51 protein-coding genes, 2 tRNA genes and 2 pseudogenes (2 of these 55 cut by a window edge) are annotated in these 56,934 nt (G+C 65.9%); 18 read left to right on the top strand and 37 right to left on the bottom strand.

The genetic code is table 11. From position 1 onward, the window contains the following. Together NQV17_RS24045 and NQV17_RS24040 are read left to right on the top strand one after the other, a co-directional pair. Nucleotides 1-544, top strand: the 3' end of a protein-coding gene (locus NQV17_RS24045) for an efflux RND transporter periplasmic adaptor subunit (protein ID WP_257774133.1). 674 nt of this gene lie to the left of the window's left edge; 544 of the gene's 1,218 nt are visible here — the last part of the coding sequence; the start codon falls outside the window, past its left edge; its stop codon occupies nt 542-544. Nucleotides 545-571: 27 nt separating this feature from the next. After that, nucleotides 572-2,131, top strand: coding sequence for a DHA2 family efflux MFS transporter permease subunit (locus NQV17_RS24040; RefSeq protein ID WP_257774132.1), 1,560 nt, complete (start codon nt 572-574; stop codon nt 2,129-2,131). 92 nt (nt 2,132-2,223) lie between these two features. Here the strand turns inward: NQV17_RS24040 and truB are convergent, their stop codons facing one another. From truB to NQV17_RS23995, 9 genes are all read right to left on the bottom strand, one after another. Then, a complete protein-coding gene (gene truB, locus NQV17_RS24035; RefSeq protein ID WP_257774131.1) occupies nt 2,224-3,156 on the bottom strand; it encodes a tRNA pseudouridine(55) synthase TruB in 933 nt (310 codons plus the stop codon). Nucleotides 3,157-3,169: 13 nt separating this feature from the next. Next, nucleotides 3,170-3,568 (bottom strand): 30S ribosome-binding factor RbfA, encoded by a 399-nt coding sequence (rbfA, locus tag NQV17_RS24030; RefSeq protein ID WP_006495346.1) that lies wholly within the window; start codon nt 3,566-3,568, stop codon nt 3,170-3,172. Between the two features lie 113 nt (nt 3,569-3,681). Beyond that, nucleotides 3,682-6,603: a translation initiation factor IF-2 gene (gene infB, locus NQV17_RS24025; RefSeq protein ID WP_257774130.1), complete on the bottom strand. Its 2,922-nt coding sequence runs from the start codon at nt 6,601-6,603 to the stop codon at nt 3,682-3,684. Between the two features lie 91 nt (nt 6,604-6,694). Further along, nucleotides 6,695-8,170, bottom strand: coding sequence for a transcription termination factor NusA (gene nusA / locus NQV17_RS24020; RefSeq protein WP_044846033.1), 1,476 nt, complete (start codon nt 8,168-8,170; stop codon nt 6,695-6,697). Then, a complete protein-coding gene (gene rimP / locus NQV17_RS24015; RefSeq protein ID WP_014897219.1) occupies nt 8,170-8,628 on the bottom strand; it encodes a ribosome maturation factor RimP in 459 nt (152 codons plus the stop codon). The genes nusA and rimP overlap by 1 nt, the downstream gene beginning before the upstream one ends. A gap of 418 nt (nt 8,629-9,046) precedes the next feature. Further along, nucleotides 9,047-10,756 (bottom strand): 23S rRNA pseudouridine(2605) synthase RluB, encoded by a 1,710-nt coding sequence (gene rluB / locus NQV17_RS24010; protein ID WP_044846034.1) that lies wholly within the window; start codon nt 10,754-10,756, stop codon nt 9,047-9,049. Nucleotides 10,757-10,816: 60 nt separating this feature from the next. After that, nucleotides 10,817-11,839: an SMC-Scp complex subunit ScpB gene (gene scpB / locus NQV17_RS24005; protein WP_257774129.1), complete on the bottom strand. Its 1,023-nt coding sequence runs from the start codon at nt 11,837-11,839 to the stop codon at nt 10,817-10,819. 272 nt (nt 11,840-12,111) lie between these two features. Next, nucleotides 12,112-13,314, bottom strand: coding sequence for a pyridoxal phosphate-dependent aminotransferase (locus NQV17_RS24000; protein ID WP_257774128.1), 1,203 nt, complete (start codon nt 13,312-13,314; stop codon nt 12,112-12,114). Between the two features lie 66 nt (nt 13,315-13,380). Then, nucleotides 13,381-14,283, bottom strand: coding sequence for a LysR family transcriptional regulator (locus NQV17_RS23995; protein WP_257774127.1), 903 nt, complete (start codon nt 14,281-14,283; stop codon nt 13,381-13,383). A gap of 430 nt (nt 14,284-14,713) precedes the next feature. Here NQV17_RS23995 and NQV17_RS23990 point away from each other — a divergent pair. Both NQV17_RS23990 and NQV17_RS23985 read left to right on the top strand, forming a co-directional pair. Further along, nucleotides 14,714-15,109, top strand: a pseudogene (locus NQV17_RS23990) (transposase); the annotation flags it as partial. Between the two features lie 202 nt (nt 15,110-15,311). Beyond that, a complete protein-coding gene (locus NQV17_RS23985; protein WP_257774126.1) occupies nt 15,312-15,563 on the top strand; it encodes a hypothetical protein in 252 nt (83 codons plus the stop codon). A gap of 181 nt (nt 15,564-15,744) precedes the next feature. Here the strand turns inward: NQV17_RS23985 and NQV17_RS23980 are convergent, their stop codons facing one another. Next, a complete protein-coding gene (locus NQV17_RS23980; protein ID WP_044846039.1) occupies nt 15,745-16,062 on the bottom strand; it encodes a hypothetical protein in 318 nt (105 codons plus the stop codon). Nucleotides 16,063-16,219: 157 nt separating this feature from the next. Here NQV17_RS23980 and NQV17_RS23975 point away from each other — a divergent pair, with 157 nt between their 5' ends. From NQV17_RS23975 to NQV17_RS23965, 3 genes are all read left to right on the top strand, one after another. Further along, on the top strand, nt 16,220-16,936 hold the full coding sequence (locus tag NQV17_RS23975) for a YdcF family protein (RefSeq protein WP_257774162.1): 717 nt from the start codon (nt 16,220-16,222) through the stop codon (nt 16,934-16,936). Between the two features lie 223 nt (nt 16,937-17,159). Then, on the top strand, nt 17,160-17,438 hold the full coding sequence (locus NQV17_RS23970; protein ID WP_059608570.1) for a hypothetical protein: 279 nt from the start codon (nt 17,160-17,162) through the stop codon (nt 17,436-17,438). Between the two features lie 136 nt (nt 17,439-17,574). Then, entirely contained in the window at nt 17,575-17,832 is a 258-nt protein-coding gene (locus NQV17_RS23965) for a hypothetical protein (protein ID WP_006486090.1), read from the top strand. A 713-nt stretch (nt 17,833-18,545) separates the two neighbouring features. On the opposite strand, the gene bamC is transcribed toward NQV17_RS23965, so the two are convergent. The 3 genes from bamC to NQV17_RS23950 form a co-directional block, all read right to left on the bottom strand. Next, entirely contained in the window at nt 18,546-19,754 is a 1,209-nt protein-coding gene (gene bamC, locus NQV17_RS23960; RefSeq protein ID WP_257774125.1) for an outer membrane protein assembly factor BamC, read from the bottom strand. Nucleotides 19,755-19,894: 140 nt separating this feature from the next. After that, a tRNA-Pro gene (locus tag NQV17_RS23955) sits at nt 19,895-19,971 on the bottom strand. 172 nt (nt 19,972-20,143) lie between these two features. Next, on the bottom strand, nt 20,144-20,857 hold the full coding sequence (locus NQV17_RS23950) for a class I SAM-dependent methyltransferase (protein ID WP_257774124.1): 714 nt from the start codon (nt 20,855-20,857) through the stop codon (nt 20,144-20,146). Between the two features lie 347 nt (nt 20,858-21,204). Between NQV17_RS23950 and NQV17_RS23945 the strand changes: the two genes are divergently transcribed. Further along, the gene (locus tag NQV17_RS23945) at nt 21,205-22,065 is read left to right on the top strand and encodes a tyrosine-protein phosphatase (RefSeq protein WP_308236886.1); all 861 of its coding nucleotides are present in this window, start codon (nt 21,205-21,207) and stop codon (nt 22,063-22,065) included. 356 nt (nt 22,066-22,421) lie between these two features. Further along, complete coding sequence (locus NQV17_RS23940) at nt 22,422-24,632, top strand: hypothetical protein (RefSeq protein ID WP_257774123.1); 2,211 nt, start codon at nt 22,422-22,424, stop codon at nt 24,630-24,632. 82 nt (nt 24,633-24,714) lie between these two features. Here NQV17_RS23940 and NQV17_RS23935 read toward each other — a convergent pair whose 3' ends face one another. The 13 genes from NQV17_RS23935 to NQV17_RS23875 all read right to left on the bottom strand — a co-directional run bounded on the left by NQV17_RS23935 (nt 24,715) and on the right by NQV17_RS23875 (nt 37,687). Beyond that, the gene (locus tag NQV17_RS23935; RefSeq protein WP_257774122.1) at nt 24,715-25,128 is read right to left on the bottom strand and encodes a MerR family transcriptional regulator; all 414 of its coding nucleotides are present in this window, start codon (nt 25,126-25,128) and stop codon (nt 24,715-24,717) included. A 61-nt stretch (nt 25,129-25,189) separates the two neighbouring features. After that, complete coding sequence (locus NQV17_RS23930) at nt 25,190-25,576, bottom strand: integration host factor subunit alpha (RefSeq protein WP_006486093.1); 387 nt, start codon at nt 25,574-25,576, stop codon at nt 25,190-25,192. 72 nt (nt 25,577-25,648) lie between these two features. Continuing rightward, nucleotides 25,649-28,078 carry a phenylalanine--tRNA ligase subunit beta gene (gene pheT / locus NQV17_RS23925; protein ID WP_257774121.1) on the bottom strand — a complete coding sequence of 810 codons (2,430 nt, stop codon included), beginning with the start codon at nt 28,076-28,078 and terminating at the stop codon, nt 25,649-25,651. Nucleotides 28,079-28,174: 96 nt separating this feature from the next. Then, nucleotides 28,175-29,188 carry a phenylalanine--tRNA ligase subunit alpha gene (gene pheS, locus NQV17_RS23920; protein ID WP_006753318.1) on the bottom strand — a complete coding sequence of 338 codons (1,014 nt, stop codon included), beginning with the start codon at nt 29,186-29,188 and terminating at the stop codon, nt 28,175-28,177. Between the two features lie 149 nt (nt 29,189-29,337). Further along, nucleotides 29,338-29,697, bottom strand: a complete 360-nt coding sequence (gene rplT / locus NQV17_RS23915) for a 50S ribosomal protein L20 (protein WP_004192938.1) — start codon at nt 29,695-29,697, stop codon at nt 29,338-29,340. 30 nt (nt 29,698-29,727) lie between these two features. Beyond that, complete coding sequence (gene rpmI, locus NQV17_RS23910; RefSeq protein ID WP_004191477.1) at nt 29,728-29,925, bottom strand: 50S ribosomal protein L35; 198 nt, start codon at nt 29,923-29,925, stop codon at nt 29,728-29,730. A gap of 190 nt (nt 29,926-30,115) precedes the next feature. Beyond that, nucleotides 30,116-30,640: a translation initiation factor IF-3 gene (gene infC / locus NQV17_RS23905; protein ID WP_071734130.1), complete on the bottom strand. Its 525-nt coding sequence runs from the start codon at nt 30,638-30,640 to the stop codon at nt 30,116-30,118. Nucleotides 30,641-30,689: 49 nt separating this feature from the next. Then, entirely contained in the window at nt 30,690-32,597 is a 1,908-nt protein-coding gene (gene thrS / locus NQV17_RS23900) for a threonine--tRNA ligase (RefSeq protein WP_257774120.1), read from the bottom strand. Nucleotides 32,598-32,870: 273 nt separating this feature from the next. Then, nucleotides 32,871-32,947, bottom strand: a tRNA-Val gene (locus tag NQV17_RS23895). Nucleotides 32,948-33,043: 96 nt separating this feature from the next. Then, on the bottom strand, nt 33,044-35,278 hold the full coding sequence (locus tag NQV17_RS23890; protein WP_257774119.1) for a bifunctional (p)ppGpp synthetase/guanosine-3',5'-bis(diphosphate) 3'-pyrophosphohydrolase: 2,235 nt from the start codon (nt 35,276-35,278) through the stop codon (nt 33,044-33,046). 39 nt (nt 35,279-35,317) lie between these two features. Further along, nucleotides 35,318-35,671 carry a RidA family protein gene (locus NQV17_RS23885; protein ID WP_006758848.1) on the bottom strand — a complete coding sequence of 118 codons (354 nt, stop codon included), beginning with the start codon at nt 35,669-35,671 and terminating at the stop codon, nt 35,318-35,320. Nucleotides 35,672-35,752: 81 nt separating this feature from the next. Next, nucleotides 35,753-36,649 (bottom strand): alpha/beta fold hydrolase, encoded by an 897-nt coding sequence (locus NQV17_RS23880; protein ID WP_257774118.1) that lies wholly within the window; start codon nt 36,647-36,649, stop codon nt 35,753-35,755. 132 nt (nt 36,650-36,781) lie between these two features. After that, complete coding sequence (locus NQV17_RS23875; protein ID WP_044846050.1) at nt 36,782-37,687, bottom strand: LysR family transcriptional regulator; 906 nt, start codon at nt 37,685-37,687, stop codon at nt 36,782-36,784. 138 nt (nt 37,688-37,825) lie between these two features. Between NQV17_RS23875 and NQV17_RS23870 the strand changes: the two genes are divergently transcribed. From NQV17_RS23870 to NQV17_RS23860, 3 genes and pseudogenes are all read left to right on the top strand, one after another. Continuing rightward, complete coding sequence (locus NQV17_RS23870; protein ID WP_257774117.1) at nt 37,826-38,383, top strand: ester cyclase; 558 nt, start codon at nt 37,826-37,828, stop codon at nt 38,381-38,383. An 11-nt stretch (nt 38,384-38,394) separates the two neighbouring features. After that, nucleotides 38,395-39,408 (top strand): polysaccharide deacetylase family protein, encoded by a 1,014-nt coding sequence (locus NQV17_RS23865; RefSeq protein ID WP_257774116.1) that lies wholly within the window; start codon nt 38,395-38,397, stop codon nt 39,406-39,408. A 46-nt stretch (nt 39,409-39,454) separates the two neighbouring features. After that, nucleotides 39,455-40,168, top strand: a pseudogene (locus NQV17_RS23860) (SDR family oxidoreductase). A 103-nt stretch (nt 40,169-40,271) separates the two neighbouring features. Here NQV17_RS23860 and NQV17_RS23855 read toward each other — a convergent pair. Then, the gene (locus NQV17_RS23855) at nt 40,272-40,913 is read right to left on the bottom strand and encodes a CoA transferase subunit B (protein WP_044846054.1); all 642 of its coding nucleotides are present in this window, start codon (nt 40,911-40,913) and stop codon (nt 40,272-40,274) included. 1 nt (nt 40,914) lies between these two features. After that, entirely contained in the window at nt 40,915-41,619 is a 705-nt protein-coding gene (locus tag NQV17_RS23850) for a CoA transferase subunit A (protein WP_044846055.1), read from the bottom strand. Nucleotides 41,620-41,842: 223 nt separating this feature from the next. Here NQV17_RS23850 and NQV17_RS23845 point away from each other — a divergent pair, with 223 nt between their 5' ends. Then, nucleotides 41,843-42,388 carry a PAS and helix-turn-helix domain-containing protein gene (locus tag NQV17_RS23845; protein ID WP_257774115.1) on the top strand — a complete coding sequence of 182 codons (546 nt, stop codon included), beginning with the start codon at nt 41,843-41,845 and terminating at the stop codon, nt 42,386-42,388. Between the two features lie 99 nt (nt 42,389-42,487). Here the strand turns inward: NQV17_RS23845 and NQV17_RS23840 are convergent, their stop codons facing one another. Continuing rightward, nucleotides 42,488-42,919, bottom strand: coding sequence for a thioesterase family protein (locus tag NQV17_RS23840; protein WP_257774114.1), 432 nt, complete (start codon nt 42,917-42,919; stop codon nt 42,488-42,490). Between the two features lie 32 nt (nt 42,920-42,951). Then, nucleotides 42,952-43,728, bottom strand: coding sequence for an SDR family oxidoreductase (locus NQV17_RS23835; protein WP_044846058.1), 777 nt, complete (start codon nt 43,726-43,728; stop codon nt 42,952-42,954). 178 nt (nt 43,729-43,906) lie between these two features. Here NQV17_RS23835 and NQV17_RS23830 point away from each other — a divergent pair, with 178 nt between their 5' ends. Beyond that, nucleotides 43,907-45,580, top strand: coding sequence for an electron transfer flavoprotein-ubiquinone oxidoreductase (locus NQV17_RS23830; RefSeq protein ID WP_257774113.1), 1,674 nt, complete (start codon nt 43,907-43,909; stop codon nt 45,578-45,580). Between the two features lie 117 nt (nt 45,581-45,697). Here the strand turns inward: NQV17_RS23830 and NQV17_RS23825 are convergent, their stop codons facing one another. From NQV17_RS23825 to rbsK, 3 genes are all read right to left on the bottom strand, one after another. Further along, entirely contained in the window at nt 45,698-46,645 is a 948-nt protein-coding gene (locus NQV17_RS23825; RefSeq protein WP_044846060.1) for a dihydrodipicolinate synthase family protein, read from the bottom strand. 45 nt (nt 46,646-46,690) lie between these two features. Continuing rightward, nucleotides 46,691-48,010: an MFS transporter gene (locus NQV17_RS23820; protein WP_257774112.1), complete on the bottom strand. Its 1,320-nt coding sequence runs from the start codon at nt 48,008-48,010 to the stop codon at nt 46,691-46,693. Between the two features lie 61 nt (nt 48,011-48,071). Next, nucleotides 48,072-49,001, bottom strand: a complete 930-nt coding sequence (rbsK, locus tag NQV17_RS23815; RefSeq protein WP_257774111.1) for a ribokinase — start codon at nt 48,999-49,001, stop codon at nt 48,072-48,074. A 246-nt stretch (nt 49,002-49,247) separates the two neighbouring features. Here rbsK and NQV17_RS23810 point away from each other — a divergent pair, with 246 nt between their 5' ends. Continuing rightward, on the top strand, nt 49,248-50,318 hold the full coding sequence (locus tag NQV17_RS23810; RefSeq protein WP_257774110.1) for a LacI family DNA-binding transcriptional regulator: 1,071 nt from the start codon (nt 49,248-49,250) through the stop codon (nt 50,316-50,318). 78 nt (nt 50,319-50,396) lie between these two features. Here NQV17_RS23810 and aroC read toward each other — a convergent pair whose 3' ends face one another. The 3 genes from aroC to NQV17_RS23795 form a co-directional block, all read right to left on the bottom strand. Further along, nucleotides 50,397-51,497, bottom strand: coding sequence for a chorismate synthase (aroC, locus tag NQV17_RS23805; RefSeq protein WP_257774109.1), 1,101 nt, complete (start codon nt 51,495-51,497; stop codon nt 50,397-50,399). A 260-nt stretch (nt 51,498-51,757) separates the two neighbouring features. Next, complete coding sequence (locus NQV17_RS23800) at nt 51,758-53,692, bottom strand: MFS transporter (RefSeq protein ID WP_257774108.1); 1,935 nt, start codon at nt 53,690-53,692, stop codon at nt 51,758-51,760. A 139-nt stretch (nt 53,693-53,831) separates the two neighbouring features. Beyond that, entirely contained in the window at nt 53,832-54,287 is a 456-nt protein-coding gene (locus tag NQV17_RS23795) for a CBS domain-containing protein (protein ID WP_044846066.1), read from the bottom strand. Nucleotides 54,288-54,445: 158 nt separating this feature from the next. Here NQV17_RS23795 and NQV17_RS23790 point away from each other — a divergent pair, with 158 nt between their 5' ends. After that, nucleotides 54,446-54,763, top strand: a complete 318-nt coding sequence (locus tag NQV17_RS23790; protein ID WP_044846067.1) for an Mpo1-like protein — start codon at nt 54,446-54,448, stop codon at nt 54,761-54,763. A gap of 18 nt (nt 54,764-54,781) precedes the next feature. Here the strand turns inward: NQV17_RS23790 and NQV17_RS23785 are convergent, their stop codons facing one another. Continuing rightward, a complete protein-coding gene (locus tag NQV17_RS23785) occupies nt 54,782-56,110 on the bottom strand; it encodes a YihY family inner membrane protein (RefSeq protein WP_257774107.1) in 1,329 nt (442 codons plus the stop codon). A 148-nt stretch (nt 56,111-56,258) separates the two neighbouring features. Between NQV17_RS23785 and wrbA the strand changes: the two genes are divergently transcribed. Both wrbA and NQV17_RS23775 read left to right on the top strand, forming a co-directional pair. After that, entirely contained in the window at nt 56,259-56,879 is a 621-nt protein-coding gene (gene wrbA / locus NQV17_RS23780; protein ID WP_257774106.1) for an NAD(P)H:quinone oxidoreductase, read from the top strand. After that, nucleotides 56,876-56,934: the 5' portion of a DUF2069 domain-containing protein gene (locus NQV17_RS23775; protein WP_257774105.1), read on the top strand. The gene runs 343 nt beyond the window's last position; the window shows 59 of its 402 coding nt (coding positions 1-59); it begins with the start codon at nt 56,876-56,878; its stop codon lies off the right edge, out of view. Before wrbA ends, NQV17_RS23775 begins: the two co-directional genes overlap by 4 nt.

Raw genomic sequence — 56,934 nt, 5'->3', positions numbered from 1 at the left:
TGCGAAGCGCTCGGTTCAGGTCGGCCAGCGCGTGTCGCCGGGCAACCCGCTGATGTCGGTCGTGCCGCTGAACGCGGTGTGGGTCGACGCGAACTTCAAGGAAGTCCAGCTCAAGCACATGCGCATCGGCCAGCCGGTCGAATTGACCGCCGACATCTACGGCTCGTCGGCCGTCTACCACGGCAAGGTCGTCGGCTTCTCGGCCGGCACGGGTTCGGCGTTCTCGCTGCTGCCGGCGCAGAACGCGACGGGCAACTGGATCAAGGTCGTGCAGCGCCTGCCGGTGCGTATCGAGATCGATCCGAAGGAACTCGAGAAGCATCCGCTGCGCATCGGCCTGTCGATGCAGGTCGACGTCGACATCAAGGACGAACGCGGCGACCAGCTCGCCAACGCGCAGAACACGGTCTACGAAACGAACGTGTTCGCGAAGTACGGCGACGAAGCCGACGCCGAGATCGCGCGCATCATCGCCGAGAACGCCGGCGGCAACGCGCCGGCACCGGCCGCGGCGAAGTCGAACGCCGCCGCCAAGATGATGTAACGGTTCCGACTCCGGAAAACTATCGACATGGCACAGGCTCCTGTCTCCCACCCGCCGCTGCAGGGCGGGCAACTCGTGCTCGGGACGATCGCGGTATCGCTCGCGGTGTTCATGAACGTGCTCGACACGTCCATCGCGAACGTCGCGATCCCGACCATCTCGGGCGACCTCGGCGTGTCGTCCGACCAGGGTACGTGGGTCATCACGTCGTTCGCGGTCGCGAACGCGATCTCCGTGCCGCTGACGGGCTGGCTGACCGACCGCTTCGGTCAGGTCCGCCTGTTCCTCGCGTCGATCATCCTGTTCGTCATCTCGTCGTGGATGTGCGGGCTGTCGCCGAACCTGCCGTTCCTGCTCGGCTCGCGCGTGCTGCAGGGCGCGGTCGCGGGCCCGATGATTCCGCTGTCGCAAGCGCTCCTGCTGTCGAGCTATCCGCGCGCGAAGGCACCGATGGCGCTCGCACTATGGGCGATGACGACGCTGATCGCGCCCGTCGCGGGCCCGATTCTCGGCGGCTGGATCTCGGACAACTATTCGTGGCCGTGGATCTTCTACGTCAACATCCCGGTCGGCATCGCCGCCGCCGCCGCGACGTGGGCGATCTATCGCAATCGGGAGTCTGCCGTGCGCCGCGCGCCGATCGACGGCGTGGGCCTCGCGCTGCTGGTCATCTGGGTCGGCTCGCTGCAGATCATGCTCGACAAGGGCAAGGATCTCGACTGGTTCGCGTCGACGACCATCATCGTGCTTGCGCTGACCGCTGTCATTGCGTTCGCGTTCTTCGTGATCTGGGAGCTGACCGCCGAGCACCCGGTCGTCGACCTGTCGCTGTTCCGCATGCGGAACTTCACCGGCGGCACAGTCGCACTGTCGATCGGGTACGGCCTGTACTTCGGCAATCTCGTGCTGTTGCCGCTGTGGCTGCAGACGCAAATCGGCTACACCGCGACCGACGCCGGCCTCGTGATGGCGCCGGTCGGGTTGTTCGCGATCCTGTTGTCGCCACTCACCGGGAAGTATTTGCCGCGTACCGATCCGCGCTTCATCTCGACGGCGTCGTTCCTGACGTTTGCGCTGTGCTTCTGGATGCGTTCGCGATACACGACGGGCGTCGACGAATGGTCGCTGACGCTGCCGACGCTCGTGCAGGGTATCGCGATGGCGGGCTTCTTCATCCCGCTCGTGTCGATCACGCTGTCCGGCCTGCCCGGCAACCGCATTCCCGCGGCGTCCGGGCTGTCGAACTTCGTGCGGATCATGTGCGGCGGCATCGGCACGTCGATCTTCCAGACCGCGTGGGATCATCGAAACAACTTCCACCATGCGCAGCTGGTCGAGCAGACCAACCCGTACAACCCGACATTCAACCAGGCTGTCACGCAGATGCGTAACCTCGGGCTGTCGCAGGACCAGGCGCACGGCCTCATCAACAACATGGCCACGCAGCAGGCCGCGCAACTCGGCGTGAACGATCTGTTCTACATTTCGGCGGCGATCTTCGTGCTGCTGATCGGACTGATCTGGATCACGAAGCCGGAGCGCGCGGGCGGCGGCGATGCGGGTGCGGCGGCGTCGGCTGCACACTGAGCACCGCGCTCGAACGAGCGCGCCCAACAAAAAACCCGGTCGATTTCGACCGGGTTTTTTTCGTTCCGACGACGGCGCTTGCGCGCCGCGCATCATGCAGCCGTCACGACGAGGCGTTCGGGGGCGAGCACGCCGTTGGCCTTGCGCGCCACGCCGAGCAGTCGCTGCGCGTCGTACACGCGCACGCGCCCGCCCTCGGCCGCATCGATCGGATCGAGCGCCGACAGCGGCAGGCGCTGGCCGTGCAGGAATCGCTTCGCGCTCGTTTCGTCGAGGCGCACCAGCGGAAACGTCGACAGCAACGCGTCGACCGGCTGCAGCCACGCGTCGCGCACGCCTTCGGCGGCGTCGGACAGCGCGTCGAGCGTCACCGCATGCTCTAGCGTCAACGCGCCGACGCCCGTGCGGCGCAGCATCGTCAGATGCGCGCCGCAACCGAGCGCCTCGCCGATATCCTCGGCCAGCGTACGCACATACGTGCCCTTGCTGCAGGTCACGCGGAACGTCACGTCCGGCAATTCACAGGCCAGCAGATCGAGCGCATGGATCGTCACGTTGCGGCCTTCCCGCTCGACGGTCTGGCCCGCACGCGCGTATTCGTACAGCGGCTTGCCGTCGCGCTTGAGCGCCGAATACATCGGCGGCACCTGCACGATCTCGCCGGTAAAGCGCGCGAGCGCCGCTTCGACCGCTGCACGGTCGCATTCGACGGCGCGCGTGTCGAGCACGTCGCCTTCCGCGTCGCCGGTGGTCGTGCGCACGCCGAGACGCATCGTCGCTTCGTAGGTCTTGTCCGCTTCCAGCAAGTCCTGCGAGAACTTCGTCGCTTCGCCGAAGCACAGCGGCAACAGGCCCGAGGCCAGCGGATCGAGCGTGCCGGTATGGCCGGCTTTCTTCGCGAGAAGCAGGCGCTTCGCGCGAATCAGAGCGTCGTTGCTCGACAGGCCGACCGGCTTGTCGAGCAGAAGGACGCCGTCCAGCGCGCGCCGCGGCACGCGTGGACGCTGGGGAGCTGCAGTCGTCATGGGGCGTGCGCGCTCAATCGTCCTTCGCGGGCGCGTCGGCTTCGTCATCGTCCTTCGCGCGCGTCGAGTTGGCTTCCTTGATCAGGCGCGACATTTCCACGGCCTTCTCGATCGTCTGGTCGTAATGGAAGTGCAGCGTCGGCACCGTATGGATGTGCAGGCGCTTGAACAGCAGGTTGTGCAGGTGGCCCGACGCGTGGTTCAGCGCTTCCTGCGTCTTGTCCGGATCGCCGGTGAGCGCCGTGAAATAGACCTTGGCATGCGCGTAGTCCGGCGTGAGCTCGACGCTCTGGATGGTCACGATACCGATGCGCGGATCTTTGACCTCGCGCATGATGAGTTCGGACAGATCGCGCTGAATCTGGTCGGCGATCTGAACGTTGCGATTGGGGGAAGTACGTTTCCTGGACATGATCGATCCGTGATCCGTTTATCAGGATAAAGCGGCGCGCCGTTGGCACGCCACCATGAAAATGGGCGGGACAGGCCCAAGCCTGCCCCGCCCCATGAGCCGATACGCGACGATTACAGCGTCCGTGCGACTTCGGTCACTTCGAAGACTTCGAACTGGTCGCCTTCGATGATGTCGTTGAAGTTCTTCACCGACATACCGCACTCGAAGCCTTGCTTGACTTCCTTCACGTCGTCCTTGAAGCGCTTCAGCGATTCGAGTTCGCCCGTGAAGATCACGACGTTGTTGCGCAACACGCGAACCGACGACGAGCGCTTGACGATACCGTCGGTGACCATACAGCCGGCAACCGTACCGACCTTCGGCACCTTGAACACCTGGCGCACCTCGACCATGCCGGTCACGACTTCGCGCTTCTCCGGCGCCAGCATGCCCGACATCGCGGCCTTCACCTCATCCACTGCGTCGTAGATGATGTTGTAGTAGCGGATGTCGATACCGTTCGCTTCGGCCAGCTTGCGCGCCTGTGCATCCGCACGCGTATTGAAGCCGATGATGACCGCCTTCGATGCCGTTGCCAGGTTGACGTCGTTCTCGCTGATGCCGCCCACCGCGCTGTGCACGATCTGCACGCGCACTTCGTCGGTCGACAGCTTGAGCAGCGACTGCACGAGCGCTTCCTGCGAGCCCTGCACGTCCGCCTTGATGATGAGCGGCAGGTTCTGCACTTCGCCTTCGCCCATCTGCTCGAGCATGCTTTCCAGCTTCGCGGCCTGCTGCTTCGCCAGCTTGACGTCGCGGAACTTGCCCTGACGGAACAGCGCGATTTCGCGCGCCTTGCGCTCGTCCGGCAGCACGATCACTTCCTCGCCTGCACCCGGCACTTCCGACAGACCCTGGATTTCGACCGGGATCGACGGGCCGGCTTCCTTCGTCGGCTTGCCGTTCTCGTCGAGCATCGCACGCACGCGGCCGTAAGCCGTGCCTGCGAGCACGATGTCGCCGCGATTCAGCGTACCCGACTGCACCAGGATCGTCGCGACCGGGCCCTTGCCCTTGTCCAGCTTCGCTTCGATCACGATGCCCTTCGCCGGCGCCTCGACCGGTGCCTTCAGTTCCAGCACTTCGGCCTGCAGCAGCACGTTCTCGAGCAGGTCGTCGATACCGGCGCCCGTCTTGGCCGACACCGGCACGAACGGCGAATCGCCACCGTATTCTTCCGGCACGACGCCTTCCGCGACCAGTTCCTGCTTGACGCGGTCCGGGTTCGCTTCCGGCTTGTCGATCTTGTTGATCGCCACGACGATCGGCACGCCACCCGCCTTCGCGTGCGCGATGGCTTCCTTCGTCTGCGGCATCACGCCGTCGTCGGCAGCCACCACCAGCACCACGATGTCGGTCGCCTTCGCGCCGCGTGCACGCATTGCCGTGAACGCTTCGTGACCCGGCGTATCGAGGAACGTGATGACGCCGCGCGGCGTTTCGACGTGGTATGCGCCGATGTGCTGCGTAATGCCGCCCGCTTCGCCCGCTGCAACCTTCGCGCGGCGGATGTGGTCGAGCAGCGAGGTCTTGCCGTGGTCGACGTGGCCCATCACGGTGACGACCGGCGGACGCGGCAGTTGCTCCGCATCGGTACCGGTCTCGCCTTCGACGAGCAGTGCTTCCGGATCGTCCAGCTTCGCGGCAACCGCGCGGTGGCCCAGTTCCTCGACGACGATCATCGCCGTTTCCTGGTCCAGCACCTGGTTGATCGTGACCATCTGGCCCATCTTCATCATCACCTTGATGACTTCGGAGGCCTTGATCGACATCTTGTGCGCGAGATCGGCAACCGAGATGGTTTCCGGCACGTGCACTTCACGCACGATCGGTTCGGTCGGTGCCTGGAACGTCGATGCGCTGTCCTGGTGACGGCCGCGACCCTTCGGGCCGCCGCGCCAGCCGCGGTCGACGCCGCCGCTCGAATCGCCGCGCGTCTTGATGCCGCGGCGCTTCGCTGCGTCGTCCTGCCAGCCGCCCTTGCCGCCGCCCGGCTTCTTGTTGCGGTCGCCCGCGCCTGCCGGTGCCGTCGTGGCCGCCGGCGCTGCGCCGGCCGGCTTCTTCACGGCCGGGCGTGCTTGCGCAGCTGCGCCCGCCGGCTTTGCCGGCTTGTGCAGCGTGCCCTTCGCTTCGGCCGGCTTCGGCGGTTCCACCGGCTTCGGCGGCTCGACTGCCTTGACCACGGCCTTGCGCGGCGTGTTCATCATTTCGCGGATCGCGCGTGCTTCGGCTTCTGCCGCCGCGCGACGCTTGCTGATTTCTTCCTGCTCGGCGCGCGCCTTGTCCGCCGCCTCGCGGGCAGCATCCTCGGCCTTCTTCGCCGCTTCGCGCTGGGCCGCACGTTCGGCGGCCGCGCGTGCTTCATCCTGCGCGGACTGCGCACCGGCTGCTTCCTGCTGAGCCTCGGCGGCCTGCTGGGCAGCCGCCTGCTGTGCCGCTGCGGCTTCGGCCGCGGCACGCTTCGCCGCCGCTTCTTCCTCGGCACGGCGGCGCTCGGCTTCGGCCGCTTCCTCACGGGCACGGCGCTCGGCTTCCTCGCGCTCGAGGCGCTCCTGACGCTCGCGCAGTTCCTGCGCCTGCTTCTCGAGCAGCTCGGCCTCGCGGCGCGCTTCTTCCTCGCGACGCTTCAGTTCCGCATCGTCGTCCGCTTCGGCGACCTGCGCCTGACCCTGTTCCGCACCCTCGGCCACGTCGTCGCGCTTGACGAACGTACGCTTCTTGCGGACCTCGACCTGAATGGTGCGAGCCTTGCCCGTCGCGTCAGATTGCTTGATCTCCGACGTATGCTTGCGGGTCAGCGTGATCTTGCGCTTGTCGCCGTCGGTTGCGCCGTGTGACTTGCGCAAATGATCGAGCAGACGCGCCTTGTCCGCTTCGGACAGCGCATCGTCTTCACTCGCTTTCTGGACGCCCGCTGCCTGCAGCTGTTCGAGCAGCACACCAGCAGGCATTTTCAGTTCCGCGGCAAATTGGGCTACGTTGTTACTCGCCATTCATTCCTCTTAGTGCAAGGACCGATTCCTTGCGGTTAGCATCGGGTCAGGCCATACGGCCGCCATCAAATCAGTGCGCCATGGTCATTTCTCACTGGAACCAGTGTTCACGTGCTTTCATGATCAACGCCTTAGCGGCATCCTCTTCCATCCCGGTCATATCGACCAGTTCATCCACGGCCAGCTCGGCGACATCGTCGCGCGTCTGCATGCCGTGTTCGGCCAGCTTCGCGAGCAACTCCGGCGTGATGCCGTCGAGGCCCTTCAAATCCAGCGCTGCATTTTCAACCTTTTCTTCGTTCGCGATCGCCATCGTCAACAGAGCGTCGCGTGCGCGGTTGCGCAGTTCGTGCACGGTGTCCTCGTCGAACGCCTCGATTTCGAGCATTTCGTTGAGCGGCACGTACGCGATCTCTTCGAGGCTCGTGAAGCCTTCGTCGATCAGGATGTCGGCAACTTCTTCGTCGACGTCGAGACGCGCCATGAACAGCGAACGCAGTCGGTCGCGCTCTTCGCCCTGCTTCAGGGCGGATTCGTCCGGCGTCATGATGTTGATCTGCCAGCCGGTCAGTTCGCTGGCAAGGCGAACGTTCTGACCGCTGCGGCCGATCGCGACAGCCAGCTCGTTCTCGTCGACGACGACGTCCATCGAGTGCTTTTCTTCATCGACGACGATCGACTGGACGGCTGCCGGCGCGAGCGCGCCGATCACGAACTGGGCGGGATCCTCGGACCATAGCACGATGTCGATGTTTTCGCCACCGAGCTCGTTGCGCACGGCCTGCACGCGGGAGCCGCGGATGCCGACGCAGGTGCCGATCGGATCGATCCGCTTGTCGTAGGCGATCACGCCGATCTTCGCGCGCACGCCCGGATCGCGAGCGGCTGCCTTGATCTCGAGCAGGCCCTGCTCGATTTCCGGCACTTCCATCTCGAACAGCTTCATCAGGAACTCGGGCGCCGTGCGCGAGAGTTCGATCTGCGGGCCGCGCGCGGTGCGGTCGACCTTCGCGATGTAGGCACGCACGCGGTCGCCCACGCGCAGGTTTTCCTTCGGGATCAGCTGGTCGCGGCGCAGCAGCGCTTCGACACGGCCCGATTCGACGATGAAGTTGCCCTTGTCGAGGCGCTTCACCGTGCCCGTCATGATCTTTTCGCCGCGCTCGAGGTAGTCGTTCAGAATCTGCTCGCGTTCGGCATCGCGCACCTTCTGCAGGATCACCTGCTTCGCGGCCTGCGCGCCGATACGGCCGAACTCGATCGACGGCACCGGCTCCTCGATGAATTCGCCGACTTCGACGTCGGGCTTCTGCTCACGTGCTTCGAACAGCAGGATCTCGCGATCCGGCTCCTGCAAGCCTGCCTCGTCGGGCACGACGAGCCAGCGACGGAAGGTTTCGTGCTCGCCGCTTTCGCGATCGATATGGACGCGGATTTCGGCGCCTTCGTCGAACAGCTTCTTGGAAGCGGAAGCGAGCGCGGCCTCGAGGGCGCCCAGCACCACATCCTTGTCGACGTTTTTCTCGCGCGCCAGCGCATCCACCAGCATCAACACTTCGCGACTCATTATTTGCGGCTCCTAAAGTCAACTTGCGGAATCAGGCGGGCTTTGTCGATATCGGCCAGCGTGAAATCCAGCATGGCTGCCTCGCCCTTCTTCCTCTCAAATTCCAAACCGATCGTTTCGCCATTCGGCGCGTGCAGAATGCCCCGGTACGTCTTGCGCCCGTCCAGCGGCTTTTTCAAGGTCACGGAAACTTCGCTGCCGGCGAAGCGCTCGAAGTCGGCCAGCTTCTTCAACGGGCGGTCGAGCCCCGGGGACGAGACTTCGAGCCGTTCGTAATCGATGTTTTCGACCGTCAAGACGTGCTGGAGCTGACGCGTGACCTTTTCGCAATCTTCGAGCGAGATGCCGGCAGGCTGATCGATATAGATGCAAAGCATGCCGCGCCCGGTGCGCTCGAGATCCACCAGCTCGTAGCCGAGCCCGGTGACCGTGGTTTCTATCAGTTCCGTCAGTTGCACAGTGTCCTCTCAGGTGTTCGCGCCCGCCGCTCGCGATTCACCCGCGGGCGCGCGCCTTAGCCGGCGCAGGAAGCGCTACCCGAGATGCCTAACCGTTTCAGCAAAAAAAAATGGGCGGAACGCCCATCTTCTTACTGGTGGTCGCACCTGAGCCGCACATTGAATCCGTACGCCCAGCGACTCCGCGATTATAGCGATTTTTGGCGCAAACGCCAAGCCAGCCGGTAAAAGCCGCGTCCAGCCCGCCTTTACCGACCCAAAATGCGAAACCGGACCGTCCGACCAGGCGGAATAATCCGGCAGCGCGATATATATACAGTCAAAAGCAAACCACGCAGGGCGAGGTGCCGACCCAACCGGACTCGTGCCGGTTTCGCCGGCACACCGGCGGCTTCACGCCGCCGGACGCCACAAACGCTCAGCGGCCCCGCGAGCGATTGCGCTGCGGACGCTGACCGCCGCGCGCACCGCCACCGCCGTTGCCGGCGCCTTCGGCGCGATTGCCGTTGGGATTGCGGTTGCCGCCCTTGCCGCCGCCGCGCTTGCCGCCAGCGCCTTCACGCTTGGGGCCCGCGCCATACGACGCACGATTGCCGTCGACATCGCGCCCACCACCCGAGCGGTTGCCATAACCCGACGGCGAAACCGGCAAGCTGCCGTAACCGCTCAGGCCGGGCAGGCCCGGGGCGCCGCGCCGGCCGCCACCGCGACGCGGCTGGTCGAGCTGACCATGCGTCGTCAGCACCGGCTCACGGCCGATGAAGCCCATCGACGTCTGCATCGGATCCGGCTGGCGGCGCTCGGCCTGCCCGCCACCACCGCGCTTGCCCTTTTCCTCGGACGGCGCCTTCAGGCCGACGGTCGCCATCAGCTTGCGCACCTGCGCCTCGTCGAGCTCTTCCCAGCGACCGCGCTTCAGGCCGCGCGGCAGCGGGATCGGACCGTGGCGCGTACGGATCAGGCGGCTCACCATCAGGCCGGCCGCCTCGAACATCCGGCGCACTTCGCGGTTGCGGCCTTCGGCCAGCGCAACGTGATACCAGTGGTTCGTGCCTTCGCCGCCGCCGTCGCGGATGCGCAGGAAGTTCGCCGGGCCGTCATCGAGCTCGACGCCATGCAGCAGTTTCTGCCGCATTCCTTCTGACAGTTCGCCGACGACGCGCACCGCATACTCGCGCTCGACGCTGTAGCGCGGATGCATGAAGCGGTTCGCGAGATCGCCCGACGTCGTCAGCATCAGCAGGCCTTCGGTGTTGAAGTCGAGACGGCCCACCGCGAGCCATTTCGCCGTCTTCATCGGCGGCAGGCGGTCGAACACCGACGGACGACCTTCCGGGTCCGCGTGGCTGACGATCTCGCCGGTCGGCTTGTGGTACAGCAGCACGCGCGGCGGCTTGTTCGGCAGCTTGCGCTTGACCGGCTTGCCGTTGATGCGGACCTGGTCGGTCGGCATGATGCGCTGGCCGATATGCGCGGGCTCACCGTTCACCGACACGCGGCCGGCGACGATCAGCTCTTCCATTTCGCGGCGCGAACCCATGCCGGCTTCCGCGAGCACCTTGTGGAGCTTCGGCGCGTCGTCGTCCGGCGACAGCACGCGCTTGTTCGCCGGCTGGCTGCGGCCGCGACGCAGCATCGGCGCACGTACGCCGCTGCCGCCCGCCGAATTGTCCGCGTCGAATGCCGGCGACGTCACATAGGCGAACAGATCGTCCTGCGACGCTGCGTCGCCTTCGGCCTTCGCCGCGCCGCCCTCGGCCTTCGCCGAACCGCCGCGTCGCCCCTGGCCGCCTTGCCCGCCCTGGGCACCCTTGGCTGCGCCTTCGCGCTTGCCGGCCGGCTTGCGGCCACCCTTGGCCGCACCTTCCTTGCGCGGCGCGCGTGCGGGCTGCGCTTCCGCCGCGTCGGCCGGCTGCGCTTCCGCGCCCTCGCCGCCCTGCGACTCGCCATCGCCCTTCGACTTGGCTGCCGCGCGGCGACGCGCGATCAGGCTGCGCGGGCCGCGCCGCAGGCCGCGGCGGGGACGCTCGTCACCACCCGCGGCCGGAGCGTCCTGCTCCGGCGCATCGTCGGCACGCGCGGCCTGCACGGCAGGCGCGGACGATTCAATATCGTGGATATCAGTCAAAACAACCTCAAAATGTCAGGTCTCGCGCCCGACCCGGGCGCGGCAAGAAGTCGGCCGCGATCAGGCGCGGCGCTGTTCGGGTTCTGCTTCGTCGTCCGGCAGTGCGTCGGCGCCGATGGGCGCGCTGGCACTGCGTACGGCGTCGGCGAGGCTGTCGGACGTATCGTCCAGCAACTCGCCGTCCGCGGGACGGGAGCGTGAGGCGTCGGCCTGGCCAGCCTCGCCCGGCATGTCGCCGGCCGCTTCCGCTCCGTCTCCGGCAACCGCGTCGGCAGCCGGCTTGCGATCTTCCTCGTTCCACACCGCGTGCAGCGGCTCGGGCTGCCCGCCGGCCGGCGCTGCTTCGGCGCCGCCCTGTTCGCTCTGAACGCGATCCGCTTCCAGCGTATCGCGGTTCGGCATTTCCTGCGTCGGCGCGCCTTCCGTTGCGGCGTCGCCCGGCAATTCATCCGGCGGAACGTGCGGCTCGTCGGCCGCCGCTTCGCCGGCTTCCGGCACCGCGTCCGCCGCCGGCACATCGCCGTCGAAGTCCATCGCCTGCTGCGCGAGCAGCGCGGCTTCGATGTTCGCCGCCGGCTCCTCGAGCGCCGGCAGGTCGTCGAGCGCCTTCAGGCCGAGATCGTCGAGGAACTGCTTGGTCGTCGCGTACAGCGCCGGGCGGCCCGGCACGTCGCGATGCCCGATCACCTCGATCCAGCCGCGATCCTCGAGTTGCTTGACCACCTGCGTATTGACCGTGACGCCGCGAATCTCTTCGATGTCGCCACGCGTGACGGGTTGCCGATACGCAATGATCGCGAGCGTCTCGAGCACCGCACGCGAATATTTCGGCGGCTTCTCGGGATGCAGTCGGTCCAGGTAATGGCGCATCGCCGGCTTGCTCTGGAAGCGCCATCCGGTTGCCAGCGCCACCAGTTCGACACCGCGGCCGGACCAATCCTGTTTCAGATCTTCGAGCAACGTGCGGACCGTGTCAGCCGACACGCCGTCGGCAAAGAGCTTGCGCAAATCGCCGAGCTTCAGCGGTTCCTGCGCACAGATCAAAGCAGTCTCGAGGACGATCTTCGCCTCTTGGGTATTCATGCAGCTAGGCCAGACCCTGTGGTCAAACGAACCGGATCAACAAACAGACGAAAGGAACGGAAGACGCGCTCGCCCGATTCTGATCGGTCATATTGATGGGAGCACGAACCGGGGGCGGCGAACCAACTTCAAGCCAGGCCCAAACCGGACGGAACAGCACGGTTCAACGACGGAACCGCGTGACTGAGCGCCATCTTACGCAAAATTGCCCGGTGCGTAAAGATGAGCCGAACGGCCCGCCGCCCGTACGCCGCACCCGCTCCGTCCCCGCTTCAACGCAGGCCTGCGCCGCGCGCGAGGAACGCCCGCAAGCGCTCGACGCCTGCCTCGAGCCGCACCGGATCGCACGCGTAGCACCAGCGCACGAACCCCTCCCCCTCCGGGCCGAACGCGCGGCCGGGCGCCAGCCCGAGTCCCGCCTCGCGCACCAGCGACTTGCACAATGCAAGACTGTCGCCCGCGCCCGGCAACCGCAGGAACAGGTACATCGCGCCCGGCGGAGGCGGCACGTCGACGCCCGGCAACGTGCGCAGCGCGGCGACCAGGTGGTCACGCGCACCGCGCAGCGCCGCGACGAACGACTGCACGAACGGCTCGCCGTCACGCAGCGCGACTTCGCCCGCGGCCTGGATGAAACCCGGCGCGCACGACGTGTTGTACTCGACCAGCTTCGACAGATCGCCCATGACCGACGCCGGCGCGACCAGCCATCCGAGCCGCCAGCCCGTCATCGCCCAGGCCTTCGAGAACGAATTCACGACGATGACCCGCTCGTCGCGCGATGCGATATCGAGGAACGACGGCGCGCCGTCCGCGCCGAACACGAGCCGTTCGTATACCTCGTCGGCGACCACCCAGATGCCGTGGCGCCGGCAATGCACGAGCACGGCCTGCTGCTCGTCGCGGGACATCACCCAACCGGTCGGATTGCTCGGCGAGTTGACGAACAGCATTCGCGTGCCGGGCGTCAGCGCCGCGAGCAGCCGGTCGACGTCGAGCCGCCAGCCCGCATCGCCATGGCGGAGCGACACGCACTCGACCTGTGCACCGAGGATCTTCGGGATCTCGACGAGGTTCGGCCAGAGCGGCGTGACGGCGACGACGCGGTCGCCCGGGCCGACCAGCAACTGCGCGGCCAGCATCAGCGCGCTCACGCCCGAACTCGTCACGGCGATCGTATCGGCCGCCGTCGCACCGTGACGCGCACCAACATAGGTCGCAATCGCGTTGCGCAGCGGCACGGTGCCGAGGTTGTGCGTGTAGAAGGTTGCGCCGTCGCGCAGTGCCGCGGCAGCCGCGTCGCGAATGAATGCGGGCGTCACGCGATCGGACTCGCCGAACCAGAACGGCAGCACGTCGGGTACGCCGAAGCCGGCGTTCGCCACTTCCCTGATCAGCGACGGACGCAGCGCCTGAACTGCGCTGCGCGCCGCCGGCTCGCCCGTCGCCGGGCCGACATCTGCGGAATGCGTCATCGAGAACCGCCACCGAGGAACACGATCCGCGTAGTGTACCGGCGTGCGCGCCCGATCCGCACCCTTTCAGTCGAGATCCTCCGCCCGCGCCGGCATCTGGCGCACGAGTTCCCAGATCGCCTGCGCGGCCGGCGACAGCGAGCGGTCGCGGCGGCGCACCAGCTCGACGGTGCGCTCGGTACGCGGCGTCAGCGGCCGCGCGACCAGCGTCGATCCGGCCGGCAGCGGCAGCGACAGCCACGGCTGCACGCTCACGCCGACGCCGGCCTCGACGAGCCCGAATACCGTCGCCGAATGCCCGAGCTCCTGCATGACCGCCGCATTGACCCGATGGGCGGCCAGCGCGGCGTCGATCAGCGGCCGGCTTCCGGACGCATGGTCGAGCAGCACGAGACGCTCGCCGTCGAGCGCCGTCCACGGCACCTCGGCCCGCGCCGCGAGCGGATGATCGGCGCGCGCGACCAGGCAGAACGAGTCGGTCATCAACGGTTCGCACACGAGATCGGCAACGGCGAGCGGCCCGATGACGACGCCGAAATCGACTTCGCTCGACTTCACCTTGCGCAGGACGTCGCTCTGCACGTCGTCACGCAGGCCGAGCGTGACGAACGGGAACTGGCGCTCGCACGACGCGACGACGCGCGGCATCAGCCGGCACGCGATCGTCGGACTCGCGGCGACGATCACGCGCCCCCGCCGCTGCTCGCCGATCTCGCGAATCTCGCGCAGCGTGTCGTCGAGATCGGCGATCAGGCGGGACACGCTCGCGATCAGGTTCGTCCCGACGTCGGTCAACTGCACGTCGCGCGTCGTCCGGTCGATCAGCTTCAGTCCGAGCTCGGTCTCGAGTTCGCGCACGCAACGGCTGACCGCGGACTGCGTGAGCCCGATCTCGTCGCCGGCGCGACTGAAGCTCCGGAGCCGCGCAACCTCGATGAATACGCGAAGCTGGCGCAGCGTAACGTTCATCCCCTCTCCTCATCAATCGTCGATACCGATGCGCGATTTTAATGCGCGCCATCGTCGTCGATGTGCGAATCCGGCACCGGCAGCACATGTTTCGCTGCGGTGCAATATCGACGCAAACGCACGTAGCACGGGCGACTTGCACAAGATTGGTGATTGTCCTGATTTGCTGGCGGGTTATTTTGGCGTCTTATACGCCCCTAGCTGACTTAGCCGTCAGCCCGCTGCCAAGCGGCTCTCGAGGGAATCGCCTCAGACGTGGCACACATCGTGCTTTATCTGACGCACAGGGCGCAGGTCGAGTCGGACGGAGGGCAGAAACGCCGCTGCCGGCCAACCGGAAGCCCCCACCCGGCACTCGACGCTCGAGTGCTTGAAGAGTGCGCGGCGCAGGGCAGCGCACCGGAGTTAGCTTCGCTGAGGTGAGGACATGATGCTGTTCGACGATTTGAGAGATAACGAGTGGGCGCTGGTCGAAGGTCTGTTTTGCTCGGAACCCGCACGCAGTGAACGGCGCGGCCGTCCCCGCGTGGAGGCCCGTTCGGTGGTAAACGCCGTGCTGTGGGTACTGTCGACGGGTGAAGGCTGGTCGAAGCTGCCGGGCCGCTATCCGTCGCCGCCGACCTGCCGCCGTCGCTTCGACGAATGGCAGGCAGACGGCACGCTCGCCGAAATCGTCAAGCGACTCGGCACGAGCGGCCGCCAGATCTCGCTGCGCGGGCGCATCGGGGCGAGCGCGACGAAGCCGCCAGCACCGCCGAGCCGCGACCGGCTGCGCGGCGCCTTCTGGACCAACCCGGAATCCTGGCGCGCCCCCGTGAAGATGGCGTAACGCATGCTCGATCGGGCGGCTTCGGCCGCCCGGTTTCTTTCAGTGCCACGCGCTTTTGCGCGGCGCTCGCGCCGTCGTCGATTGCGGCTGTCGTGCGGCGATACATCTATTTACGATTATTTACAGCAAGCCTGCACTCCCACGCTTACCTTAGCGAAATATCAACAGGCCGCGCCGGTGGCTTGAAGGGAGCCCCGCCATGAAACCAATGTCACTGCTCGTCGCATGCGGCATTGTCATTTCGCTGGCGCTGACCGCCCCCGTTCGCGCGGACGATCGCGCGAAGCCGCCTCGCCACCAGCAGGATCATCGGAACACCCTTCGCCAGCAGCCGCCCGTCGCGTCGCCCAATCGGCAGACCGTGCCGCGCGGCGATTTGCGCGGCGACATCGCCAGCAACGCGCGCGCGCGCACTGGCTCGCAGCCGTCCGACCTGCCGCGTCATCCGTAGTCCGCAGGATTTCGTCAAAGAAAATTACCGGATTCGGGAACTGCCCGACATGCGACGAGTCACATTCGTTGCCATGAGCACAGCGTGGCAACAGCAAAAGTATCCGGTACGCCCGTATCCTCGCGATACGGGCTTTTTTTTGCGTCGCCGGTGGACGGCGCGCGAGAACAGGAGTGCGCCGCTACAGGCGGCTTTCGAGAATCGCCACGGCGCTCGCTTCGCTCAATGCGTAGTCGTCCATACGGCGATCGGTCCAGGAAAGCAGTTTCTCGTCACGCTCGAGGCGCGCGCATTCGGCACGACCGTTATCGGTCAGCACCGCGATGTCGACCGGCGCATGGAAACCCGGTGCGGGAGCAACGGTCTTCTGCCTGACCGTGTCCATCAGCCCCAGCGACCGGAGATACTCGAACACGCCCGGGCGGCGCGCCCACGGTACCTGGCGGTACTGCACTCGTCTCAATGCGTCGAGCACCGCTTCGTTGGAATACGTGGTCATCTCGATTCTTTCTTAAAGTGCAGCGACAATGCGAAGCGGCGCGCCGGGCGGGAGCTCCGCCCGCCGATACCGCCACCGGTTCTGGGGGCCGACGTTCGGCGTCGCGTCAGGGCCGGATCGTCAGCCGTCCATAAAAAGACACCATACCCCAATCAAATTGATTCTGTTCGATTCATTTGTACTTCTCTTCATCGGTTTCATGCTCTGCCGCAAGCGGCGGCGACTCATCGCGATCGCGAGCGTCGCGCTGTTCTGGCTGCTCGCGACAGGCTGGCTCGCCGCGCCGCTCATCGCGTGGACCGAGGCGGGCGTGACGCCGGTCGAGCGCCCCGACATGCATGGCCGGACCACGCTGATCATCATCGGCGCCGGCACGCGGCGCAGCGACGCCGGCCTGCGACCGCCTCCCGACGGGGACGCACGCATCCGCGCGACCGCGGCGCTCTACCGCACGTGCCGGCAGCAGGCCGCCCGCTGCACCGTGGTGATGTCGGGCGGCGACCCGCAACGTCACGGCGAAACCGAGGCGGCCGTCTACGGGCGCCTGCTGGTCGCGGCGGGTGTCGCTTCCAGCGACCTCGTCCTCGAGCCGAGCAGCCGTACCACCTACGAAAATGCGAAATTCACTGCATCTATACTACGCTCACAACATGACGACACGCGCATTCTCGTCACGTCGTCCTATCAGATGCGCCGCGCATTGCTCGATTTCCGCCGCTTCGGCATCGATCCGCAACCCGTTTATTCGAACCGCCGGCGCGCGCAAACGGGCTGGCTGCCCCGCTGGCACAACCTGGAGGACGCCAATCAGGCATTGCACGAACTGATCGGCATCGCGCAGTTCCACGTCTACCGATGGCTCGGCTGGTTTTGATGGCAACGCTTGCACCGGCGGCGAACGCGACGGTGCCGCCCCGGGATGGCACGCGCATGACGGAATGCGCGAAGTGTTGCGCGACTTCAACGGGGCCTTGCGCTGCGCCTCGATCCGGTGCACATTGATCCGTCACTTTTGTTACACTCGACACGCACTCGATTGCAGTCGCCAGACAAAACGGCAACATTCGGGTTCATCACCACTTAGCGGAGGTAAAGCAATGAAGAAGACGTCCCTGGCTATTCTGGTCGCGATGTCGGCGCTGACTGGCGCAGCGTATGCGCAAGAGAGCACGCAAATCCAGACCATCACCGACCCGGCGAAGATCGCCGAGATCGAGCAGCGCGCACAGGCACTGCAACAGCAGCAAGCAGCCGAGGCTGCACAGCCGGCGGCGCAGGAAGAGCACCACGGCAAGAAGGCTGCTCACCACAAGGCAGCGAAGAAGGCTGGCAAGAAGGCCGCCAAGGCCGCTCCGGCAGACGCTGCCAGCCAGTAAGTTCGGCGGCACCGCACAAGCGAAAAGCCGAATCCGGGCAACCGGGTTCGGCTTTTTTGGTTGCGGCGCCTGCGCGCTGTGCTAAAGTCGCGCACCGAAATTTTCCACCCGTGCGCACCCCGGTGCGGAGGACAGCATGAGCAACATTCAACTCGACATCGAGTGGACCGAAGCAGCCACTCGCAAGATCAAGCAACTGATGCCGCGCGGCTCGGACGACGCCTTTCTCGCGCTGCCGCCGATCGAGTGCCTGCCGATGGAGGGCGACGTGCTTTTCCTCGGTCCGCAAGGCAAGCAGCAACCGTTCATCGTCGCCGAACGCCAGTATCACCACGACGGCGATGCCGACTGGACGATCATCCTGATCCTCGACGTACCCAGCGCGTCGCACTGACGCGTCGCGGCGGCCGGCAACGCGTCCGGCCGCACCGCCCTGCTCGCACGCGCTGCGACGGCACGCGAATCCCGGGCCGATCGATCCGGTCCACGTCCGTTTCGCGATTGAGCGGCGTGTGAGCGGAACGTTCACACGCGGCCAACGCGACCTCGCCCTACCGGCGCTCGCCGGATGCGAACCGCGCCACCCCCACTCGAATCGATTGCGAATCACCGAATCCCGCACCGGCCGGATCGGCGCCCTCGCATTGCGGCCCCACCAAAAAAATTGCCCGCGCTTCATACGAAGCGCGGGCGAAACCGTCGCCCTACGAGGATAGGCGACGGGGCCATCGAGACCCGCGCGCGGCGCGGATCATCATCGGTTGTGCCCGCGCTCGCAGCGCCGGCATCTGGGGACGTCGAAACCGTTGGTCGAGCGTTCGCGACGCCTGCCCGGTCTCTGGCACCACCCTCCCTGTCCTAACGATTCGAACTAATAAAGCAGTTTGCGTGCCAGGTGCATTTTCGAAAGCACATCATTGATCCATAAGGATATTTTTCGGAACCATGACGATGTAACACCCGTTCCGCTGCCGTAACGCGCGGATGTTACGTAACGTCACAAGGCGGAGCAGCCGAACGTCCCGCACACGCCGACGTCACGGCGCGCGACCATAAAAAAAGCCCGCCGGGCGGCGGGCTTGTTCGACGAGCGGGATCGTACCGCGATCAGCGCAGCTGATTCACGAGCAGCCCCATGATCTGCCGGGCCGGCGACGACGTATCGATCGCCCCCGAATCGTCAACGACTGCCACACGCGTCTGGTCGGCCGTCAGCGCCTTTACGTTGACGCGATACTGCTTCGCCTGCTTTTCCTTCTTGCCGTGGAACAGTTGGCTCCAGAAGCCCTGCTCGGCCGCACTCAGATCCTTCGGATCGACATAGCGCACGAAATACAGACCCTTCGTGCGATCGCGATCGTCGACCGTGAAGTTCGCGCGATCGAGTGCGAGGCCAACGTGCAGCCACGACCGGTCGTACGGCTCGCCGAGCGTGACTTCGGACGGCACCGCGCTCGTGTCGACGTCGTTCGCCTGCGACGACGTACGCGCGACGTTCTGCGCAGCGATCGCCGCGGCGGCCGCCTTCGACGCGTCGGTATCGGCCTTCTTGTCCTTCGGCACCGTGTTGTCGTTGATGTTCGCGACCGGCGGCTCGCCGTTCTTCGCACGCTGCTCGTTCTGCGCGAGCACCGCCATCAGCCGCTTCAGGTATTCCGTCTCGAGCGCCGGATCGTTCGGCTTCGCTTCCCACTTGCTCGAATCGTTGTTCGCGCCGGTGATCGCCTCGCGCATGCCCTTCTGGCTGACGAACACATAGGTGCCGCCGTTCGGCGCCGAATCGAGGCGCGTGCGGTACTTGTTGCGCTCGGCCGTCACGTACGAATTGCCCATCGCCTTCGAGATCACGCTGCGGATCAGGCCGTCGTTGATCTGCGGATGGGTCTCGTTCCAGTCGGTTTCCATCACGCCCTTGTCGCGCTGGTCGACGACGAGCAGAAAGCCCTGCTCCTGCCAGAAGCGGCGCACTTGCGGCCAAATGTCGGCGGGCTTCTTGCCGTCGATCACGAGCCAGCTCTCGGTGCCGTCGCGCTGGATATGCATGCCGGCCACGGCGGGCGCGACGGTATCCGTCGCGGGCGCCGTGTGCTGGACCTGCTGAAGCGCGGACAGGGAAGTCGCGCCGCCCTGCGGCGGCAGCGAACGCTGATCGGCCGTCTCGTCGAGCATGTTGGGCGGCACTGCGAGCGACGCTTCCTTCGATTTCGAATCGCTCTTGTAGTCCACTTTCGTGGGCGACGACGTACCGCAACCGGCGACGAGCGCGCCAGTGGCGAGCACTGCAGCGAACCGCATGGTAAGACGAAGATCAGTCATGTTCGGGGAATCCTCTTCCGCTAAATCACGGCGCTTTCCGTGGATCAACCTTGCATTTTACCGGGGCCGCGCCGGGATGTGCAAAAAAGCGACGGGCAAGAAAAAACCCGCGTCAGCCTGAACTGACGCGGGTTCTTATCTGGTCGGGGCGAGAGGATTTGAACCTCCGACCACCTGCACCCCATGCAGGTACGCTACCAGGCTGCGCTACGCCCCGAAAGAAAAAAATTATAACAGAGAGTTGGCCGGTTTAGAACGGGTCGCATGCATTTTGTGCATATTCTTGCAAAATTTTTTGTGGCGCACCGTGGCATGACGGATCCGACACGAACGGCGACGCACATGACGCCCCGCCGGTCTGTCATCCGTCCACACGATCCGCCTGACGCTCACGCGCTGCGCGCGACACAGATCACCGTGAGCCCCGCCAACCGGTTGAACCGGAACATCGGCAACTCGGCGCGGCAGACCAGCTTGAGCAAACCATTGACTACCGGATGGTGCCGACGCAGTTGCGACGCGGGTTCGCGTGGCTGGCGACGCGCTCGCTCGCTCAGTCGCAATGCTGCCGCGAGCGGAAACGTGAAGCCGAAGTAGTAAGCGCCGCGCTCGACCTCGAGCCCCGCACGGCGCACGACGTCTTCGAGGCCGTCGAGCGTATACCTGCGCTTGTGTTCGAGAAAGTCGTCGTGCGCGCTCCAGAGGAACTGAAACGCGGGAACGGTGATCAGGAAGCGGCTGCCCTTCGGCACGCCGGCCACATATTGTGCAAGCAGCCCGACATCGTCGTCGACGTGCTCGAGCACGTCCATCAGCAACACGAGATCGGCATCGAGCCGATTGACGGCGCGGCGAAAATGGACGGGCTTGCCTGCCGCCTCGCCGTCGGTATCGTCGGCGTAGCTCGTGTCGACACACCACGCTTCCGTCGCCTGCGTGCGCTCGAGCAAATGTTTCGAAAAGAAACCCGAGCCCGCGCCGACATCGAGTATCCGGTTCGCATCCGCCGCGCCCAGGAACCGGCGAATCGCGCTCGCCTTCGACGCGTAGTACCAGTGATCGCCGACGTCCGCTCCCAATACGTCGAGTTCCTTCAGATCCATGACGCCTCCCCCGTGTCGGCCACCATGCTTCGATCATCAAGCCACTGACGCCGATCTTACCGCGCCGCAGCCGTCGCACGCATCGCAAGTTGCGCGAATTGCACCGCGCCCGCATCGCGTCCTAGTCGAAAAGGACGATGGCCGTTTCGCCGCGGATCGCTACCGTGCGCTTACCCGGCGCGAGATCGACGCACCCGGCGCATCGTCCGACTGCAGGCCGATCGAGATCGCAGATCTGCGCGTTGCCGCGGGGCGCGCCGGGCCGGCAGCGACTTCAATCGCAACGGCGGTCGCAACTTCCCGTGACAGTTTCCGACAAAGGTCAGTGAATGCATCAGAAAAACGAAATTTCCCGACGACACTTTCTCCGGCTGGGCGCCGGCACGTTCGGCATCGCGCTGGGAAGCGCGTCGCTTCTGTCCGCGTGCGGCGGCGATTCGATCGCGATCGCCCCCGTCACGACGCCCAGGCTCGCCTCGGTAGCGAACTTTCGCGATACCGCAGGACCGGACGGAACGGGCTATGCCACCCCGAGCGGCGCAGCGATGAAAAAAGGCGTGATCTACCGGTCGTCCGCGCTCACGTTGTCCGCGGCCGACGTCGCAACGGTCGATACGCTCGGCATCACGCAGGTGTGCGACCTGCGCACGACCTCCGAGATCCAAGCGCAGCCGGATGTACCGTTGGCTGGCGCCATTTGGCAGAACCTCAACGTGCTCGGCGCCGCCAATCTCGGCCCGCTGCCGACCAGCGGCGCGACGGCCACGGCCTTCATGATGAGCATGTATCGGGCGTTCGTGACGTCGGAAACCGCACGCACGAGCTACCACGCGTTGTTTGCCGGCTTCGCCTCGTCCGGCGGCAATCTGGTCTTCCACTGCACGGCCGGCAAGGATCGCACCGGCTGGGCGACGGCCATCCTGCACACGATCCTCGGTGTCCGCCCGCAGACGATTCTCGCCGACTATCTGCTGACCAACGTCTACAGCGCGTCGGAAATCGCCGCCTATGTCGCGCAGGCGCAGAAGCGCGGCGGGCAGGATGCGGCCGACATGATGGCCGCGCTGCAAGGCGCGCAAGCCGCCTATCTGCAGGCGGCGTTCGATCAGGTCGTCGCGTCGTACGGCTCGATGACCTCATACATCGAGAACGGCCTGCAGCTCGACGCGTCGACGCAGGATGCAATCCGGCAGCGCATGCTGGTCTGACCGACCATGCAGGCGACGCTGGCGCCAGCGCGGGTGTCATCTCGCTGCCGCCGAGCCCGGACCGGACACGGCCTTCATCCGGCACGAAACCCGGCGTCAACCCACGCCTACGCCGGGTTTTCCGATCCGGCGCAATGCGCGCCGCCCGCCTCGACCGCAAAACCAAACGACCGTTTGATATTCCCGCCCCGACGCTGCGAATCCTTTGCCCTGTCGTGCGCCGGCCGGTGTTGCCCGCACGCCCGCTGTTTGGTAACGCCGCTCTAGCGCGCTATGCCACACTGCACGGCATCGACGACCGCGCCGCGCATCGATCGCGCGCCCTCGCCGGTCACGACAAGACATGGAGACAGACGATGCGGAATTCGGTCCGGCGCGGCCATCGCACGCCCTTGGCAAGTTTCGACTGGATGGCCGGCCCGCGACGCGCGGCCGCGCCGGTTTCACACGGCACCGCCCGCGCGCTCGGCTGCGGCGCGCTTGCGCTCGCGCTGCTCTGCACCGGCTGCGCGGAACCGGCCGCGCCGCGCGACGGCAACGCATCGGTCGCATCGACGAAGATCGAGCGCGCCAAAGCCGAACGCCTCGCCCGCGAACAGCAGCTCGCCCGCACGGTGCCGTCGCTCGCGTCGATCAACCTCACGCAACCGCGCCCGTTCACACTGCGCGATTCCGGCCAGAACGGCGCGATGACGTTCCTGCGCGATGTCGATTTCCGCATCGTCAACAACCTCGGTTTCTTCATCCATCAACTGTCCGCGACGCTCGTGCCGACGCAGGCCGGCGCCCCCATCGTGTTCGACGACCCGACGAGCTTCGAGATCGACGTACACGAAGGCGCGGTCACGCTCGACAACGCAAAGCTGACTGCGCTCTTCGACACTTACATCTTCGGTTACCGCAACGCGCCGCTGCGCAAGCTCGCCGTATCGGCCGGCGACGGCGTGATCCATCTGCAGGGCGAGATGCAGCGCGACGGCTGGGTGCCGTTCTCGCTGACCGGCACGCTCGCGATCCGCGACGGCAGCCAGCTCGTATTCCACCCGACCGGCGTGCGCGTGTCGGGCATCAACGCGCAGCCGGTCATGCGCGCGGCCAACGTGAAGATGGCCGATCTGCTGAAGGTAGAAACACCAATCGCGCGGCTCGCCGGCGACGACCTCGTGATGTCGGTCGACAAGCTGATGCCGCCGCCTCGGCTGAAGATCCGGATCGCCGCGCTGCGCGTAACACCGGCCGGCCTCGACCTGACGCTCGACGACGGCTCGCATGCCGGCTTCGCGCTCCCCGCGAACGCGCCGCAACAGGCGATGTACATCCGCGGCGGCGACGTGAAATTCATGCGCTCGATGCCGATGAACGCCGATATCCTGATCGGCCCGGTCGATCCGACGAAGCGCGACCAGCACTTCGTGTTCGACCTGTACCACTATCGCGACCAGGTTTCGGCCGGCTATTTCAATTTCGACGAAAGCGGCGCGATGGCGATCCGGATGCCGTCGTACGCGGGCCCCGCGAGCGGCGCCGCGCTCGGCAATGCGGCCGCTCGCCTGAACGACAGCTTCCTCGCCGCGCAGCAGAATGCGTTGCGCGACTCGCGCCAGCACTGGGAAGCGTTTGCACTCGCGGCCAGCGCGCCGCAACCCGGCATGCAGAAAGTCGCGATGCGGCGCTCGTCGACCACCCCGTTCAACGAACGGCACGTGTCGAACCGCAACCCGACGATCCACCTGCACAACGTCGACTTCAACCTGTCCGGCGACATCGGCTTCCATGTCGAGGACCTCGACGTGCAGCTGATCGCGAAACGCCCGGGCGAACCGGTCGACCTCGACGATCCGAACCAGTACGACATCCGCATTCTCGGCGGAACGGTGGTCGAATCGTGGAAGGCGATGTCGGCGCTCTTCAACAACTACCTGCTCGACTACTCGCCGCGCTCGCTGAACGACCTGCAGTTGAGCGCGGATGGCCAGGAACTGCGCGTCCAGGGCGGCATCAAGCTCTGGAATCACGTGCCCGGCGTGTGGCTGCCGACCGACATGAAGGGCACGCTGTCGGTGCTCGACGACCGGCACCTCGCGTTCAAGCCGGCGCAGGTATCGGTGCTCGGCATCCCGCAGGCGAAGCTGCTGCGCTCGCTCGGCATCGAGCTCGCGTCGCTGACGCCGCTGCAGCGCCGCGGCGCGGAGTTGCGCGGCGACACGCTCGTGCTCGACCAGTACACCGTGTTTCCGCCGCCCGTATTGAACGGCAAGCTCGGTCAGGCGACGGTCGAACGCGACGGGCTGCGCCTCACGTTCCGGCGTGCCGCCGACGCGCCCGCGCCGAAGCGGCCGCAGATCGACGCGCCGAGCTACATGTGGATGGAAGGCGGCGACATGAAGATGTTCAACGTGCTCGAACTGAACGTGCGCGCGTTGATCCGGAACTCGGCCGAGACCGGCCCGATGCGTTTCGACCTGTACGGCTACCGCAGCCAGGTCGCGCAGGGTTCGGTGCGGATGCTGCCGGACGGCACGCTGGTCGTCGACATGGGCAAGCCGAACCCGCTCGCGTCACGCTGACCCGCCGAGCGCGAACCCGCGTGCATGAAAAAACCCGGCGGCGCATCGCCGACCGGGTTTTTTGTTGATTCGAGCGTTGCGCTCAGTCGTGTTTGAGTCCGTCGATCACGTCGAGGAGCGCCTGCCGCAACGCGACCACGTCGACCGTTGCGCCCGACTTCGCCGGTGCCCGCGCATCGGCGGCCGGCGCGTCGGGCTCGACCGGTGCGGCGGAAGCGCGTTCGCCACCCGGCGAATCGAGCCGGTTGCGCGCGCCGTTGATCGTGAACCCCTGTTCGTACAGCAACTCGCGGATCCGCCGGATCAACAGCACTTCGTGATGCTGATAATACCGGCGATTGCCACGCCGCTTCACCGGCCGCAACTGCGTGAATTCCTGTTCCCAATAACGCAGCACGTGCGGCTTGACCCCGCACAGTTCGCTGACTTCACCGATCGTGAAATAGCGCTTCGCGGGAATCGGAGGCAAGACGACTTTCTCAACCGTAGTGGTCATCGTCGGTTAACCGTCGGTAAAGAATGCGCGGCGGCCGCGCGGAGACTTCGACGCGCGGGCGTTACTCCGCGCCGTTTTCGACCAGCGCCTTCAGCTTCTGGCTCGCGTGGAAGGTTACCACCCGGCGGGCCGCGATCGGAATCGCCTCGCCCGTCTTCGGGTTGCGGCCCGGACGCTGCGGCTTGTCGCGCAGCTGGAAGTTGCCGAACCCCGACAGCTTGACGCTTTCGCCGTTTTCGAGCGCGTCGCGGATCACTTCGAAAAACGCCTCGACCATGTCCTTCGCTTCACGCTTGTTCAGCCCGACGCTGTCGAACAGCAGCTCCGCCAGCTCCGCTTTCGTCAGCGTCGGCGTCTCGGTGGACGCCGGCGCCGAAGCGTCGCGGTTCATGGCGCTGCGTTGCGCCGTCAGGAGGGCTTCGAATTCACTCGAGGTCATGTCGTTCATATCTGCCATACAGCGCGTTAAACCAAAACTCACGATGGGGAAGCGCCACCCGCGAACGGGCGGCCCCTCTCCTTAGCCGCGCAGGCGGGCACCCGCACGAGCCATCCGCTCGACCAGCGTCTGGATCGCCTGATCGACGACCTCGTCCTGTAGCGTGCCAGCCGCATCCTGCAGCGTCACGCGGAAGGCAAGGCTCTTCTCGTGCGCGGCAAGGCCACCGGAAGTATTTGATTTTGCACGAAATTCGTCGAAGAGTACAACCTTCTGAACGAATCGGCAGGCGTCTTCGGCCAGCGCCTTCTTCATTTCGTCGAAAAGTGCCTGAACCTCGACCGCCTGATCGACGACAACGGCGATATCGCGCCGCACCGGCGGGAATTTCGACACGTCGGTCGGCGCCGGCAGTGCACGCGCGATCAGCGCATCCGCGTCGATTTCGAACATCACCGGCGCGTGCGGCAGCTCGTACTTCTGCATCAGGCGCGGATGCAGCTCGCCGATCCAGCCGACCGCGCGGCCATCGACTTCGATGCGCGCACTGCGGCCCGGATGAAGGGCCGGATGCTCGGCCTTCACGAAACGCGCGGCGGCCGGCGCGAGCAGCGCCTCGAGATCACCCTTCACGTCGAAGAAATCGACCGCGCGGGTCGCGACGCCCCACTGCTCGTCGACTGCCGGGCCGTACGCGAGCGCGCCGACACGCTTCGGCTGCGTGTAGCCTTCGACGGTCAGCTCGCCGGCCTTCACCGACGAATCGGCGAGGAACACGCGGCCCGTCTCGAACACGCGCACGCGATCCGCGCGACGGTTCAGGTTGTGGCGCAGCACCGAGATCAGGCTGCCGAACAGCGTCGTACGCATCACCGACAGCTGGCTCGCGATCGGGTTCAGCAGGCGGATCGGAGTGTCGTTGCCGGCGAAGTCGTGCTCCCACTCCGCATCGACGAAGCTGAAGTTGACCGTTTCGGCATAGTCGCGCGCCGCGAGCGCGTGACGGATGTCGTGGATCGAGCGCCGCGTCTCGTTGGTCGCGCGCATCTCGCTCGTCGCGACCGGCGGACGCGCGGGAATCTTCTCGAAACCGTAAATGCGCGCCACTTCCTCGATCAGGTCTTCCTCGATCTCGATGTCGAAGCGGTGCGACGGCGGCGTGACCAGGAACGCGTCGTCGTCACGCTCGAACGGCAGGCGCAGGCGCGTGAAGATGTTCGCGATCTCGTCGGCATCGATCTTCACGCCGATGATGCGGTTCGCGCGCGATACGCGCATCTTCACCGGCGCGCGCTGCGGCAGGTTCACCGCCTGGTCGTCGACCGGGCCGGCCTTGCCGCCGCAGATCTCGAGAATCAGCTGCGTGATGCGCTCGACGTGTTCGACGGTCGTCGCGTAGTCGACGCCGCGCTCGAACCGATGGGCCGCATCGGTCGAGAAGTTGTACTTGCGCGCGCGGCCACGGATGCTGTCCGGCCACCAGAACGCGGCTTCCAGGTAGATGTTGGTCGTATCGAGCGTGACGGCCGTGCTGTCGCCGCCCATGATGCCCGCGAGGCTTTCGACCTGACGGTCGTCCGCAATCACGCCGACCGTTTCGTCGAGCTCGACCGTGTTGCCGTTCAGCAGCTTCAGCGACTCGCCGCGCTTGCCCCAGCGCACTTCGATGCCGCCGTGGATCTTGTCCAGGTCGAACACGTGCGACGGCCGGCCGAGCTCGAACATCACGTAGTTCGAGATGTCGACGAGCGCCGACACGCTGCGCTGGCCCGATCGCTCGAGGCGCTCGACCATCCATTGCGGCGTCTTCGCATGCGCGTTCACGCCGCGGATCACGCGACCCGAGAAGCGGCCGCACAGATCGGGCGCAGCGATGCGCACGGGCAGCGTTTCGTCGAGCTCGACGCGCACCGGACGGATATCGACCGGCGTCAGCGGCGCGCCGGTGATCGCGGCCGTCTCGCGCGCGATGCCGAACACCGACAGGCAATCGGCCTTGTTCGGCGTCAGCTTGATTTCGAAGATCGTGTCGTCGAGATTGAGCGTATCGCGGATGTCCTGGCCGACCGGCGTGTCTTCCGGCAGGATCAGCAGGCCGCTGTGGTCCTCGGACAGCTTCAGCTCGCGCGCCGAGCACAGCATCCCCTGGCTCTCCACGCCGCGCAGCTTCGACAGCTTGATCGCGAACGGCTTGCCGCCCTCTTCCGCCGGCGGCAGTTCCGCGCCGACCAGCGCGACCGGCACCTTGATGCCGGGCGCCACGTTCGGTGCGCCGCACACGATATTCAGCGTCGCGCCGGTGCCGGCGTCGACCTGGCAGACATTGAGCTTGTCCGCATCCGGATGCTTGACGACTTCGAGCACGCGGCCGACGACGATCTTCGACGTCGGCGGCGCAGCCTTGCTCAGCGATTCGACTTCGAGCCCCGCCATCGTCAGCGCGTGCGACAGTTCGTCGGTCGTCAGCTGCGGGTCGACAAAGGTTCTCAACCAGGATTCAGGGAATTGCATGGATGTCTACGTTCGAAACAGGTTAGATCGGCGCCCGGCCCCCGGCGGAAACGTCCGGCGGGGCATGCGCGGGCACATGTCGGCGCGGCGCGTGCGTTATGCGAACTGGCGCAGGAAACGCAGGTCGTTCTCGAAGAACAGCCGGAGATCCTGCACGCCGTAGCGCAGCATCGTCAGGCGCTCGAGGCCGCTGCCGAACGCAAAGCCGATGTAGCGCTCGGGATCGAGGCCCATGTTGCGGATCACGGTCGGATGCACCTGCCCCGAGCCCGAGATCTCGAGCCATTTGCCGGCGTTCTTGCCGTGCTCGAACATCATGTCGATCTCGGCCGACGGTTCCGTGAACGGGAAATACGACGGACGGAAGCGCACGAGGATGTCGTCGCGCTCGAAGAATTTCTTCAGGAAGTCGGTATAGACGCCCTTGAGGTCGGCGAAGCTGATGTTCTCGTCGATCCACAGCCCCTCGACCTGATTGAACATCGGCGAGTGGGTCGCATCGCTGTCGACGCGATACGTGCGGCCCGGCGCGATCACCTTGATCGGCGGGCGGTTCATGCGCGCGTAACGCACCTGCATCGGGCTCGTGTGCGTGCGCAGCAGCAGCTGGCGGCCGTCGGCATCCTTGCCTTCGACGTAGAAAGTGTCCTGCATCGAACGCGCCGGATGGTTCTCCGGGCTGTTCAGCGACGTGAAGTTGTACCAGTCGGTCTCGATTTCGGGACCGTCGGCCACGTCGAAGCCGATCGAGCGGAAAATCTGTTCGACGCGCTCCCACGTGCGCATCACGGGGTGCAGGCTGCCTGCGCCGGCGCCGCGGCCCGGCAGCGTGACGTCGATCGCCTCGGCGGCGAGGCGCTGGTTCAACAGCGCGTCGGCGAGCGCCTGGCGGCGTGCGGTCAGCGCGGCTTCAACCTGCTGCTTCGCGACGTTGATGCGTGCGCCTTCGGTCTTGCGTGCTTCGGGATCGAGCTTGCCGAGGCCCTTGAGCAACTCGGTCAGCGCACCCGACTTGCCGAGAAAGCGTGCTTTCTCGTTTTCGAGCGTGGTGATGTCGGCAGCCTGTTCGAAGGACTGCTGCGCGTCGGCGACAATCTGGTCCAGATCCATAGATCCCATCATTTCCAACGTCATTCGGTCTTGGCGAGCGAAACTGCTCCACCAAACAAAAAAGGGGCTCGGAAGAGCCCCGTTTTCGCTGCAGCGGCCGAGACTACCGGAACGTCGCTGCAACTAACCACGCAGTGCTAATTTCGCAATTAGGCTGCAACGGCGGCTTTCACCTGCTTGACGATCGCAGCAAAAGCAGCCTTGTCGAACACCGCCATGTCGGCCAGGACCTTACGGTCGAGTTCGATCGACGCCTTCTTCAGGCCGTTGATGAACACGCTGTAGGTCATGTCGTGCTGGCGAACTGCCGCGTTGATACGCGTGATCCACAGTGCGCGGAACACACGCTTCTTGTTGCGGCGATCGCGGTACGCGTACTGACCAGCGCGCATCACCGCCTGCTTGGCGATGCGGTAGACGTTATTGCGACGGCCGCGATAACCCTTGGCCAGGTTGATGATCTTCTTGTGGCGGGCCCGTGCGGTTACCCCACGTTTGACTCGAGGCATGTTTCTCTCCTTGGAGTATCAGTTGAGGGGTTACGCGAACGGCAGCATTGCGCGGACGGAGTTCAGATCGGAATCATGAACTGCCGTTGCGCCGCGCAGGTGACGCTTGTTCTTCGTGGTTTTCTTGGTCAGGATGTGACGCTTGAAGGCTTGACCGCGCTTGACGGTACCGCCCGGACGCACCACGAAGCGCTTTGCAGCACTCTTCTTGGTCTTCATCTTAGGCATGACGAACAACTCCAGTTTATTTGATGGCGATGGGTGTGCGGTTGGCTTGCGCCCTTGACCCGCCCTTCGAAACCCAGTCCACTTGTGTACGGCGAACCGCTTGCGCAGCCGCCGTCATTGTTGGCGCGCCGCCCTGACCGGGCCACGCACCGAACCACTTTCGAACCTGCGCGCGTGGCGCGCGGGCCCGTTACTTCTTTTTCTTCGGCGAGAGCACCATGATCATCTGGCGCCCTTCCATCTTCGGCATCTGCTCGACCTGGCCGACTTCCTCGAGATCCGTGCGCAGACGCTCGAGCATCCGCATACCGATTTCCTGGTGAGCCATTTCACGGCCGCGGAAACGCAACGTGATCTTCGTCTTGTCGCCCTCTTCGAGGAAGCGCACGAGATTGCGGAGCTTGACGTTGTAGTCACCGTCATCGGTACCCGGGCGGAATTTGACTTCCTTCACCTGGATGACCTTCTGCTTCAGCTTCGCTTCGTGCTGCTTCTTGGACTCCTGATACTTGAACTTGCCGTAGTCCATCAGGCGGCAGACCGGCGGAACCGCTTGCGGCGCGATTTCCACCAGGTCGACGTCCAGCTCTTCCGATTTACGGAAAGCATCAGCGAGTTTTACGATACCGAGCGGTTCGTTCTCGATCCCGACCAGACGCACTTCCGGCGCAGTGATTTCACCGTTGATGCGATGCGACGACTTATCAGTAGCGATGTTACGTTTCCTCTAAAAATTAAAAAAACGAGCCGCGCTGCCAGGGCGGTTACTTGAACGAGCGCAGGTCTTCCTGCAGACGCTCAACGAAGGCTTCGATCGGCATAACGCCAAGATCGACGCCGCCACGGGCACGCACGGCTACCGTTTGCGCATCACGCTCCTTATCGCCCACGACGAGGAGATAAGGCACCTTTTCCAGCGTGTGCTCGCGTATTTTATAGCTAATCTTCTCGTTGCGCAAATCGGCCGCCACTCTAACCCCTTGTTTTTGCAACGTTTGGGTCAGAGATTGTGCATATTCGGCCTGACTTTCGGCGATATTGAGCACAATTGCCTGGTACGGCGCGAGCCAGACCGGCATTGCACCGGCGTGGTGCTCGATCAAAATGCCGAGGAAACGCTCCATCGAGCCGACGATCGCGCGATGCAGCATCACCGGCCGGCGGCGGCTGTTGTCTTCCGCGACGTACTCGGCACCGAGGCGCTCCGGCAGCATCATGTCGAGCTGCAGCGTGCCGCACTGCCACGAACGGCCGAGCGCGTCCTTGATGTGATACTCGATCTTCGGGCCATAGAACGCACCCTCGCCCGGCAGCTCTTCCCACGACAGGCCGCAGGCCGTCAGCGCTTCGCGCAGCCCCTGCTCGGCACGGTCCCACGTTTCGTCGGAACCCATGCGCTGCTCGGGACGCAGCGACAGCTTGATGTCGATGTGCTCGAAGCCGAAATCGCCGTACACGCTCATCGCGAGCTTGTTGAACGCGATCGACTCGGCAATGATCTGGTCTTCCGTACAGAAGATGTGCGCATCGTCCTGCACGAAGCCGCGCACGCGCATCAGGCCATGCAGCGCGCCCGATGCCTCGTTGCGATGGCACGAACCGAATTCCGCGTAGCGCAGCGGCAGGTCGCGGTACGAGCGCAGGCCGTGCTTGAACACCTGGACGTGACCCGGACAGTTCATCGGCTTGATCGCGTAGTCGCGCTTCTCCGACTCCGTCGTGAACATGTTCTCGCGGTAGTTCTGCCAGTGGCCCGACGCCTCCCACAGCGAGCGGTCCATGATCATCGGCGTCTTGATCTCGAGGTAGCCGGCTTCGTTCACGCGGCGGCGCATGTACTGCTCGACCTGCTGCCACAGCGCCCAGCCCTTCGGATGCCAGAACACCATGCCCGGCGACTCTTCCTGCATGTGGAACAGGTCGAGCTGCTTGCCGAGCTTGCGGTGGTCGCGCTTTTCCGCTTCCTCGAGCATGTGCAGGTATTGATCCTGGTCTTCCTTCTTCGTCCAGGCCGTCCCGTAGATGCGCTGCAGCTGCTCGTTCTTCGAGTCGCCGCGCCAGTACGCGCCCGCGACCTTCATCAGCTTGAAGACCTTCAGCTTGCCGGTCGACGGCACGTGCGGGCCGCGGCAGAGGTCGGTGAAGCCGCCGTGCGAGTACAGCTTGATTTCGTCGCTTTGCGGAATCGATTCGATGATCTCGGCCTTGTATTTCTCGCCGAGGCTGCGGAAATAGCCGGCCGCCTCGTCGCGCGACACGACGCGGCGCGTCACCGGCTCGTCCTTCTTCGCGAGCTCCTGCATGCGCTTTTCGATCTTTTCCAGATCTTCAGGCGTAAACGGGCGGTTGTACGAGAAGTCGTAGTAGAAGCCGTTGTCGATTACCGGACCGATCGTCACCTGCGCATCCGGATACAGATCCTTCACCGCATAGGCGAGCAAGTGCGCAGTCGAGTGACGAATGATGTCGAGACCGTCGGCATCCTTGTCCGTGACGATCGCGAGCGATGCGTCGCGATCGATGACCGTGGACGTATCGACCAGCTCGCCATCGAGCTTGCCACCAAGCGCAGCCTTCGCAAGGCCGGGACCGATCGAGGCCGCAACCTCGGCAACTGTCACCGGATGCTCGTATTGTCGAACTGAGCCGTCAGGCAAGCGTATCGAAACCATAGCAATCTCCGTGATGCCGACAGTGGGCGGCAGACCAGGTACGCGCGATTAAAAATCACGCGCGAAAATTTCGCGACAAAAAAAATGCGGCCCCGCTTTCGAGGGGCCGCATTCGATACTTCACTCAAACTGAAAGGGCGAAAACGTTCCTCGACTAGCGTCGCTCCGAAGTAGTTTCGGTCAACGTTCGCGGTGTCATAACCGTATTCGCCTTGTTCGCGTTGAGTTTCTTTACTGCATCGAACACCCGGAGACCGGGCATTCTCAATTCGTTGGTAGGCTCGATTGGACTCGAACCAACGACCCCCACCATGTCAAGGTGGTGCTCTAACCAGCTGAGCTACGAGCCTAGAGAAGCTAAGATTATATGGAGCTAACGCAGACTTGGCAAGCGTTTTTATGCGGTCGCAGCAAAATGATCGTGCTCCAACCCCATTACAGGGGCGTCACGCCTTGCGCCCCGCCCGCACGACGCCCGGCACTTCGCCGAGCAGCGTGCACGCCCGCTGCACCTGCGCGGAATTCGACACCTCGACCGTGAACTGCATGAATGCCGCATTGCGGCGGCTCTGCGTCTTCACGCCCACCACGTTCATCTTCTCGCGCGCGAACACTTCGGAGATATCGCGCAGCAGGCCTTGCCGGTCGCTCGCCTCGATCATCAGGTCGACCGGATAGACGGACACGCCACGGCCGCCCAGCACGTCGGCCGACCAGGTCGTCTGCAGTACGCGCTCCGGCGCCCGCTCGGCCATCCGCCGGAACGTCGGGCAGTCGCTGCGGTGGATCGACATCCCCTTGCCGCGCGTCACGAAACCACTGATCGGGTCGGGCGGCGCCGGACGGCAGCAGCGCGCAAGCTGGGTCAGCAACGCATCGACGCCGACCACCAGCACGCCGGTCGACGCGCCGTGTGCGACGCTCGCCCCGCTGCTGCGCTTCTCGAAATCGGCGGGCGCCTCGGGCGCATGGTCGGGCGGCGGCGCATCGGACAGCGCGTGCTCGACGTTGCGCAGGCTGAATTCCTCCTTGCCGACGACCGAGAACAACTCATCGGGCGACTTGAAGCCGAGCTTCGCGGCCAGATTGTCGAGATTGACCGACGTCTTGCCTTCGCGCTGCAGCGTCTTTTCGACGAGCGCGCGCCCATGCGCGATGTTCTCTTCCTGCTCGATCGAGTTGAACCACGCACGCACCTTCTGTCGTGCACGCGAGCTCTTCAAATAGCCGAGCTGCAGGTTCAGCCAGTCGCGCGACGGCCCGCCCTCCTTCACCGCGACGATCTCGACCGTCTGGCCGTTCGCGAGCGACGTGTTCAGCGGCACCATCACGCCGTCGACGCGCGCGCCGCGGCAGCGATGGCCAAGCTCGCTGTGCAGGTGATACGCGAAATCGACCGGCGTCGCGCCCTGCGGCAGCGCGATCACGCGCGCCTGCGGCGTCAGCACGTAGATATGGTCGTCGTCGAGCGACGTCTCGCGCAGCTGCGCCCACGCCTTGTCGCCCGAGACTTCGGTGCCGTCCTCGACGTCGTCCTTCCATGCGAGCAGCTGGCGCAGCCACGCGATCTTCTCGTCGTACTTGTCGCTCGCCGAGAACTGGCCGCCATAGCCGCGCGCACCCGCTTCCTTGTAGCGCCAGTGCGCGGCGACGCCGTACTCCGCGAAGCGGTGCATTTCCTGCGTGCGGATCTGCACTTCGAATGCGCGGCCGTCGTCGCCGATCACGACCGTATGCAGCGACTTGTAGCCGTTCGGCTTGGGGCGCGAGATGTAGTCGTCGAATTCCTTCGGCACCGGCTGCCACAGGTGATGCACGATGCCGAGCACCGCGTAGCAATCCTTGATGTCCGGCACGATCACGCGGAATGCGCGCACGTCGTACAGCTCGGAGAAGTCGAGCTCCTTGCCGCGCATCTTGCGCCAGATGCTGTAGATGTGCTTCGGCCGACCGCTCACGTCGGCCGGGATGTGCGCTTCCGCCAGTTCGTGCTGCAGCCGCTCGATCGCCTGCGCGACGTACGCCTCGCGTTCGACGCGCTTCTCGTCGAGCAGCTTGGCGATGCGCTTGTAGGTGACCGGATCCTCGAAGCGGAACGCGAGGTCCTCGAGCTCCCACTTCAATTGCCAGATACCGAGACGGTTCGCGAGCGGCGCATAGATCTCGAGCGTCTCGCGCGCGACGTCGGGCGGCGGGTCGATCTTCGCCGCCGCGTAGTAGCGCAGCGACTGCAGCCGCGACGCCAACCGGATCAGCACCACGCGGATGTCCTGCGCGAACGCGAGCAGCATCTTGCGCAGCGCCTCGATCTGCGTGCGCCGCTCTTCCGCGGCGTCGCGCCCGGCGTCGGGCATCGCGTTCTGCGCGGCGCGCAGGCTCACGGTGCCGAGCCGCAGCAGCTTGCGCACGTCGGATACGAGCCGCGCAACCTCTTCGCCGAAGCGTTCGGTCAACTCCCGCTCCGGGTCGTTCAGGTGCGGCGTCAGCACGAACAGCGCGGCCGCCTGCATCGCGTGCGGGTCGACGTTCAGCGTGCGCATGATCGACGCCGTGCCCGCCGAATGATCGGCGAGCAACTCGCCCGTCGACAGGCGCGCGTCGCCGGCCCGCTCGCGCACGAACGCGAGCACGTCGTCGAACGACGGCGCCGCGACGGAAGAAGCGGAAACGGACTCGGTCATTGCACGGCCTGGCGTATTGCGGTCATCGCGATGCTTCGCTCAGCTCCGCTGCGCGGCGACGACGACGATCTCGACGAGCAGCGCCGGATCCGCGAGCTTCGCCTCGACGGTTGCGCGCGGCGGCGTATTGCCCGGCGCGACCCACGCGTCCCACTCCGCGTTCATGCCTTCGAAGTTCGCGAGATCCGAAATGTAGATCTGCACCGACAGCAGATGCGCCTTGTCGCTGTTCGCTTCGGCGAGCAGGCGGTCGATGTGGCCGAGCACTTCGCGCGTCTGGCCCTTGATGTCCTGGGTGGTGTCTTCGGCAATCTGGCCGGCCAGATACACGGTACCGTTGTGGATCGCGGTTTCGGAGAGACGGGCCCCAACGTGGTGACGAATGACTGCCATGGAATGTTCCGGTCGTGTGAGTGGGTGAAGTATCGGTGGCGACACGGCCCGCGTGCCGCCGAACCGCATATTATGACGCGTTTATGCGCCGCCTTCGACGAAAAACCGGCGGGCGAGCGCAATCTGGTCGGCGCTGATGAACGCCGGCGCATGGCCCGCGTCCTGGATCTCGGCTTGCGTCACGTGCCGGCCGCGCCGCACCATCTCGGCCGCCGTGTCGCGCGACAGCAGGTCGGAACGCTCGCCGCGCACGACCAGCAGCGACGCGCCGGTGGTCTCGATCGCGCGCCACAGCGCGGCCTCGCCGAGCGCGGCCAGTTCGGGCGTCGTCGCCTTGAACGGCTCCGCGATGCGCGGATCGTAGCGCATCGTCCAACCGCCGTCGGGCAGCTCGCGCAGCAACGGCCCATTGATCTCGCGCCATTCGTCGCCGCTCAACGCGCCGAACGGCAGCGACAGCGACGTCAGATAGTCGATGCCCTCCTGCTCCGTCGCGAAGCGCGGCTGCACGCCGAGATATTCGCCGATGCGCGTCAGCGAATCGGGCTCGATGCGCGGGCCGACGTCGTTGACGATCATCCGGCGCAGCGGCGAACCGGGCAGCCCCGCGAGCGCCATGCCGATCAGCCCGCCCATCGACGTGCCGAACCAGTCGACCGACTCGACGTCGAGCCGCGCGATCAGCGTCACCATGTCGGCCACATATTGCGGAATCGCATAAAGCCGCGGATCGGCGAGCCAGTCGGAGCGCCCGCGCCCGACCACGTCGGGGCAGACGACGCGATACGTATCGGACAGCGCAGCGGCGAGCCGGTCGAAGTCGCGCCCCGAACGGGTCAGGCCGTGCACGCAGACCAGCACGCGCGGATTGCCGGGGTCGCCCCATTCGGTATAGGCGACGTGGTGAAGGCCTGCGGCGCTCGCACACTGCACGCGTCGCTGACGGGGAACCGGAGGATTCGCTGAGGTCGTTGGCATCGTTGGCATCCTGTCGAACGTGGACGGTGCGGCGGGCAATGCTTGCGCCGCCCGATGCAAACGATTGTAAACCGCTTCTTAACGACGGGTCGTCACGCGCCTGCGGTCATCCGGCGCATCGTTCGCACCGGCTCACGCGCCGCGGCGCCACGAGGCGCGCAACTGCTCGCGCAGAAAGTCGACGAATGCCCGCACGCGCAACGGCACGTGACGCCCGCCGGGATAGACCGCGTGAAGCGGTGCCGCGGGCGCGGCGAATGCCGGCAGCACGCGGACGAGCCGGCCCGCATCGAGGTCGGCACCGACGTCCCAGATCGATTTCAGCGCAATGCCCGCGCCCTCCAGCGCCAACGTACGAGCCGCACCGCCGTCGTTCGTCAGCAGCGCGGCCGTCACCTCGACCGCAACCGCGCCCTGTACGCCGTCGAACCGCCACTCCGCACGCGGCTGGTCGCCCATCACGATGCATCGGTGCATGCGAAGCTCGGCCGGATGAGCCGGCAGCCCGTGCACGGCGAGATAGCTCGACGACGCGCACAGCACGCGATGATTCGGCGCCAGCTCGCGCGCGATCATCGTCGAATCGGCGAGGCTGCCGATCCGCACGGCAACGTCGATGTCCTGCGCGAGCAGATCGACGATCGCGTCGGTCAGCATCAGGTGCACGGTCAACTCCGGATGTTGCCGCTGAAACGCGGCGACGAGCGGCGCGATCCGCAGCCGGCCGAGTTCGCCGGGCGCCGTCAGGCGCAGCACGCCGCTGACCGTGCCGCGACGATCGCTCATCAGCGTTTCGGCGCGATCGACCTCGGCCAGGATGCGCAGCACCTGCGCATGGAACTGCGCACCGTCGTCGGTCAGCGTCTGCTGTCGCGTCGTCCGGTGCAGCAGACGCACGCCGAGCTGCGACTCGAGATGCGCGAGCCGCTTGCTGACGACGGACAGCGACAGGTCCAGCTCGCGCGCCGCCGCGGACAGGCTGCCGGCCGACACGATTCTCGCGAAGGTATCGAGCGCCGGGAGATCGTCGATCAGCATCGCGGCACCCGTCTCGCGTCGACCTTTCCTTTTTTCGAATAATCCATTCGCCTTTAGACCGTATTTGCGTTCAGAACGGAAACCTACCATACCTGTTCCGCGTCGTCCCGCGACGCCATTCACAGGACATCCGAAACCATGTCGATCCACCTTCCTTCGATCGTGCGCCCGATCGCCCGCGTCATCGCCGCAGCGGCGTGCGTCGCCGCGCTGTCGCCTGTCGCGGCCCGCGCCGCCGACCTTCTCGATCCACACGGCCTGACCGTCGCGACCGACGTGCCGGCTACGCAGGCGCGTGCGCAGATCCTCGCCGCGCGTCGCTACGGCACGTTCTGGGATACCGGTGATGCGACCCTCGCCCGCGCCGCACTCGCAGCCGATTTCGTCGACCGGACGTTGCCGGCCGGCCGTGAACAAGGCGTAGCGGGGCCACTCGCGGCGTCCAGGACGATGCGCACGGCCATCCCGGACCTGCATTGCGACATCGAACAGATGATCGTGGCGGGCGACCGTGTCGTCGTGCACCTGCACTTTCGCGGCCATTTCACCGGCACGTTCAACGGAACGACCGGAAGCGGACAGGCGATCGACTTCATCGCGACCGACATCTACCGCATCGACCACGGCCGGATAGCGGAAAACTGGCACATCGAGGACAACCTGACGCTGATGCGTCAGCTCGGGCTCGTCGGCTGACGGAGGGGACGATGACTGACAGCGACTACGATTCTTCGGCGATGCGTCCGGCGCGCCGCAAGTTTCTTGCGCAAGCAGGCGCCGGGGCGGCCGCCGGCATCGCGCTGGCCGTGGGCACCTCCCGGTCGGCAACTGCCGCGCCGATAGCGGATGCCGCAGGGACGAACGCCAGCGGGTTCTGGCCGAACGACACACGGCTCGTCATCTCGATCTCGATGCAGTTCGAGGCCGGCGGACAACCGCCCAAGGGCGCGGACAGCCCGTTCCCGTCCGTCGAGTTTCCACCGTCGGTCCCGGTCGACCTCGCGTCGGCCACGTGGTTCGCATATGGCTACCGTGAAGGGATCCCGCGTCTTCTCGACCTGTGGGACCGGCATGGCGTGAAGGTCACGTCGCACATGATCGGGGAAGCCGTGCGCCGGCATCCCGAGCTGGCACGTGAGATCGTGTCGCGCGGCCACGAAGCGGCCGCGCACGGCCCGACCTGGCGGTCGCAATTCGCGATGAGCCGCGACGACGAGCGCCGCTTCCTCACCGAAGCCCGCGACATGGTCGAAGCGGCGACGGGACGGCGCCCGGTCGGCTACAACTGCAACTGGCTGCGGCGCGGGCCGCACACGCTGCCGCTGCTGCAGGAACTCGGCTACGTGTATCACATCGACGACGTCAGCCGCGACGAACCCTTCATCGAAACCGTCGACGGCCGCGATTTCGTGGTCGTTCCATACACGTTACGCAACAACGACATCCTGCTGATCGAAGGCCGCAACTACTCGCCGACGATGTTTCTCGAGCAGATCAAGCTCGATTTCGACCAGTTGTACGCGGAAGCCGGCCAGCGGCGGCGATTGATGTCGATCAGCGCGCACGACCGGATCAGCGGCACGCCGCAGATGGTCCGCGCCTGGGACGCATTCCTGCACTACGCTCGATCGCATCCGGGCGTCGCCTTCATGCGCAAGGACGACATCGCCCGCTTTGCGCTGCGCAGCCCGTCGACGTTGCGCGAAGCCGAAACGATCTGACCGGATTGCGCTCACCTGCTCACCCCCTCACCTCGGAAGGACCACCATGAACGATTCACTCGACGGAAAGAAGGTACTCGTCGTCGGCGGCAGCTCCGGCATCGGTGCCGCCGCCGCGAGCGCATTCGCACGACTCGGCGCCGTCGTGACGATCGCATCGCGCGACCCGGACAGGGTCGATGCAGATGCCGCGCCGGGCGCGCAAGTACGCACCGAAGCGCTCGACATCACGGATACGGCGGCCGTCGATGCGTTCTGCGCGCGTGCCGGCTAGTTCGACCACGTCGTGATTTCGGCCGCGAAGACAGCGACGGGCCCGGTCCGCGCACTGCCGCTTGCCGACGCGCAGGCCGCGATGGACAGCAAGTTCTGGGGCGCATACCGCGTCGCACGCTCGATCGATATCGCACCCGGCGGTTCGCTGACGTTCGTGTCGGGCTACCTCAGCGTGCGACCGAACGCGTCGTCGGTACTGCAGGGGGCCATCAACGCGGCACTCGAGGCGCTCGCCCGCGGCCTTGCGCTCGAGCTGTCGCCCGTGCGGGTGAATACCGTATCACCGGGCCTGATCGCGACGCCGCTGTGGGACAAGCTCGCCCCCGATGCGCGCGACGCGATGTACGCGGGCGCCGCGCAGCGCCTCCCGGCACGCCGCGTGGGCCGGCCGGAGGACGTCGCGAATGCGATCGTGTATCTGGCGGCAACGCCTTATGCAACCGGCTCGACGGTGCTGATCGACGGCGGCGGCGCGATCGCGTGATTAGCGTGATTCGGGTGACGTATGCGGTCATGACAAAACGCCCCGCGTTCCACAGGGGAACGCGGGGCGTCGAGCGCCGAGCGTCGAGCCGGAAGGCCGGCGCTTACGCGACCGCGCTCACGTCGAGCGGCGCGCCCGTCTTCGCCTGGATCTCTTCCGCGCTTACGCCGTCGGCGAGTTCGAGCACCTTCAGGCCATTGGGCGTCACTTCGATCACGCCGAGATCGGTGATGATCAGGTCGACCACGCCGACACCCGTCAGCGGCAGGTTGCATTCGTCGAGGATCTTGTGCTGGTCGCCCTTCGCGACATGCTCCATCAGCACGACGACGCGCTTCACGCCCGCGACGAGGTCCATCGCGCCGCCCATCCCCTTGATCATCTTGCCCGGGATCATCCAGTTCGCGAGGTCGCCCTTCTTGCTGACCTGCATCGCGCCGAGGATCGCGAGGTTGATGTGGCCGCCGCGAATCATCGCGAACGAATCGGCCGACGAGAAGATCGACGAGCCCGGCAGCGTCGTGACGGTCTGCTTGCCGGCGTTGATCAGGTCGGCGTCGACCTCGTCCTCGGTCGGCGACGGGCCGATGCCGAGCAGCCCGTTCTCCGACTGCAGCCACACTTCGACGCCTTCCGGCACGTGGTTCGCGACGAGCGTCGGCAGGCCGATGCCGAGGTTCACATAGAAGCCGTCCTGCAGTTCCTTCGCCGCGCGCGCGGCCATCTGGTCACGATTCCAGGCCATGTCAGTCTCCTTTCGCGCGTACGACGCGTTGTTCGATGCGTTTTTCGGGCGTCGCGTTCAGCACGATGCGCTGCACGAAGATCCCCGGCGTGTGGACATGATCCGGATCGAGTTCGCCGTTCTCGACGATCTCCTCGACTTCCGCCACGGTGATCTTGCCCGCCATCGCGCACATCGGGTTGAAGTTGCGCGCGGTGCGGCGATAGATCAGGTTGCCGGACTTGTCGGCCTTCCATGCCTTCACCAGCGCGACGTCGGCCGTCAGCGACGGCTCGAGCACGTAGTGGCGATCGCCGAACTGACGCGTTTCCTTGCCTTCCGCGATCACGGTGCCGTAGCCGGTGTTCGTGAAAAAGGCGGGGATGCCGGCGCCGCCCGCGCGCAGCTTCTCGGCGAGCGTGCCCTGCGGCGTGAATTCGAGCTCGAGTTCGCCGGCCAGGTACTGGCGCTCGAACTCCTTGTTCTCGCCGACGTACGACGAGATCATCTTCCTGATCTGGCGCGTTTCCAGCAGCAGGCCGAGACCGAAGCCGTCGACGCCTGCGTTGTTGCTGATGCAGGTGATGCCCTTGACGCCGGAATCGCGCAGCGCCGCGATCAGCGCCTCGGGAATCCCGCACAGGCCGAAGCCGCCCACCGCGAAGGTCTGTCCGTCGCGGACGATCCCTTCCAGCGCGGCGGCCGCGCTTGGATAGACTTTGTTCATCTGTATGTCCCTTCCTCTATGGAAACCAGCAAAACCGGTTCACGCGCCCACTGGGCCGCAAGCCCGCCGCATCATTCTATGCATGCACGGCGATACCTGCGTCGAGGCGCGCTGTTTTTATATCGCGGCACACCGCCGCGAGATGCCTGAAAGGGTACGATGTGACGCCGATACGGCACAATACGCAAAAATACATAAGCATTTGCCTCCGCTTGCCCGCGCCATGCCCGCTCTCGATTACCAGACTGCCTTTCACCTCGCGCCGCTCGGCCTCGTGATGTCGCGCGACCGCGTGATCGAGGACTGCAACGACGCGCTCGCGTCGATCTTCCGCTGCACGCGGGCCGATCTGATCGGGAAATCGTACGAGGTGCTCTATCCGTCGCCGGACGAATTCCAGCGCATCGGCGAGCGCATCTCGCGCGTGATGATCGCGAACGGCATCTACGCCGATGACAGAATCATGAAACGGGCCGACGGCGAGCTGTTCTGGTGCCACGTGACGGGCCGCGCGCTCGACCGCACCGCGCCGCTCGCAGCCGGCGTCTGGACCTTCGAGGACCTGAGCGCGACGCGCCGGGTCGCCGTCGAGCTGACGCCGCGCGAACGCGAGATCGCCGCGCAACTCGCGACCGGCAAGACCAGCAAGCAGATCGGGCGCGTGCTCGACATCAGTTCGCGCACGGTCGACATCTATCGGGCGCGGCTGATGCGCAAGTACGGCACGAACAATACGCCGGAGCTGCTGCAGCGCCTGCTCGGCCAGTAAGACGCGCGCCGGAATGGCAATCGGCCGCGTGAAGCGGCCGATTCGGGAGATCATCGGGAAATGGCGACACACCGGGCGCCGGCTTCGGCGCCGCCGCGCTCAGCCGACCTTCGCCTCGAGCGCGCGCTCGATCGTATCGCGCAGCAGCTGCGGCAGCGGCACCGACTTGCCGAGCGCGTAGTCGACCCACACGCAGCGCGCGTTGCCGCGCGCATAGACGTGCTGCGGATCGTCCGCGCGCGTCAGCTCGAAACCGGTGTCGAAGCTGCTGCGGCCCGGCTTCGCGGCCGACATCTTCGCGATCACGTCGCCCGGATAGTGCAGTTGCTTCAGGAACTCCATCGACGCCGTGACGATCACGGGCCCCTGCCCCTCGCCGTTGCCGCCCGCGATGCCGAGTTCCTCGAACCACGAGATCCGCGCCTGTTCCATGTAGCGGAAATAGACCGTGTTGTTCACGTGGCCGAACGCATCCATGTCGCCCCAGCGGATCGGCATCGACATTTCAAATACGGGGGAATATTCGCTCATTGCAGTCTTCTTTGTTGCTGAGTGTCATCCACTCAGGCGAGGCCGAAGCCATCGTCGGCGGAGATAATCGAGCCATTGATGAACTGCGACTCGTCGGCCGCGAGCAGCAACAACAGCCCGTCGAGATCCTGCGGCTTGCCGACGCGCCGGCGCGGCAGCATCGACTGCAGCTTCTGGCCCTGCTCGGTTTCCCACAGGTAATGATTGATTTCGGTATCGATATAGCCCGGGCAGATCGCGTTGACGTTGATCCCGTGGCGGCCCCATTCGAGCGCCATCGCGCGCGTCATCTGCACGACCGCCGACTTGCTCATCGCATACAGCCCGATCTGCGGAAACACGCGCAGGCCGGCCACCGACGCGATGTTGATGATCCGGTAAGGCGGTTTGCCGTTGCCGTTCGCGCGCATGATCATCCGCTTCGCGACTTCCTGCGCGACGAAAAACGCGCCGCGCGTATTGGTGTCGAACACGAACTCGAAATCGGACGGCGTGACGTCGACGAGCTTCTGCATCGTCGAGACGCCCGAATTGTTCACGAGGATGTCGATCGTGCCGGCTTCCGTCTCCGCGTGCGCGATGGCCGCCTTGATGCTCTGCACGTCGGTGACGTCGAGCGACACGACGTGCGCGGCACCGCCCGCCGCCTCGATCTCCGCGCGCAACTCCTTCAGGCGCTCGACGCGGCGGCTCGCGAGCACGACCTTCGCGCCGGCCTGCGACAGCACCTGCGCAAAGCGTTGCCCGAGGCCGCTCGATGCGCCCGTGACCAACGCGACCTTGCCTTCCAGATTGATCGATCGACCCATTGCACATCCCCTTTCGATGTCGTTTCGCCGCCGCGGGCGCCCTGTCCCACGCAGCATAACCCTAGCACATAAAATAGAACGATCGTGCTAATGTATCCGCATGCTGTTGCGGCAAGCGTTTCGTTTCGCAGACAATACGCTCCCGAATAAAAGCATTCTAACGGTTAGAGGAACGCCAATGACCCCCGCAAGCCTCATCGAGCAATACGGCCCGCGCGAATCGATGGAATACGACGTCGTGATCGTCGGCGGCGGCCCGGCCGGGCTGTCGGCCGCGATCCGGCTCAAGCAGCTGGCCGCCGAGAAAGGCACCGAGATCGGCGTGTGCGTGCTCGAGAAGGGTTCCGAGATCGGCGCGCACATCCTGTCGGGCGCGGTGATGGACCCGCGCGCGATCACCGAGCTGTTTCCCGACTGGAAGGAACAGGGCGCGCCGTTGAACGTCGAGGTGACCGAAGACCGCTTCCTGTTCCTGTCCGAGAACAGCGCGGTCACGACGCCCAACTGGGCGCTGCCCGACAACTTCAAGAACCACGGCAACTACGTGATCTCGCTCGGCAACGTCACGCGCTGGCTCGGCCAGCAGGCGGAAGCCTTGGGCGTCGAGATCTTCCCGGGCTTTCCCGCCGCAGAGATTCTCTATAACGACGACGGCTCGGTGAAGGGCGTCGCCACCGGCAACATGGGCGTAGGCAAGGACGGCGAGCCGACCGAGAACTTCCAGCTCGGCATGGAATTGCACGCGAAGTACACGCTGTTCGCCGAAGGCTGCCGCGGCCATCTCGGCCGTCAACTGATCTCGAAGTTCAAGCTCGATGCGAACGCCGATCCGCAGGCGTACGGGATCGGCATCAAGGAACTGTGGGAAATCGATCCGGCGAAGCACAAGCCGGGCCTCGTGATCCACACGGCCGGCTGGCCGCTGAAGTCCGATACGTACGGCGGCTCGTTCCTGTATCACATGGACAACAACCAGGTCGTGGTCGGCTTCGTGGTCGGCCTCGGCTACACGAACCCGTACCTGTCGCCGTTCGAGGAGTTCCAGCGCTACAAGACGCACCCGTCGATCCGCGCGTTCCTCGAAGGCGGCAAGCGTGTGTCGTACGGCGCGCGGGCGATCACGGCGGGCGGCCTGCTGTCGTTGCCGAAGACGGTGTTCCCGGGCGGCGCGCTGATCGGCGACGACGCGGGCTTCCTGAACGCATCGCGGATCAAGGGCAGCCACGCGGCGATCAAGACCGGCATGCTCGCGGCGGACGCCGCGTTCGACGCGCTGCAGGCTGGCCGCCAGAGCGACGAGCTCAACGCGTATCCGGACGCCTTCAAGCAATCGTGGCTGTACACGGAGCTGTACCGCGCACGCAACTTCAAGCAGTGGATGGCGAAGGGTCTCTACCTCGGCACGCTGATGGTCGGGCTGGAACAGAAGGTGATGGGCGGCAACGTGCCGTGGACGCTGCACCACAAGCATGCGGACCACGAGATGCTGAAGCCGGCATCGCAGTGCACGCCGATCGAGTACCCGAAGCCGGACGGCAAGCTGACGTTCGACCGGCTGTCGTCGGTGTTCATCTCGAACACGAACCACGAGGAGAACCAGCCGGCGCACCTGACCTTGAAGGACGCGAGCGTGCCGGTGAACGTGAACCTGCGCACCTACGCGGGACCGGAGGCGCGCTTCTGCCCGGCGGCGGTGTACGAGTTCGTGAAGAACGACGACGGCAGCGACCGCCTCGTGATCAACGCGCAGAACTGCGTGCACTGCAAGACCTGCGACATCAAGGACCCGACGCAGAACATCGTGTGGGTCACGCCGGAAGGCGGCGGCGGGCCGAATTATCCGAACATGTAACTGCCGAAGAACGCCGCCTCGCGCGGCGTTTTTTTCGTCGGTTCGACGTTCGACATTCGACGCCGCCCGGCTCTCCATCGGGCGCGCGACTCATGCACCGCGCCCGCATCGGCTGCGCTAACGCGCCGCGATCCGCCGACGGAAATGCTCGGTACCGGACACGATCTTGTCGAGCACCGCGTCGAGCGCCCAGAACCGCTCGCGCACGTCGTAGTCGATCGCACGGCAACGAATCGATCCGAACGTGCCGATCCGTTGGTGATAGATCTTCGCAAGCGCCGGGTAGCCCAGCGCTTCCGACACCGCCGAGAGCACCAGGAAGGTCGACAACTCGTCGGCCAGCGCCGGATCCGAGCCGCCCTGCGTGCGCAACCATCGGTACAGGTCGGGATGGAAGTTGGTGAACACGCCGTTGAAACCGGCCGAACCCGCCTTCATCGCATCCCATGCGATCGCGGCGTTTGCATTGAGGATCTTCAGCGGCGACCCCGCGGCGAGTGCGACGCGTCGCTTCACCGTCTCCAGATCGCAGCTCACGTCCTTCAACATCACGAAGCGGCCGGTGTCGATGCACGCACGCAGTTCGTCATCGGACAGCAGTCGCCGATAAGGCGCCGGACATTCGTACAAACCGAGCGGCAGATCCGACGGCAACCGGGCGAGCAGCTTGTGAAGATGGTCGAGAAGCGCGGCGCTGCCCTTGCGCTGCGGATCGAGACGGTTGGTCACGAGCACGACGCCCTGCGCACCCGATTCTGCTGCAGCACGCAGCTCGGCGACCTGCGCATCCAGATCGTCGCTGATGTGCCCGGACGCGACGACGGGCACGCGCCCGGCCACCCGCTCGACCACGAAACGCGCGAGTTCCGCACGTTCGGCAAGACTCAGGAATTGCATCTCGCTCGATTGCGCGACCGCGAACAGCGCATCCGAGCCGTGCGCCAGATACCATTCGACGAGTCGCTCGAGGCCCGCGTAGTCGATCGCGCCGGCGTCGTCGAACGGCGTCAGCATCACCGGTACGATCCCCTCGATGGTTGCGCTCGATTGCCGATGTGGTTGCATCTGTTTCTCCTTCCTTCAGTGAATACGGGGGTGTAGCCGACGGACTCAGGCCGGCAGCGGTCCGGGCGCGGCGCTCGCGGACTGCTCGGGAATCGGTTTGCGCACCAGCAGCAGGTAAGCCATCGCGCCGGCGAATGCGATTGCCGCCGCCGTCAGCAGCGCGGGCACGAACGACCACCTCTGCGCGATGACCCCCGTCAGGATCGGCGCGAGCGCACCGCCGATGAAACCGCCGAAATTCTGGATCGCACCGAGCGATGCGACACGGCTCGGCGGGGCGGCCGCCGTCGCGAGCGCCCACGAGCATGCCGACGCCGCATTGGCGAGAAAGATCACGACCGAGATGCATGCGAGCGCGACCGTGTTGCTCTGCACCAGCGCGGCCGGAATCGTGAACGCGACCATCCCCAGCATCGCGACGACCACCGCGTTGCGCCGGCTCACGACCGGCGAGCGGCTGCGGCGCGTCACCAGATCCGAGAGCCAGCCGGCCACGAGCGAACCGACGAACCCGCACAGGAACGGCACGGATGCCGCAAACCCGGTGCGCACGAGGCTCATGTGACGCTCCATCGTCAGGTACCCCGGCAGCCAGGTCAGGTAGACCCAGTTCAGATACACGGAACCGAAGAATCCGAGCAGCATGCCCCAGGTCGTGCCGTGCGAAAACAGGCTGCGCCAGTCGGCGAAGGTCAGTTTCGGCATCGCGACGGCCGTCTGCGCATCGGCATCGAGATACGCGTGTTCCGCCGCGGTCAATTGCGCGCGCGCCGGATCGCGGTACAACGCAAACCAGACGACGGCGACGACGAGGCCGAGCGCGCCCGTCACGACGAATGCCCAGCGCCAGTTGAACGATGCGACGAGCACCGCCAGCAGCAATGGCGCGAGTGCGGTGCCGAGCGGCGACGCCGCGTTGAAGATCCCGGTCGGCGTACCGCGCGCACGCAACGGAAACCAGTTGCTCACCACCCGCGCCGCCGACGGGAACTGCGGCGCCTCGCCGATGCCCAGCACGATGCGCGCGACGATGAACCAGCCGAAGGTGGACACGATGCCGCCCGCTGCCTGCGCGAGCGACCAGACGATCAGCCCGATGCCGAGCAGCCGGCGCGGCCCGATGCGGTCGACGAGTCCGCCGACTGGAAACTGGCACAGCGCGTAGCTCCACGAGAACGCCGACAGCAGCAAGCCCATCTGCGAGAGCGACAGCCCGAGGTCGCCCCGGATTGCCGAACTCGCGACGGCCAGCGTGCCGCGGTCGAGATAGTTGACGATCCCGCTCGCCATCAGCAGCGCGAGCGCAATACGTTGTCCGCGCCGGATACGTGGCGGCGCCGTCGGAACAGCATGATTCTCGTTCATTGCGTTTGTCTCCATGTCCTGAATGGTTTCCGGGCCTCGGTCTGTTCCGTCTTCGCGGAATCTATGCGGCCCCATGCTCCACTTCCTCGCGTGTCGGAATCGACGTCTGCGCGCCGTGGCGCGTGACGCTGATCGCGGCCGCACGCTGTCCGAACGCGATCGCGTCGTCCATCGACGCGCCGCTCGCCCGGGCGGCCGCGAAGCCGCCGACGAAGGTATCGCCGGCCGCCGTCGTATCGACGGCGACCACCGCCATCGCCCGATGGCGGCCGCTCCCTGCACTTCCGCGCCAGCAGACGCCGCGCGCGCCCAGCGTGACCAGCACGTTGCCGACACCCTTCGCGCGCAGCGCTTCGGCGGCCCGCACCGCCGAGGCGTCGTCGCCGACGGCAATGCCGGTCAGCGACTCCGCTTCCGTTTCGTTGACGACGAGATAGTCGATGCGGGCCAGCAATGCGTCGAACAGCGGCCGGGCCGGCGCCGGATTGAGCAGCACCGGCGTGCGATGTGCGATCGCACTGCCGATGGCGCGCGCGACGGTCTCGATCGGCACCTCGAGCTGGCACACCATCAGCGCCGCGCCGGCGATCGCGTCGCGCGCCCGGTCGATCAATTCGGCATCGAGGCGCGCGTTTGCACCGGGCACGACGACGATGCTGTTCGCCCCGTGCGCATCGACCGTGATCGTCGCGACCCCGGTTGCCTCGCCGTCGATCCGGTGCAGATGCGTCACGTCGATGCGCTCCGCGACCAGCGCGTCGTGCAGACGTGCGCCGAACGCATCGTTGCCGACACAGCCGATCATCGCGACCGACGCACCGAGGCGCGCGGCGGCCACCGCCTGGTTCGCCCCCTTGCCGCCGTGAACGGTCTGGAACGTGGTGCCGAGCAGCGTTTCGCCCGGCACGGGCAGCCGCGGCGCATGCGTGACGAGGTCGACGTTGATGCTGCCGACGACAGCGATTCGGGGTGGTCTGGTGTGGGTCATCATCGAATGTAACCGCTTACATTTTCGGCCGACAAAATGGCCTGGACGGCCATCGTCGACGAAAACTTCACGATGCGGTTGAAATCTGTGAATCTGTGTCTGACATAATACGGAGTAGCATCAAGATAGCGCTTACATTCTCACAGGCGAGACCGGGAATGCAAGCGGGACCACGATGAATCGAGGGTAAACGATGGCGTTTTTGACCACGCGCGGAGCCTGCAGGGCAGCCGCGCCCGGGGATGACCGATGAGTACGCCTTCATCCGGCGGCGGCGCGGCTCGCGCGCGCCGCGGCAGCGGCCGGTCGGTGCTCGGCGACGTCGCGAAACTCGCCGGCGTGTCGACCGCGACCGTTTCGCGCGTCTACAACGATCCCGGCAAGGTGTCGGCCGACGTGCAGCAGCGCGTGCGCGACGCGGCACGTGCGCTGAACTGGATTCCCAACGCAGCCGGCCGCGCACTCGCCTCCACGCGTACCCACATCACCGGGGCGATCATCCCGACGCTCGACGACCAGGTGTTCGCGTCGCAGGTAGCGGGCATGCAGGCGGTCATGGCCGAGCACGGCATCACCCTGTTCCTGGGCTGCTCGAATTACGATCCGGCGCAGGCGCTCGCGCAGGTGCGCGCGATGCTGTCGCGCGGCGTCGAAGCGGTGTCGCTGGTCGGCGAAGCCTATCCGCCGGAACTGTTCGAACTGCTCGACCTGCATCGGGTGCCGTATGTCGTCACCTATGCTTACCGCGACGACAGCCCGCACTGCTGCGTCGGCTTCGACAACCGCGCGGCATTCGCGCGACTGACCACGCACCTGCTCGAGCTCGGGCATCGCGATTTCGCGATCATCATGCAGCCTTCGGCCGACAACGACCGCGTGCAGGCCCGCCTGCGCGGCATTCACGAGACGCTCGCCGCGCGCGGGCTTGCGGTCAGGCCGATCCACCAGCACGAGGGCGCGGCCACGATCGCGTTCGGGCGGGCGAGCCTGCGCGCGATTGCCGACAGCGGCGCGACGCGCCCGACGGCCGTGATCTGCGGCAACGACGCACTCGCGCTCGGCGCCTTGCTCGAGGCGCAGGCACTGGGCATCGACGTGCCTTCGCAGTTGTCGATCACCGGGTTCGACGATGTCGCGCTGGCTCGCGAAATCCGGCCGGCGCTGACGACGATGTGGGTCGACACCGACGCAATCGGCCGCAAGGCCGCCCGCGCGTTGCTCGACGCACTCGAAAACGGCGCAGCCGGGCCCGGTTGCGCGGTACTGCCGGAGCTGCGGGTGCGCGAATCGGCCGCGCCGCCGGATGCGGCGGCCCAATGAAAACGGGGCGCCGCAGGCGCCCCGTTTCGCATCGAATCGGCTAAACCGGTCGAACCGGCGAGTGCCGGCTCCGTTGCATCAGATCGCGCTGCCCGCGATCTTCGGCGTCGACGTCTCGACGTCGCCGCATTGCGCGCGATGGCGCAGCGCGTGGTCGATCAGCACCAGCGCGAGCATCGACTCGGCGATCGGCGTCGCGCGAATGCCGACGCACGGGTCGTGGCGGCCGAAGGTTTCGACCGTCGCTGCTTCACCGGACTTCGTGATCGAACGGCGCGGCGTGCGGATGCTCGAGGTCGGCTTGATCGCGATCGACACGGTGATGTCCTGCCCCGTCGAAATCCCGCCGAGCACGCCGCCTGCATGGTTGCCGACGAAGCCGGCCGGCGTCAGTTCGTCGCCGTGCACCGAGCCGCGCTGCGCGACGCTGTCGAAGCCCGCGCCGATCTCGACGCCCTTCACCGCGTTGATGCTCATCATCGCCTTCGCGATGTCCGCGTCGAGCCGGTCGAATACCGGTTCACCCCAGCCGACTGGCACGCCCGACGCGACGACGTCGATGCGTGCACCGATCGAATCGCCGTCCTTGCGCAGCGCGTCCATGTAGGCTTCCAGCTCCGGAACGATCGCCGCGTTCGGCGAGAAGAACGGGTTCTCACGGACGTGCGACCAGTCGACGAACGGCACGTCGATCTCGCCGAGACCGCTCATGTAGCCGCGCACTTCGACGCCGAAGCGCTCGCGCAGCCACTTCTTCGCGACCGCGCCCGCGCCGACGATCGGCGCGGTCAGGCGCGCGGACGAGCGGCCACCGCCGCGGTAGTCGCGGATGCCGTATTTCTGCCAGTAGGTGTAGTCGGCGTGGCCGGGGCGGAACGTCTCGACGATGTTGCCGTAATCCTTGCTGCGCTGGTCGGTGTTGCGGATCAGCAGCGCGATCGGCGTGCCGGTCGTCACGCCTTCGAATACGCCGGACAGGATCTCGACCTCGTCGGCTTCCTGGCGCTGCGTCACGTGCCGCGACGTGCCGGGCTTGCGGCGATCGAGCTCGACCTGGATGTCGGCTTCGGTCAGCCCCATTCCCGGCGGGCAGCCGTCGATCACGCAGCCGATCGCGGGACCGTGCGATTCGCCGAAGGTCGTGACAGTGAAAAGCGTGCCGAGGGTATTGCCGGACATGATGGAACCGCCCAAAGAGAAATGGACAAACCGATGCGCTGCCGGGGCCGCTGGCAGGCCGATCGTTTGCCGGTCGAGAAAAGAGGTAAACCGCTATTATGCCAGCCGTCCCGGACCCGCGGGCCGCGTGAACCGTTCAGACCATACTGGCCGGCCACGAAGACAGCGCGGCCGAGCATCGTCGACCCGCGCCGTTCCGGTCGAACCGGCCGGTTTGCAGCCGTGTGCTGCCCGACACGAAGCCGCCGGGCCGGCCCTGCCTACTTCCGCGCGCCGCGCAGCTCGGTCACCGCCGCCTGCAGCGCCTCGGGCGTCGCGACCGAGGCCGGGATCGGCTCGCCGACCGCGAGCGTCAGCCGGCTCATCACGCCGCGCTTGATGGGCCGCGGCATGCGCGCATCGGCATGACGGGAGAAATAGCTGCCCCACAGCCCGCGCAGCGCCATCGGAATCACGGGCGCCGGCGTACGGCCCAGGATCTCGGTGATGCCGTGGTGGAAAGTGTTGATGTCGCCCGTCTTGGTCAGCTTGCCCTCGGGGAAAATGCACACGAGTTCGCCGTCCTTCAGCGCGGCCTCGCATGCGTCGTACGCGCGCGCGAGCATGTCGGGATCCTCGTGGCGCGGCGCGATCGGAATCGCCTTCGCATGCCGGAACACCCAGCTCGCGAAGCGCGTCTTGAAGATCCGGTGATCCATCACGAACCGGATCGGCCGCGGGCTCGCAGCCGCCAGCACGAGCGCGTCGACGTAGCTCACGTGGTTGCATACGAGCACGGCCGCGCCTTCTTCCGGGATCCGCTCCGCATGGACGAGACGAATCCGGTAGAACGTATGCACCAGCACCCATGCGACGAAACGCAGCAGGAACTCGGGGACGAGCAGGTAGATATACGTCGCGACCACGACGTTCAGCAGCGCGGTGACGAGGAACAGGCCGGGGATGTCGACACCGGCCTTGGTCAGCCCCATCGCCATCAGGGCCGACAGGATCATGAACAGCGCGTTCAGGATGTTGTTCGCGGCGATGATCCGCGCGCGGTGGGTCGGCGCGCTGCGGCTCTGGATCAGCGCATACAGCGGCACGCTGTAGAAGCCGCCGAACATCGCGAGCAGGAACAGGTCGGCCAGGATGCGCCAGTGGCGCGCACCGGCCAGGAATTCCCCGACCGACAGCAGATGCCCGGGCGACGGCAGCGAGCGGCTCGCGAAATACAGCTCGATCGCGAACACGCTGATACCGATCGAGCCGAGCGGCACGAGGCCGATCTCGACGCGCCGCTGCGACAGCCGCTCGCAGAGCAGCGAGCCGAGGCCGATCCCGACCGAGAACGTCGCGAGCAGGACCGTGACGACGTCGGGGCTCGCGGACAGCACGTCCTTCGCGAAATTGAAGAACGACGTGAGGAACGTCGCGCCGACGAACCACAGCCACGAGATGCCGAGCAGGCTCAGGAACACGGTGCGGTTCTGCCGCGCGAGCCCGAGGTTGCGCCACGTTTCGCTGATCGGATTCCAGTTGATCACGAGATCGGGCTGCGGCGCGGGCGTCGGCGGCACGCGCTGCGCGACGAGCCGCCCCGCGAGCGCGATGACGACGACGCTCACCGCGAGCACGCGCTCGCCGCTGCCTTCGATGCCTGCGGCCGCGCCGCCGATGATCGTGCCGATCAGGATCGCGATGAACGTGCCCATCTCGACGAGACCGTTGCCGCCGACCAGTTCGTGGTCGCCGAGATGCTGCGGCAGGTATGAATACTTGACGGGGCCGAACAGCGTCGAGTGCATCCCCATCATGAACGTGCACAGATACAGCAGCGCCGCGCTGTGCGTGACGAAACCGGCCGCGCCGACCAGCATCAGCACGATCTCGAAGGACTTCACGAAGCGCGTGAGCGTCGCCTTGTCGTATTTGTCGGCGATCTGGCCGGAGGTGGCCGAGAACAGCACGAACGGCAGGATGAAGATCGCGGAGATCAGGAACGCGGCCGTCTTCGCGTCGACGCCGGAGAAGCGCGCGGTGTGATAGGTGACGAGCGACGTGAAGCCGATCTTGAACACGTTGTCGTTCAGCGCGCCCAGGAACTGGGTCGTGAAGAACGGCGCGAAACGGCGCTGGCGCAACAGGTCGAACTGCGACGCGTGGGCGCGCCGTTCGCCGCGCGATGCGGAAGAGACTTGCGTGTGATCGCTCATGCGGAATACGCGCGCATCGTCTGGGCGAAGCTGCGCGGGCCTTGTGTTGTTGTCGAAAAAACGGCGGCGCAGGCTGAACCTGCGCCGCCGTACGCCGAATGGCAGCGCCCGCGCGTCATGGCACCGGGCGCGACGCGTTTCACGGCTTCTGCGCTTCGGCTTCCGATTCCGGCCAGTCGCGGATGTACGCCTTCAGCATCCGGTTCTCGAAGCTCTGCGCCTCGACGACCGTCTTCGCGACGTCGTAGAACGAAATGACGCCCATCAGCACCTTCTTGTCGAGCACCGGCATGTAGCGCGCATGGCGCTCGAGCATCATCCGGCGCACTTCGTTGACATCGGTTTCCGGCGTGCACGTGAGCGGCTCGTCCATCACCTTGCGCACCTGCACGTCGCCGATCGCGCCGCCGTTCACGTGCAGGCGCAGGATGATCTCGCGGAACGTCAGCATCCCGACGAGATCGCCGTACTCCATCACGACGAGCGAACCGATATCGTGTTCGGCCATCGTGTCGACCGCTTCGCGCAGCGGCTTATCGGGCGTCACCGTAAACAGCGTGTTGCCCTTCACTTTCAGAATATCGCTGACGCGCATCGTAGTCCCCTCATGCTTGAATGCAAAACCGCTTTCGATCCTATCGGAAAGCCTGTCAAAAGGAAAGCTCAGCCCCGCGCGGCACGGCCGCCGCCGCTTGCGGACACCGGCCGGCCGCCGCACAATGACTCCATGGACGGCGGCCCGAGGAGACGGCCATGGCACATACGCATACGGAGCAATTCGCCAGCTTCGCCGATTTCTACCCGTACTACCTGAACGAACACCAGAACCTGACGTCGCGCCGGCTGCACTTCATCGGCTCGCTCGGCGTGATCGGCTGCGTCGCGATGGCGATCGCGACGGGCCACTGGCCGTGGCTGCCGGCGGCGGTCGTGTGCGGCTACGGATTCGCGTGGGTCGGACACTTCTTCTTCGAGAAGAACCGCCCCGCCACGTTCCGGCACCCGATCTACAGCCTGATGGGCGACTGGGTGATGTTCAAGGACATCTGCACCGGCAAGATTCCGCTGTAACGCCCGCCCGGCACCGCGTCACGCCGTTTTCGGCGGCCGCGCGTGCGGGTCGGGCGCCCCGCCGGGCACCGGCCCGGGCGCGGCCGCGGCCGGCGCACCCGCAAGCCGGTGCGCGGCGATCAGCGACGCAAGCGATACGTCGAACCGGTCGTTCGACAGGACCTCGAGCAATGCCGCGCCTTCGACGTGGCTGCTGCGTCGCTGCAGCTGGTAGGTCAGTTCGGTGCGGTCGATCACCAGCACGTCGAACAGCTGCGCCAGCGTCAGCTGCTCCGGATTCGCCAGCAGGATGTAGCGCGGCGCGCGTTCGCCGCTGTCCAGCCGCGCGATCCATTCCCGCTCCTCCATCGTCGACAGCAGCCGCTGCGCGGTTTCCATGTCGCAGCGCAACATGGCCGCAAGCCGCATCGCCGTATAGCCCGCCTTGCCGATCGCGCGCGCCTCAGCCAGCCGGGCGAGCAATTCGAGCGCGTCGAACAGGTCGCTGCCCGGATAGTGGATGCGATGGAACTGGCCGACGCGGATCGCCGGCAGCGCGGACGCCACCATCGCGCCGAGCAGCGCGATGAACCAGCTCAGATACACCCACAACAGGAACACCGGCAGCGCCGCGAACGCACCGTAGACGGCCGTGTAGGTCGGAATGCGCCGTACGTAATAGCCGAAGCCGCGCTTCGCGAGTTCGAACGCGATCGCCGCGAACAGCCCGCCGATCACCGCGTCGCGCCATGCGACCGTGCAGTTCGGCAGATACACGTACAGCAGCGTGAACGCGAGCACGGTCAGCGGCAGCGACACGAACGCGAGCAGCCATTCGACGATCGACGTCGACGGCGCGGCGCCGGTGAACGCCAGCGACTGCGTAAACAGGTACGACGAGATCGACAGGCTCACGCCGAACAGCAAGGGCCCGAGCGTGATCAGCGCCCAGTACGCGAGCACGCGCTGCGCGAACGGCCGCGGCTTGCGCACCCGCCAGATCAGGTTGAACGCGGACTCGATCGTCATCATCGTCATCACCGACGTGACGACGAGCACGATCAGGCCGGCCGTCGTCAGCCCCTTGGCCTTCGACGCGAACTGGTTCAGGTACTTGAAGATCTGGACGTTGAACTGCGCGGGCATCAGGTGATCCGCGAGGAACCCCTGCAGCGAGATCTGGAACGACGCGAACATCGGGAACGCGGTAAACAGCGCAAACGCGACCGTCACGAGCGGCACGAGTGCCAGCATCGTCGTGAACGTGAGGCTGCCCGCCACTTGCGGGATGCGATCCTCGGCGCTGCGCCGGGCCGCGAACTGCGCGAGGCGCTTGAGGGTGTCGAGATCGACGCTCAACTTCGGCAAACGGCTTCTCCTTCTCTGCTGACGCCGCGCGCCCGGCGGCGCGCCGCCGCCGCGCTGCGCGACGACTTCAGCCCCTATAATAGCCGCTCGATCCAGCAGGGGCCGACTGCACCGGGCATCCGCGCGGCCGCATGCGGCCCCGTCGCCCATGAAAGACATCCTCGTCCTCTATTACAGCCGCCACGGCGCCACGCGCGATCTCGCGCTCGCCATCGCGAACGGCATCGACAGCGTGCCCGGCATGCAGGCGCGCATCCGTACCGTGCCGCCCGTCTCGACGGTCTGCGAAGCCACCGCCTCCGACATCCCCGACGACGGCCCGCCGTATGCGGAGGTGCGCGATCTCGAGGAGTGCGCGGGCCTCGCGCTCGGCTCGCCGACCCGCTTCGGCAACATGGCCGCCTCGCTCAAGTATTTCCTCGACGGCACGACGCCGCAATGGCTGTCGGGCGCGCTGACCGGCAAGCCGGCCTGCGTGTTCACGTCCACCGGCAGCCTGCACGGCGGCCAGGAGTCGACGCTGCTGTCGATGATGCTGCCGCTGCTGCATCACGGGATGATGATCGTCGGCATCCCGTACACGGAATCCGCGCTCAGCACGACGCGCACCGGCGGCACGCCGTACGGCGCATCGCACGTGTCGCAGCACGATCGCAGCGGGCCCGCGGGGCTGTCGGCGGACGAAAAGGCGCTCGCGGCCGCGCTTGGCGTTCGGCTCGCGCGTGCGGCAGCGGCCCTCGCCGACGCCCGGGCCGCCGAGGCCGCATGAACGCGCCTGCCCGTCCCGCCCGTCCCCCCGTCGCCGCCCGGCCGCGCTGTGCGCT

This window comes from Burkholderia sp. SCN-KJ, assembly GCF_024656005.1.
In the GTDB taxonomy this organism is placed as follows: Bacteria; Pseudomonadota; Gammaproteobacteria; order Burkholderiales; family Burkholderiaceae; genus Burkholderia.
This window is presented reverse-complemented; position numbering and strand designations above follow the sequence as displayed.

Excerpts from the sequence above, each read along its gene's own strand:
- scpB (WP_257774129.1), bottom strand. The coding sequence starts at position 11,839 with ATGAATACCCAAGAGGCGAAGATCGTCCTCGAGACTGCTTTGATCTGT.
- truB (WP_257774131.1), bottom strand. The coding sequence starts at position 3,156 with ATGACGACTGCAGCTCCCCAGCGTCCACGCGTGCCGCGGCGCGCGCTG.
- NQV17_RS23795 (WP_044846066.1), bottom strand. The coding sequence starts at position 54,287 with ATGCGCGTCAGCGATATTCTGAAAGTGAAGGGCAACACGCTGTTTACG.
- rbsK (WP_257774111.1), bottom strand. The coding sequence starts at position 49,001 with ATGATGACCCACACCAGACCACCCCGAATCGCTGTCGTCGGCAGCATC.
- NQV17_RS23885 (WP_006758848.1), bottom strand. The coding sequence starts at position 35,671 with ATGGCAGTCATTCGTCACCACGTTGGGGCCCGTCTCTCCGAAACCGCG.
- NQV17_RS23800 (WP_257774108.1), bottom strand. The coding sequence starts at position 53,692 with ATGAGCGATCACACGCAAGTCTCTTCCGCATCGCGCGGCGAACGGCGC.
- pheT (WP_257774121.1), bottom strand. The coding sequence starts at position 28,078 with ATGCAATTCCCTGAATCCTGGTTGAGAACCTTTGTCGACCCGCAGCTG.
- rbfA (WP_006495346.1), bottom strand. The coding sequence starts at position 3,568 with ATGTCCAGGAAACGTACTTCCCCCAATCGCAACGTTCAGATCGCCGAC.
- NQV17_RS23980 (WP_044846039.1), bottom strand. The coding sequence starts at position 16,062 with ATGACCACGTATTCCAACGAAGCGGTGCTCGACGCATTGAGACGAGTG.
- NQV17_RS23820 (WP_257774112.1), bottom strand. The coding sequence starts at position 48,010 with ATGAACGAGAATCATGCTGTTCCGACGGCGCCGCCACGTATCCGGCGC.
- NQV17_RS23825 (WP_044846060.1), bottom strand. The coding sequence starts at position 46,645 with ATGCAACCACATCGGCAATCGAGCGCAACCATCGAGGGGATCGTACCG.
- NQV17_RS23995 (WP_257774127.1), bottom strand. The coding sequence starts at position 14,283 with ATGAACGTTACGCTGCGCCAGCTTCGCGTATTCATCGAGGTTGCGCGG.
- NQV17_RS23965 (WP_006486090.1), top strand. The coding sequence starts at position 17,575 with ATGAGCAACATTCAACTCGACATCGAGTGGACCGAAGCAGCCACTCGC.
- NQV17_RS23890 (WP_257774119.1), bottom strand. The coding sequence starts at position 35,278 with ATGACCGAGTCCGTTTCCGCTTCTTCCGTCGCGGCGCCGTCGTTCGAC.
- NQV17_RS23935 (WP_257774122.1), bottom strand. The coding sequence starts at position 25,128 with ATGACCACTACGGTTGAGAAAGTCGTCTTGCCTCCGATTCCCGCGAAG.
- NQV17_RS23875 (WP_044846050.1), bottom strand. The coding sequence starts at position 37,687 with ATGCTGATCGACGATCTCCCGGCGCTCGATACCTTCGCGAGAATCGTG.
- NQV17_RS23985 (WP_257774126.1), top strand. The coding sequence starts at position 15,312 with ATGAAACCAATGTCACTGCTCGTCGCATGCGGCATTGTCATTTCGCTG.
- bamC (WP_257774125.1), bottom strand. The coding sequence starts at position 19,754 with ATGACTGATCTTCGTCTTACCATGCGGTTCGCTGCAGTGCTCGCCACT.
- nusA (WP_044846033.1), bottom strand. The coding sequence starts at position 8,170 with ATGAGTCGCGAAGTGTTGATGCTGGTGGATGCGCTGGCGCGCGAGAAA.
- wrbA (WP_257774106.1), top strand. The coding sequence starts at position 56,259 with ATGAAAGACATCCTCGTCCTCTATTACAGCCGCCACGGCGCCACGCGC.
- aroC (WP_257774109.1), bottom strand. The coding sequence starts at position 51,497 with ATGTCCGGCAATACCCTCGGCACGCTTTTCACTGTCACGACCTTCGGC.
- NQV17_RS24000 (WP_257774128.1), bottom strand. The coding sequence starts at position 13,314 with ATGACGCATTCCGCAGATGTCGGCCCGGCGACGGGCGAGCCGGCGGCG.
- thrS (WP_257774120.1), bottom strand. The coding sequence starts at position 32,597 with ATGGTTTCGATACGCTTGCCTGACGGCTCAGTTCGACAATACGAGCAT.
- NQV17_RS23845 (WP_257774115.1), top strand. The coding sequence starts at position 41,843 with ATGCCCGCTCTCGATTACCAGACTGCCTTTCACCTCGCGCCGCTCGGC.
- rpmI (WP_004191477.1), bottom strand. The coding sequence starts at position 29,925 with ATGCCTAAGATGAAGACCAAGAAGAGTGCTGCAAAGCGCTTCGTGGTG.
- infB (WP_257774130.1), bottom strand. The coding sequence starts at position 6,603 with ATGGCGAGTAACAACGTAGCCCAATTTGCCGCGGAACTGAAAATGCCT.
- NQV17_RS23880 (WP_257774118.1), bottom strand. The coding sequence starts at position 36,649 with ATGCCAACGACCTCAGCGAATCCTCCGGTTCCCCGTCAGCGACGCGTG.
- pheS (WP_006753318.1), bottom strand. The coding sequence starts at position 29,188 with ATGGATCTGGACCAGATTGTCGCCGACGCGCAGCAGTCCTTCGAACAG.
- NQV17_RS23835 (WP_044846058.1), bottom strand. The coding sequence starts at position 43,728 with ATGGGTCGATCGATCAATCTGGAAGGCAAGGTCGCGTTGGTCACGGGC.
- NQV17_RS23970 (WP_059608570.1), top strand. The coding sequence starts at position 17,160 with ATGAAGAAGACGTCCCTGGCTATTCTGGTCGCGATGTCGGCGCTGACT.
- NQV17_RS23930 (WP_006486093.1), bottom strand. The coding sequence starts at position 25,576 with ATGAACGACATGACCTCGAGTGAATTCGAAGCCCTCCTGACGGCGCAA.
- NQV17_RS23840 (WP_257774114.1), bottom strand. The coding sequence starts at position 42,919 with ATGAGCGAATATTCCCCCGTATTTGAAATGTCGATGCCGATCCGCTGG.
- NQV17_RS23810 (WP_257774110.1), top strand. The coding sequence starts at position 49,248 with ATGAGTACGCCTTCATCCGGCGGCGGCGCGGCTCGCGCGCGCCGCGGC.
- NQV17_RS23870 (WP_257774117.1), top strand. The coding sequence starts at position 37,826 with ATGTCGATCCACCTTCCTTCGATCGTGCGCCCGATCGCCCGCGTCATC.
- NQV17_RS23855 (WP_044846054.1), bottom strand. The coding sequence starts at position 40,913 with ATGGCCTGGAATCGTGACCAGATGGCCGCGCGCGCGGCGAAGGAACTG.
- NQV17_RS23950 (WP_257774124.1), bottom strand. The coding sequence starts at position 20,857 with ATGGATCTGAAGGAACTCGACGTATTGGGAGCGGACGTCGGCGATCAC.
- NQV17_RS24040 (WP_257774132.1), top strand. The coding sequence starts at position 572 with ATGGCACAGGCTCCTGTCTCCCACCCGCCGCTGCAGGGCGGGCAACTC.
- NQV17_RS23865 (WP_257774116.1), top strand. The coding sequence starts at position 38,395 with ATGACTGACAGCGACTACGATTCTTCGGCGATGCGTCCGGCGCGCCGC.
- NQV17_RS23850 (WP_044846055.1), bottom strand. The coding sequence starts at position 41,619 with ATGAACAAAGTCTATCCAAGCGCGGCCGCCGCGCTGGAAGGGATCGTC.
- rplT (WP_004192938.1), bottom strand. The coding sequence starts at position 29,697 with ATGCCTCGAGTCAAACGTGGGGTAACCGCACGGGCCCGCCACAAGAAG.
- NQV17_RS23790 (WP_044846067.1), top strand. The coding sequence starts at position 54,446 with ATGGCACATACGCATACGGAGCAATTCGCCAGCTTCGCCGATTTCTAC.
- NQV17_RS23940 (WP_257774123.1), top strand. The coding sequence starts at position 22,422 with ATGCGGAATTCGGTCCGGCGCGGCCATCGCACGCCCTTGGCAAGTTTC.
- NQV17_RS23830 (WP_257774113.1), top strand. The coding sequence starts at position 43,907 with ATGACCCCCGCAAGCCTCATCGAGCAATACGGCCCGCGCGAATCGATG.